The organism is Amycolatopsis sp. NPDC039088, from assembly GCF_055598845.1.
Genome location: NZ_JBVKAE010000050.1, coordinates 1 through 50393, shown reverse-complemented (window position 1 = coordinate 50393; position 50393 = coordinate 1). Strand labels below are relative to the sequence as shown.

Annotated in this window: 39 protein-coding genes; 23 read left to right on the top strand and 16 right to left on the bottom strand. The window is 64.9% G+C overall.

Annotated elements, in window-relative coordinates; genetic code table 11:
• A partial coding sequence (locus ACZ7KI_RS39105) for a YciI family protein (protein WP_470278054.1) occupies positions 1 to 365 on the bottom strand: 365 nt, incomplete at its 3' end.
• An 813-nt stretch (positions 366 to 1178) separates the two neighbouring features.
• Between ACZ7KI_RS39105 and ACZ7KI_RS39100 the strand changes: the two genes are divergently transcribed.
• Together ACZ7KI_RS39100 and ACZ7KI_RS39095 are read left to right on the top strand one after the other, a co-directional pair.
• Positions 1179 to 1517 (top strand): spore germination protein GerW family protein, encoded by a 339-nt coding sequence (locus tag ACZ7KI_RS39100; protein WP_470278053.1) that lies wholly within the window; start codon positions 1179 to 1181, stop codon positions 1515 to 1517.
• Positions 1518 to 1528: 11 nt separating this feature from the next.
• Positions 1529 to 2443 carry a hypothetical protein gene (locus tag ACZ7KI_RS39095; protein ID WP_470278052.1) on the top strand — a complete coding sequence of 305 codons (915 nt, stop codon included), beginning with the start codon at positions 1529 to 1531 and terminating at the stop codon, positions 2441 to 2443.
• A gap of 5 nt (positions 2444 to 2448) precedes the next feature.
• On the opposite strand, the gene ACZ7KI_RS39090 is transcribed toward ACZ7KI_RS39095, so the two are convergent.
• The 6 genes from ACZ7KI_RS39090 to ACZ7KI_RS39065 all read right to left on the bottom strand — a co-directional run bounded on the left by ACZ7KI_RS39090 (position 2449) and on the right by ACZ7KI_RS39065 (position 7675).
• Entirely contained in the window at positions 2449 to 2850 is a 402-nt protein-coding gene (locus ACZ7KI_RS39090; protein WP_470278051.1) for a rhodanese-like domain-containing protein, read from the bottom strand.
• An 8-nt stretch (positions 2851 to 2858) separates the two neighbouring features.
• On the bottom strand, positions 2859 to 3374 hold the full coding sequence (locus ACZ7KI_RS39085; RefSeq protein WP_470278050.1) for a cysteine dioxygenase: 516 nt from the start codon (positions 3372 to 3374) through the stop codon (positions 2859 to 2861).
• 94 nt (positions 3375 to 3468) lie between these two features.
• Positions 3469 to 4761 (bottom strand): UDP-glucose dehydrogenase family protein, encoded by a 1293-nt coding sequence (locus ACZ7KI_RS39080; protein WP_470278049.1) that lies wholly within the window; start codon positions 4759 to 4761, stop codon positions 3469 to 3471.
• A complete protein-coding gene (locus ACZ7KI_RS39075) occupies positions 4754 to 5752 on the bottom strand; it encodes an NAD-dependent epimerase/dehydratase family protein (protein WP_470278048.1) in 999 nt (332 codons plus the stop codon). The genes ACZ7KI_RS39080 and ACZ7KI_RS39075 overlap by 8 nt, the downstream gene beginning before the upstream one ends.
• 27 nt (positions 5753 to 5779) lie before the next feature.
• Positions 5780 to 7072 (bottom strand): cytochrome P450, encoded by a 1293-nt coding sequence (locus ACZ7KI_RS39070; protein ID WP_470278047.1) that lies wholly within the window; start codon positions 7070 to 7072, stop codon positions 5780 to 5782.
• A 141-nt stretch (positions 7073 to 7213) separates the two neighbouring features.
• Positions 7214 to 7675, bottom strand: coding sequence for a MarR family winged helix-turn-helix transcriptional regulator (locus tag ACZ7KI_RS39065; protein WP_470278046.1), 462 nt, complete (start codon positions 7673 to 7675; stop codon positions 7214 to 7216).
• 60 nt (positions 7676 to 7735) lie between these two features.
• Here ACZ7KI_RS39065 and ACZ7KI_RS39060 point away from each other — a divergent pair, with 60 nt between their 5' ends.
• The 6 genes from ACZ7KI_RS39060 to ACZ7KI_RS39035 all read left to right on the top strand — a co-directional run bounded on the left by ACZ7KI_RS39060 (position 7736) and on the right by ACZ7KI_RS39035 (position 13828).
• Positions 7736 to 8671: an ATP-binding cassette domain-containing protein gene (locus ACZ7KI_RS39060; protein ID WP_470278045.1), complete on the top strand. Its 936-nt coding sequence runs from the start codon at positions 7736 to 7738 to the stop codon at positions 8669 to 8671.
• A 1-nt stretch (position 8672) separates the two neighbouring features.
• Positions 8673 to 9428, top strand: coding sequence for a hypothetical protein (locus ACZ7KI_RS39055; RefSeq protein WP_470278044.1), 756 nt, complete (start codon positions 8673 to 8675; stop codon positions 9426 to 9428).
• 216 nt (positions 9429 to 9644) lie between these two features.
• On the top strand, positions 9645 to 10769 hold the full coding sequence (locus tag ACZ7KI_RS39050) for an acyl-CoA dehydrogenase family protein (protein WP_470278043.1): 1125 nt from the start codon (positions 9645 to 9647) through the stop codon (positions 10767 to 10769).
• Between the two features lie 10 nt (positions 10770 to 10779).
• Positions 10780 to 11631 (top strand): phosphate/phosphite/phosphonate ABC transporter substrate-binding protein, encoded by an 852-nt coding sequence (locus ACZ7KI_RS39045; RefSeq protein WP_470278042.1) that lies wholly within the window; start codon positions 10780 to 10782, stop codon positions 11629 to 11631.
• Complete coding sequence (locus ACZ7KI_RS39040) at positions 11628 to 12833, top strand: ferritin-like domain-containing protein (RefSeq protein ID WP_470278041.1); 1206 nt, start codon at positions 11628 to 11630, stop codon at positions 12831 to 12833. The genes ACZ7KI_RS39045 and ACZ7KI_RS39040 overlap by 4 nt, the downstream gene beginning before the upstream one ends.
• Before the next feature lie 77 nt (positions 12834 to 12910).
• The gene (locus tag ACZ7KI_RS39035; protein WP_470278040.1) at positions 12911 to 13828 is read left to right on the top strand and encodes an NAD(P)/FAD-dependent oxidoreductase; all 918 of its coding nucleotides are present in this window, start codon (positions 12911 to 12913) and stop codon (positions 13826 to 13828) included.
• Here the strand turns inward: ACZ7KI_RS39035 and ACZ7KI_RS39030 are convergent.
• The 3 genes from ACZ7KI_RS39030 to ACZ7KI_RS39020 all read right to left on the bottom strand — a co-directional run bounded on the left by ACZ7KI_RS39030 (position 13811) and on the right by ACZ7KI_RS39020 (position 25613).
• Positions 13811 to 18292 (bottom strand): amino acid adenylation domain-containing protein, encoded by a 4482-nt coding sequence (locus ACZ7KI_RS39030; RefSeq protein ID WP_470278039.1) that lies wholly within the window; start codon positions 18290 to 18292, stop codon positions 13811 to 13813. The genes ACZ7KI_RS39035 and ACZ7KI_RS39030 overlap by 18 nt on opposite strands.
• Positions 18285 to 24725, bottom strand: coding sequence for an amino acid adenylation domain-containing protein (locus ACZ7KI_RS39025; RefSeq protein WP_470278038.1), 6441 nt, complete (start codon positions 24723 to 24725; stop codon positions 18285 to 18287). The genes ACZ7KI_RS39030 and ACZ7KI_RS39025 overlap by 8 nt, the downstream gene beginning before the upstream one ends.
• Before the next feature lie 219 nt (positions 24726 to 24944).
• Entirely contained in the window at positions 24945 to 25613 is a 669-nt protein-coding gene (locus tag ACZ7KI_RS39020) for an ArsR/SmtB family transcription factor (protein ID WP_470278037.1), read from the bottom strand.
• Between the two features lie 242 nt (positions 25614 to 25855).
• On the opposite strand from ACZ7KI_RS39020, the gene selD reads away from it, so the two are divergent.
• The 3 genes from selD (at position 25856) to ACZ7KI_RS39005 (ending at position 28740) form a co-directional block, all read left to right on the top strand.
• A complete protein-coding gene (gene selD, locus ACZ7KI_RS39015) occupies positions 25856 to 26932 on the top strand; it encodes a selenide, water dikinase SelD (RefSeq protein WP_470278036.1) in 1077 nt (358 codons plus the stop codon).
• 31 nt (positions 26933 to 26963) lie between these two features.
• Positions 26964 to 28016, top strand: a complete 1053-nt coding sequence (locus ACZ7KI_RS39010; RefSeq protein ID WP_470278035.1) for a polyprenyl synthetase family protein — start codon at positions 26964 to 26966, stop codon at positions 28014 to 28016.
• A 232-nt stretch (positions 28017 to 28248) separates the two neighbouring features.
• Positions 28249 to 28740, top strand: a complete 492-nt coding sequence (locus ACZ7KI_RS39005) for an enediyne antibiotic chromoprotein (protein WP_470278034.1) — start codon at positions 28249 to 28251, stop codon at positions 28738 to 28740.
• A 57-nt stretch (positions 28741 to 28797) separates the two neighbouring features.
• Here ACZ7KI_RS39005 and ACZ7KI_RS39000 read toward each other — a convergent pair whose 3' ends face one another.
• Complete coding sequence (locus ACZ7KI_RS39000; protein WP_470278033.1) at positions 28798 to 29850, bottom strand: flavin-containing monooxygenase; 1053 nt, start codon at positions 29848 to 29850, stop codon at positions 28798 to 28800.
• A gap of 135 nt (positions 29851 to 29985) precedes the next feature.
• Between ACZ7KI_RS39000 and dxs the strand changes: the two genes are divergently transcribed.
• Positions 29986 to 31899, top strand: a complete 1914-nt coding sequence (gene dxs, locus ACZ7KI_RS38995) for a 1-deoxy-D-xylulose-5-phosphate synthase (protein ID WP_470278032.1) — start codon at positions 29986 to 29988, stop codon at positions 31897 to 31899.
• A 32-nt stretch (positions 31900 to 31931) separates the two neighbouring features.
• Positions 31932 to 33101: a cytochrome P450 gene (locus ACZ7KI_RS38990; protein WP_470278031.1), complete on the top strand. Its 1170-nt coding sequence runs from the start codon at positions 31932 to 31934 to the stop codon at positions 33099 to 33101.
• 164 nt (positions 33102 to 33265) lie between these two features.
• Here the strand turns inward: ACZ7KI_RS38990 and senB are convergent, their stop codons facing one another.
• Together senB and senA are read right to left on the bottom strand one after the other, a co-directional pair.
• A complete protein-coding gene (gene senB, locus ACZ7KI_RS38985; RefSeq protein ID WP_470278030.1) occupies positions 33266 to 34258 on the bottom strand; it encodes a selenoneine biosynthesis selenosugar synthase SenB in 993 nt (330 codons plus the stop codon).
• Between the two features lies 1 nt (position 34259).
• Positions 34260 to 35549, bottom strand: a complete 1290-nt coding sequence (gene senA, locus ACZ7KI_RS38980; protein ID WP_470278029.1) for a selenoneine synthase SenA — start codon at positions 35547 to 35549, stop codon at positions 34260 to 34262.
• A gap of 267 nt (positions 35550 to 35816) precedes the next feature.
• Here senA and ACZ7KI_RS38975 point away from each other — a divergent pair, with 267 nt between their 5' ends.
• The 9 genes from ACZ7KI_RS38975 (at position 35817) to ACZ7KI_RS38935 (ending at position 45650) form a co-directional block, all read left to right on the top strand.
• Positions 35817 to 36815 carry a UbiA family prenyltransferase gene (locus tag ACZ7KI_RS38975; protein ID WP_470278028.1) on the top strand — a complete coding sequence of 333 codons (999 nt, stop codon included), beginning with the start codon at positions 35817 to 35819 and terminating at the stop codon, positions 36813 to 36815.
• Positions 36816 to 36825: 10 nt separating this feature from the next.
• On the top strand, positions 36826 to 38544 hold the full coding sequence (locus ACZ7KI_RS38970) for a prenyltransferase/squalene oxidase repeat-containing protein (RefSeq protein WP_470278027.1): 1719 nt from the start codon (positions 36826 to 36828) through the stop codon (positions 38542 to 38544).
• A 6-nt stretch (positions 38545 to 38550) separates the two neighbouring features.
• The gene (locus ACZ7KI_RS38965) at positions 38551 to 39831 is read left to right on the top strand and encodes a glycosyltransferase (RefSeq protein ID WP_470278026.1); all 1281 of its coding nucleotides are present in this window, start codon (positions 38551 to 38553) and stop codon (positions 39829 to 39831) included.
• A gap of 23 nt (positions 39832 to 39854) precedes the next feature.
• Positions 39855 to 40970 (top strand): flavodoxin-dependent (E)-4-hydroxy-3-methylbut-2-enyl-diphosphate synthase, encoded by a 1116-nt coding sequence (gene ispG, locus ACZ7KI_RS38960; RefSeq protein WP_470278025.1) that lies wholly within the window; start codon positions 39855 to 39857, stop codon positions 40968 to 40970.
• Positions 40963 to 41196 (top strand): ferredoxin, encoded by a 234-nt coding sequence (locus ACZ7KI_RS38955; RefSeq protein WP_470278024.1) that lies wholly within the window; start codon positions 40963 to 40965, stop codon positions 41194 to 41196. Before ispG ends, ACZ7KI_RS38955 begins: the two co-directional genes overlap by 8 nt.
• The gene (locus ACZ7KI_RS38950) at positions 41193 to 41789 is read left to right on the top strand and encodes a TetR/AcrR family transcriptional regulator (protein WP_470278023.1); all 597 of its coding nucleotides are present in this window, start codon (positions 41193 to 41195) and stop codon (positions 41787 to 41789) included. Before ACZ7KI_RS38955 ends, ACZ7KI_RS38950 begins: the two co-directional genes overlap by 4 nt.
• Before the next feature lie 139 nt (positions 41790 to 41928).
• Complete coding sequence (locus tag ACZ7KI_RS38945; protein ID WP_470278022.1) at positions 41929 to 42672, top strand: hypothetical protein; 744 nt, start codon at positions 41929 to 41931, stop codon at positions 42670 to 42672.
• A 693-nt stretch (positions 42673 to 43365) separates the two neighbouring features.
• A complete protein-coding gene (locus tag ACZ7KI_RS38940) occupies positions 43366 to 44112 on the top strand; it encodes a hypothetical protein (protein ID WP_470278021.1) in 747 nt (248 codons plus the stop codon).
• Positions 44113 to 44159: 47 nt separating this feature from the next.
• Positions 44160 to 45650, top strand: a complete 1491-nt coding sequence (locus ACZ7KI_RS38935) for a hypothetical protein (protein ID WP_470278020.1) — start codon at positions 44160 to 44162, stop codon at positions 45648 to 45650.
• 449 nt (positions 45651 to 46099) lie between these two features.
• Here ACZ7KI_RS38935 and ACZ7KI_RS38930 read toward each other — a convergent pair whose 3' ends face one another.
• Genes ACZ7KI_RS38930 through ACZ7KI_RS38920 form a run of 3 tightly spaced genes read right to left on the bottom strand, consistent with a single transcriptional unit; the run spans position 46100 to position 47771 of the window.
• On the bottom strand, positions 46100 to 46417 hold the full coding sequence (locus tag ACZ7KI_RS38930; RefSeq protein WP_470278019.1) for a hypothetical protein: 318 nt from the start codon (positions 46415 to 46417) through the stop codon (positions 46100 to 46102).
• A complete protein-coding gene (locus ACZ7KI_RS38925) occupies positions 46408 to 47070 on the bottom strand; it encodes a hypothetical protein (protein WP_470278018.1) in 663 nt (220 codons plus the stop codon). The genes ACZ7KI_RS38930 and ACZ7KI_RS38925 overlap by 10 nt, the downstream gene beginning before the upstream one ends.
• Entirely contained in the window at positions 47067 to 47771 is a 705-nt protein-coding gene (locus ACZ7KI_RS38920; RefSeq protein ID WP_470278017.1) for an HNH endonuclease, read from the bottom strand. The genes ACZ7KI_RS38925 and ACZ7KI_RS38920 overlap by 4 nt, the downstream gene beginning before the upstream one ends.
• A gap of 532 nt (positions 47772 to 48303) precedes the next feature.
• Between ACZ7KI_RS38920 and ACZ7KI_RS38915 the strand changes: the two genes are divergently transcribed.
• A complete protein-coding gene (locus ACZ7KI_RS38915) occupies positions 48304 to 50070 on the top strand; it encodes a hypothetical protein (RefSeq protein WP_470278016.1) in 1767 nt (588 codons plus the stop codon).
• The last annotated feature ends 323 nt before the right edge of the window (positions 50071 to 50393 follow it).

Below are 50393 nucleotides of genomic sequence, written 5' to 3'. Positions count from 1 at the left end.
GTGGCCGCCCGGTGATCGAGGTCCGGTACTCCGGCGATCGGCCGGACCTCGATGGTGCCCTGCTCGGCCATCGGGCACAGTGCGGCCAGTTCGAGGGCTTCGTCGAGGTTGCGGCAGTCGAGGATGTACGTCCCGCCCAGGTGCTCGTGGGTCTCGGGGAACGGGCCGTCGGTGATCAGGGTCTTGCCTTCGCGGACGCTGACCGTGGTGGCGGTGTGCTCTGCCTGCAGGGGATGGCCGGCGACGAACGCGCCGCGGCGGCGGCATTCGTCCGCGAACGCGTTGACCCTGGCCAGCGCCTCGGGGAAGCGTGGATCCCCGGGTTCGGGGCGATCGCAGTTGTAGATCAGCAACATGTATTGCATCTGTCCTCCAGCACAGCAGGCTTCGACCGTCGAAGAGGATGACGAACAGTCCGACCGTATCTCGACAGGCGTCGGCAAGCTTCTTTCGCGAACGGAACGGCTGCTGGTCACCGCGGCCGAGCGCCTGTTCGCCGAACACTGTCCGGTGGGGGTCGGCCAACTGCTCGCGTCCGGCGACGAAGGACTCGCCACGATCTCCGCATCGTTCGTCCAGCGAAACGCGTCCTTCGTCGGACTGCTGGAGCGACTGAGGCCGGAAGTTCCCCGCAGAAGTATGCAGGGTGCGGACGTGGTGGCCTGGGCAGTCGATGCTGACCTCTCGATCCGGCACCCGTTGAGAAGGAGTTCGCGATGGGTGCTTCGGCCTGCTCGAACAGGGCTCCTCAAGCTCTCGACTCGCCTTTGACGGCCAACTCAAATACGTGGCCAAGATCTTCGAACTGACCAATGGCCGTATCGGTGGCACCTGGCGGGTCGGCGCTGGTCGAGCTGTATGTCGACTTCGCGAAATACCAAGCCTGGACCAACCGTGAAATTCCGATCGTAGTGCTCACCCCAGCTGATACCGCCCTGACGCGTCCACTCCTCGAAAAATCGCCGAGATTCCAGCGGCGCAAGGGATCTGCTCTGTTCTGAGCGGCGTATCGAGGACTATGGTTGGCTGCGCTTGAACGTGGTGCGCTGTCACGCAGAGCGGAAGGATGGATCCGTCGTTACGTCATTTTCCGAGGACAAGGTTCCGCGTGACACCGGCTCACCAGTGCCATCGTGGACCATCTTTCACTAGGGGCGGCTTTGTATCTTCAAGAGCTCATGACGACCGTGCGTACCACCATGACGGTGAAGACCGCTTTCGGAGAACCCCTGGAGCGGGACGGAGTCACGCTCATTCCCGTCGCGCTCGTGAGCGGTGGTGGGGGAGCAGGTGGTGGTGAGGACGAAAAAGGTGCGTCTGGCGACGGCGGCGGGTATGGGATGTGTGCCCAACCGGTCGGCATGTACGTCATCTCGAATGGGCGGGTGCGATTCCGGCCCGTGGTCAATGTGAATCAGCTGGTCTCCAGTTTGGGTAAGGCCGTCGCCGTCGCGATGTTCGCACGTGCGAGAGTGGTTCGAGCCCGCAATAAGCAGCGGGTTCGCGACACCCATTAGGAGCAGACGCGATGACGCGGGCCGACGACGGTGAGGCGCACGGCCGGCTTGAGGTGGTCGGCGACAGCGTCATGCTGGAACCGCAGGTGGTACTGGAAGCCACGATCGACGCGCGGACAAGCGCGATTCTCGATCGCTTCCCTCTGCACCTGGTGGGGTGGCGGCCGCGAACGATGATCGTTCCGGACAGCTTGAGCTGGGCCGACGGCCACCTGCGGGCTGAATTTCGCGTCGCCGACGCGGACGGGGCGGCAACTCTCGCCTGTCGCTGGCCGGGGCAGGGGTTGCCCGGCGGTATGCGGCTGGCATGTCACAGCCCTTACGACGTGGTCGAAGGGTTCGGCGCCGACGGCGACGAGATCTTTCGCCGCCGGGCCAGCTCTCTCCTGGCAGAGGCCCTGGCCGGCGCGAGCGCCGCTGAACGTGATGAAGTCGGCCGCCGGTTCCTGGACCTCGGCGTTCAGTATGTCGGAAGGACGTTCACCAGTACGACGCGCGAAGGTGCCTTCGGCCGGTTGTCCGCTCACCCCACGTTGACGGAAGCGTTGCGCGACGTGCCCGAAGGTCTGGAAGCCTGGTTGCTCCTCATCGAGCTCGATCCAGAGCCAAGGGCTCTTCACGGTGACGAATCCGCTGCCGCGGAGCTTCTGGAGTTGTCTGCGGCTGCTCTGGTGGAGTACTTCCGGCCGCCGTTGAACAGGATGTCCGATGTGGCTCCCGCACCGTCGAAGGGCACACGTTCTACTGGAGGCGAGAGACACGATTCCGTCGCTCTGCGCATAGCCACCGACAGGGTCGGAGCTCGTTTGTTCTCGAAGGTCATTTCCCCTGCTTTCGCCCACAGGGCCAGCTACCCGGCGACGTCGGGGGAGGGCAGGCGCCTGACCAGACTCGGCGACGACATCGAGCTCCATCCAGGTTTTTGACCAGGTCATTCCACGGTTGATCGCTCGACGACGGGGTGGCCGGCGGCCTTCCAGGCGGCGAAGCCGCCCACGACGTCGCCGACTGCGCGCAGGCCGACCGCCGACATGACCTGATGCGCGGCGAGGCTCGACGTGTAGCCCTCGTTGCAGAGCAGGATGACTTCTTGGTCGTAGTCTCCGTATTCCAGTTCCTTGAGACGCCAGGAACTGGTGACGTCCAGACGCCATTCGAGAACATGCCGCGATACTGCGATCGCGCCCGGTATATCGCCGTTACGCAGGCGAAACTCCAGCGGGCGGAGGTCGATGAGCAGAGCGCCGGCACGCAGTCGGTCGGCGGCCGCGTCCGGCTCGTAGCGGGTGATGTTCTCTCGCACTCGCTCCAGCAGCCCCGAGATCGTGTCCATGGTCTTCATCATGCACTGGTACCGCGGACGGCTGCCTCTTCCACGAGATCCGCTGTGTCGGGTTCCGGGCTTTCGGTCGGGATGCACCTGAGGTGGTAGAGGCCGTCGCGCACGAGGCAGTAGAAATTCATGCTGGACAGCGGCGGCGAGTACACGTGGATGGATACCGCCGGTGTGGCGTCCGCGGCGACGAGGTTGTGCAGGTACCTCGGGCCGAAGCTCGCTCCGCCGCCGGTGTGATGACGTCGCGTCGTCAGCTTGCTGCTGGTTACCGAGCCGAAGTCTTCCAGCAGCTCGCCCTCGACCACGACGAACGCGCCGCTGCTTCCGCCATGGTCGTGCAGCAGGGTGTCCTGTCCGTAGCCCCAGCAGATCAGCCACACTTCGAGGCTGAGGTCCCGGTGAAGCCTGACGTAGCGTCGCCATGCCGGATCGAACTCGACCTTCTCACCCCAGAGCATCCGATGTTCAGCGACTCTCCGGGCCGTCTCCAGCAGGCTGCTGGGTGAACCGGTCTCAGTCACGCCTTTGCTTCTCATGAGATCGCGGATCGTCGGCCGGGTCGATAGATCGGATAGGGACGTCATCAACCGCTCCTTTCACCCCCCAGACGCTTGTTCACAGCGCAGGCCTCAGTTGCCGCCCGAAGCAGTGCAGCCGTAGACCGGCCGCAGCGAGCTGGGCCGCGTCGAGGATGTTCCTTGTGTCGACGACGAGGTCGCCTTCCATCAACTGGCCTATGAGGTGCCAGTCGAGCTCCTGGAACTCGCTCCACTCGGTCAGTACGGCAAGGGCATGTGCTCCCTTGACGGCCTGATAGGGGTCATCGACCGTGAGTGTCGCTTGCTGCGTTCCGCGGACCGCGGGATCGAACGCCGTCACGTCGGCGCCGAGCTCGGTGAGCCGTTGTGCGATGGCGAGAGCGGGAGAGTCCCGGAGATCACCGGTTCCGGCCTTGAACGTCAGGCCGAGGACACCGACGCGGCGTCGGCCGGGGCCTGTGCCGAGCAAGGTGAGAATGCTTTGCGCTACACGATCCTGATGTGCCGAGTTGAATCGTACAGCCGCGTCCAGGACGTCGAAGTCGACGTTGGCGGACTGGGCAATGGACAGCAGCGCGCGTGAATCCTTCGGCAGGCACGAACCTCCCCAACCGGGGCCGGGCCGCAGGTGTGCCGGCCCGATGCGCGGATCGAGTCCCATCGCGTATGCGACATCGATCGCGTCCGCCCCGGTCGATTCGCAAAGTGCGGCAATCGAATTGATGTATGACAGCCGCACGGCCAGATAGCAGTTGGACGCGTACTTGGCCATCTCCGCGGTACGGCGGTCCGTTGTCACGGTCGGGACGTCCGGGTTCCGGTACAGCGCGGCGATGAGCTCGGCTGTATGGGCGTTCCGGCAGCCGACGACGATGCGGTCCGGATTGATGAAATCCTGGACGGCATGGCCTTCCCGGAGGAATTCGGGGTTGCTGACGACTTCGACGTCACATCGATCGAGTCGGGTCGCGAGGTCGTCACCTGTACCGACCGGGACAGTGGACTTCACCACCAGGACGGCCCCTGGGCGCAGGTGCGTTCGCACCTGTCCGGCTACCTGCCGCAATGCGCTGACGTCAGCCTGACCGGACGAAGTCGTCGGCGTCGGAAGACAGAGGAACACGATCTCAGCCCATCGAGCGGCCTCAGTCAGATCGTCGGTGAAGAAGAGCTTGTGCTGGAGCATGCCCTCGAGGACGAGTTCACCCAGCCCGGGCTCGAGGATCCCGACCTCGCCGCGGCGAAGCGCGGCCAACTTATCCCTGTCGTTGTCAACGCAGGTGACCTGGTGACCGAGGCTGGCGAGACAAGCCGCGGTCGTCAGTCCGACGTATCCGGCGCCGACGACCGTGATGTTCCGGTCATCCATCTTGACGTGCCGAAAGCGTCAGTCGGGGAGAGGCGGCGGCGTACCAGTCGACTGTTCGTTCTATTCCGACCCGCACGGAGGTGGTCGGTTGCCATCCGAGCAGTGATTGTGCCAGTGAGATGTCCGGGCGGCGGCGGATCGGGTCGTCGGGCCGCGGTGTGGTGTGAGCGAAGCGCGGTTCGGTGCCGGTCGATTCCGCGATCAGCCGGGCGATCTCTTCGACCGTGTACTCCTCAGGGTTTCCGAGGTTGATCGGCCCGCGGACGTCGCTTTCCATGAGGAGGACGATGGCGTCGACGAGGTCATCGACGTAGCAGAGGGAACGGGTCTGCTGCCCATCGCCGTGAATGGTCAACGGCAACCCGGCGAGTGCTTCTGAGATCAGCTGCGGCATCAGACGTCCGTCGTCGGCACGCATCCGAGGTCCGTAGGTGTTGAAGAAACGCGCGATGGCGATATCGGTCCCGTGTTGGCGGTGATAAGCCATTGCGAGCGCTTCGGCGTAGCGTTTCGCCTCGTCGTAGACGGAACGGACACCTACGGGATTGACGTTCCCCCAGTACGACTCGACCTGCGGGTGTACTTCTGGCGTTCCATAGACTTCCGAGGTCGAGGCAAGGACGAAGCGCGCGTTGTTCTTGCGCGCCACCTGCAACGCCCAATCTGTGGCGTACGCGCCGGTCTGAAGGATTCGAATGGGAATTCGTTCGAAGTCGACAGGAGACGCCGGCGAGGCGAGGTGAACGACGTACCGCGGTCGAGCGGTCGCGAGCATCTCTGCCGTGGCCGCGCTGGGTATCCCCGCATGCACGAACTCGAACGCGGGGTTCGCCATCAGTGGCTCGATGTTTTCGATGGCGCCGGTCGAGAGGTCGTCAACGCAGACGACCTCTCGACCTGACGAGAGCAGGCGCTCACACAGGTGCGAGCCCAAAAAGCCGGCACCGCCGGTAACGAGGACCGGCGAGCCATGGCCACTACGACCGCCCATAGGGCTCTCCCCCAGAGAGATCCGCGATTACGCCGGAAGAATGCGTTCGAACTTGATCGGCAGCGTTTCGATCGCGTGTACGGCGTTGGGCATGTACTTCGGCGGGTCGGCTTCCAGTTCGGGACCGACGAGCCGCTTCGCCATCGTCGCGAGCGCGATCTGGCCTTGCATCCTCGCCAGGGAAGCACCGAGGCAGAAATGGATGCCCGCACCGAACTCGAGATGGTGATTGTTGGCTCGAACGATGTCGAACTTGTCGGGGTCGGGGAAGCGTGCCCCGTCGCGGTTCGCGGAGGCGAGCCACAGCAAGATCATCTGGCCCTTGGTGACCTGGCTGCCGTTGATCTCCACGTCCTCAAGTGCATAGCGCCTGGTGAACTGGATCGGGGAGTCGTAGCGGAGAATCTCCTCGACCGCGGAAGGAGCCTGTGCCGGATTCTCCCGCAACTGCCGCAGTTGGTCCGGGTTCCGCAGCAAGGCGAGCATGCCGTTGGAAATCAGGCCGACGGTGGTCTCGTGGCCGGATACGACGAGAAGGCGGCATGTGTCGTTGACCTCGTCGAGAGTCAGTTCACCACGCTCCGCCGCGGCGATGAGCGTCGACAGAAGGTCGTCACCGGGATCCTTGCGCTTCTTCTCGATCTGAGCCTCGAAGTACAGCGTGAACTCGTCCTGCTGTTGCATGCTGTAGGTGGCGCAGGCGCCGGCCGTGGTCGGCGCCTCGAAGTCGCAGCACAGCTGCGATCGAGTCCAGGGCTTGACCTCGCTCAAGTGATCGCTGGCATCGACGCCGAGAATCTGGCTGATCAAGGTGATCGGCAGCGGGAACGCGAGATCGTTGATCAGTTCCAGGCTACCCTTGGCGGCCGCGGCGTCGAGGTATTCGTCCACCAGTCGCTGAACGGTGGGCCGAAGTGTTTCCATGCGCTTGGTGCTCAAGGAATCGCTGACCAGACCGCGAAGACGGGTGTGGTCAGGGGGATCACGGTGAAGGAACGACCGCTGATTCATGGTGGACACCAGTTCGGGTGGAACCTCCCCGCTGGCCACCATGCTCTGTTGCGACTTGCCGTTGCGGTCGTCGGCGCTCACCTTGGGCGAACGCAGGACCGTCGAAACGTCTTGGTACGACGTGAAAACGATTGCATCACCGGCAAGGTGGACAGGTCGCTCCGCAAGGATCCGCTGATAGAGCGGGTACGGATTCATCATCGTCGCATGGTCTGCGAACATGTCGATGATCGATGGACCGTCTGCGGGGGACCAGGGGAGGTCCTCCTGCTTAGTGCCGGGATACAGCTTCTCTTCGAGCATCGACATAGCAGCGCCCCATCCGACTATGTTTCAGAGATCTTTGGAAGACTGTCGAAGCCGAGGCTATCCGTGAGGTACTCCAGCGTCAACGGGAGATCGCAAGCGGGAGGTGGTGGCGCTACGGAGGCCGCCACGCGGGCGCCGCCATCAGTCTCCGTTCTGGTTGCCCCCTGTGACCGCCCGGAGCTGGGTCAACACGCCGGCCAAGGTCCCGTCGAAAAGGTCGAGGTCGCCTTGTGGCGTCGCCTCGAAGAGTCGCTGCGCAAACCGCCGATGGTCTTCGGTCATGGCCTTCGCCGCGCGACGGGCTTTGGCGGTGATCGACACCATGGTCGCCCTGCGGTCTGTCGGGTGGGGATTGCGCTCGACAAAGCCACCTTCTTGGAGCGCGTCGAGCAAACCCGTGATGTTCCGTGGCGTGACATTGAGCGCCTGACTCAGTTCGCGCTGGGTCATCGGGCCTCGATGAAAGAGTTCCCAGACGACGGTGGCGCGCGCTCGGGTGAGCCCACGCTCGGCCAGTGAGTGCTCCATGTAACCGGCCATGAGGACGCTGAGCTCGAACAAGCGGTCCAGCGTGCTGTCCGCGCTGGCGTGCTCGGCGGTCACGCCCGACACGGTCCCTGGTTCATTGTGTAGTGACTTCACGATGTAGTAGCCTCCACGGGTATGGTAGCCAACGGCGACGGCAGGATCGTGGTCTCCGGTCTCTCGAAGGCGTTCGGCCAGGTCAAAGCGGTCGACGACCTCCACTTCACCGTCGAGCCCGGCACTGTCGCAGGGTTTCTGGGCCCTAACGGGGCGGGAAAGACCACCACGTTGCGGATGATCGTCGGGCTGGTCAAACCCGATTCGGGTACGGCCACGATCAACGGCGTGTCTTATGTAGCCATGCCCGCACCGAACAGTCAGGTGGGGGCCGTCCTGGAGGCGTCGGGATTTCACCCGTCTCGCAGCGGTCGCCAGCATTTGAGAACCTACTGTCTGGTCAATGGCTACCCGGCTCGCCGCGCCGACGAGGTACTCGAGGTCGTGGGGCTGACGTTGGCCGCGAAACGCCCGATCAAGGGCTACTCGCTGGGGATGCGGCAGCGTCTCGCGCTCGCCGCGGCTCTACTGGGCGACCCACAGGTGATGATCCTCGACGAGCCGGCCAATGGGCTGGATCCTGAGGGCATCGTCTGGATGCGCGGGTTACTTCGCGAGTTCGCGGCCAAAGGCCGGACGATCCTGGTGTCCAGCCATGTCCTTACCGAGATGCAGCAACTGGTCGACCACGCGGTGATCATCAACAAGGGCAAGCTCGTCCGGCAGGGCACCCTCGGTGAACTGTCGGAGAAGGCCGGTGGCGTGGTGGCTCGTACTCCGCAACCGGACAAGCTGATCGAGGCGTTGCGACGTGCCGGTCATCAAGCCGGTCATAGTTCGGACGGACGGGTCGAGATCAGCGGCGCGGACACCACGCGCGTCGGTCATATCGCCTTCGTGGAAGGTGTCGAGATCCATGAGCTGTTCGAGCGCCAAGGCGACCTCGAACGCGTTTTCTTCGAGCTGACCGCAGGCACCGACGAAGATCGAGTCTTGACCACACCGAGGGTGGGATGACATGGGGCGCTTGATCGCGGCCGAGTTCCAGAAGCTGTTCGCGACGCGGCTCTGGCTGGTCCTGCTCGTCGGCTCCGTCGGAATTTCCGTGCTGTACGCAAGTCTCGCCATCGCCTTCGCCGACAGTCCGGGTAACCCGACGCCTCCCTTGTCCACAAAGGAAGGTCAAGGAACGGTTTTCGCCACCGCGCAAGGGGCGAGCACTCTGGTCGCGGTTCTGGGCGCCATCGGGTTGACCGGCGAGTTCCGGCACAAGACGGCCACCGCGACCTTCTTGGCCACCCCGAAACGCGGCCGGATCGTGATCGCGAAGCTGATCACCTACTGCGTCGTCGGGATCGGCTACGCGATCGTCTGTTTCGCGGCGGTCGCCGCGGTCGCGGTTCCCTGGCTGTCCGCGAAGGGTGTCACCGTCGTCATGGAAGGAAAGTTCGCGATCTTCGTGGGCGTCGTGGCGTCGATCGCCATCTTCGCCGCGGTCGGCGTCGGCTTGGGAGCCCTGCTCCGCGATCAGGTCGCGACGGTTGTGGGCTTGCTCATCTACCTGTTCATCGTCGAGCCGATCCTGACTCGGGTGGCCGCGTTGGAGAGCTGGACGAAGTACCTGCCGGGCGCCGCGGAAGACGCACTCACCCAGGTGACCCAAAGTAACCAACATCTTCTGGCCCCGGCGCTGGGTGGAGTAGTGCTCCTCGCGTATGGCGTACTCTTCGCGGTCGCCGGCACCTTCCTTGCCATGCGACGTGACATCACGTGATCGTGGAGCGCGCGACAACAACCCGTGCGGCCGCATTATTCCGCTGATCATCCGTGAGCCTGGACACACGATTGGGTGATGGCTAGTCTGACGTTCGTCCAGAGACTTTTGGAGTACTTACGTCGAGGGGTTCCGCGGGGCAAACGAAACGCGGGGGTCTGTCCTTTGCCCGGGGGTCATCGTGGGCTTGCTCGGCGAGATGGGGTGGTGTCTGGCGTGTCCGCAGACTATGCAGCAGCGCTGGAATCTGTCATCAGTAACGTTGTGGCGCCGGAGGCGGTGGAAACCGATCGGAGTGGCGAATTTCCGCAGAATTCCGTGGAAGCGCTGGGTAAAGCTGGAATTCTCGGCCTGTTGAGTTCTACTGATATGGGCGGTGGGGGAAGAAGCCTCGCCGACGGCGCTGTCGTCATCGAGAAGCTGGCGTCCAGTTGTGGCTCGACGGCAATGATCGTACTCATGCACTATGCCGGGACGGCGATCCTCGAGGCACATGGCAGCGAGGAAACCCGGCGCGCCATCGCGGCAGGTGAACATCTCACTACGCTGGCCTTCTCGGAATCCGGTTCCCGGAGCCATTTCTGGGCTCCTATGAGCAGTGCGGCGAGCGACGGCAACGGCAAGGTGGAACTCAACGCGAGTAAAAGTTGGGTCACCGCGGCAGGGCAGGCGGACAGCTACGTCTGGTCCAGTCGGCCGATCAGTGCCGAAGGGCCGATGACCTTGTGGTCAGTACCTTCCGGTTCCGATGGCTTGACCGTGCGTGGAAAATTCGACGGGCTCGGCCTTCGGGGAAATGCCTCCAATCCTGTGGCCGGGGAATCGGTGCAGGTTCCCAAGGAGGCGATGCTCGGTGAAGACGGCGCGGGCTTGGACATCGCGTTGCAGACGGCGCTTCCCTGCTTCCTCGTCCTGAACGCGGCCTTCTCGCTGGGTCTGATGCAGGCGCAGATCGCCGAGGCAGGCGAGCATCTGAAGAACACCCACTTGGCTCACCTCGGCCAATCCTTGGCCGAGCAGGAACATCACCGCACGCAGTATGCCCGTCTGCTCACGAAAGTCGATGAAGTCCGCGCTTTCCTGCAGGACACCTTGCAGGCACTCGGTTCCGGCCGGGCGGACGCGACTCTGCGGGTTCTGCAGGTGAAGGCGGTCGCCGCCGAGGCGGCGAGCGAAGTGTCCGACGGTGTCATGCGGCTTTGCGGAGGTTCCGCCTTCCGCAAGGAACTCGGCGTCGAACGCCGGTTCCGCGACTCGCTCGCCGCGCGAGTCATGGCACCGACCACCGAGGCGTTGCGCGATTTCGTCGGACGGGCCGCGCTCGGCCTGCCGCTGTTCTGAGGGGAAGTACATGACACTGTTGATGGGGGCCGTCGCATACGACCCCAAGGTGGTGACCATCTGGGGTGGCTTCCGATCTTGGCTCCAGGCTCGTGGTCTGCCCTTCGACTTCGTGCTGTATTCGCATTACGAACGACAGGTCGAGGACCTCGTGGATGGAAAGATCCACGCAGCGTGGAATTCACCGTTGGCGTGGCTCCGTGCCGAACGCCTCGCGAAGGCGAAGGGGCGATCCGTGAGCCCCCTCGTCATGCGTGACACCGACCGCGATCTCACCTCGGTCTTCCTTGTTCGCACTGACTCGCCGTACGAAAAGGTCTCTGATCTCAAAGGGCGGACGGTCGGGCTCGGTGCGATCGACTCGCCTCAGGCGACCTTGGTCCCACGGTCATTCCTGCGTGAGGCGGGCCTGACACCGGGCGATGACGTGACTATCCGGCGTTACGACGTCGGCGTCGGTCTTCACGGTGATCACATCGGTGGTGAACGAGATGCCGCTCGCGCTCTTCTGGCCGGTGATGTCGAAGCGGCCGCCGTGATCGACATGAACCACCTGCTGTTCGGCCGAGAGGGGACTCTGCCGCCTGGAAGTACGCGAGTTCTCGCCCAAACTTCCACCTACGACCATTGCAACCTGACGGTGGTCGACTCGGCTCCGGCCGACCTGGTCAAGAAGTTCGGCGACCTTCTGCTGTCGATGTCGTATGCCGATCCCGAGGTTCGGCCGTTGCTGGATCTCGAGGGCCTGAAGATGTGGTACGAGGGCCGCAGCAGCAACTACTCCCTGCTCGCGACCGCGGTGGAGGAGGAAGGTTTCTACGACGCCGACGGCAGCGTGACTGCCGAGGAGTACACCCCATGACAGCAGCATCCGGAGTCCTCGACCTCGAGGAACTTGGTTTCGAACGTGGCGCTCATCTTCTGGTGCAGCAGGCACTCAAGGGGATGCACCCAGGGCAAGAACTCGGTGTCACGGGGGCGGACCCGGCGCTCACCGTGCATCTCGAAGCATGGTGCAGGCAGAACGGCCACCGGGTCCGTCAGGCGGTCGACACCGACTTCGGCATTCGTGCCTGGGTGGTTCGCGGGCGAGCGGATCTTGACCGGTGGGCCGGCGCGCAACGCGCCGGTTCCCCCGGGGTCGACGGGATCGTGGAGAACCCGCCGGCGGATTGGGGGCTCGCCGCCCGTGGCGCGCTGATCGAGAGCGGTGGACCGCAGACGCCGTTCGACATCACCCATCGCGATCTCGTGTGGGCGGAGATCGCGCCGGCGTTGTACGCCAGCGCCGCGTCGGCGCAATGGGATCCCAACACCGCGATCGACTGGAATGCCGACTTCACCCTCAAACCGGAGATCGAGCAGGCGGTCGTCCAGGTGATGACCTATCTGATCGAAAACGAACAGGCCGCCCTGGTCATCCCGTCGAAGTTGCTGGCCCGGGTGCACCCTCATTTCCGCGAGGTGCTTCAACTGCTGGCAGTCCAGGCCGCGGATGAGGCCAGGCATATGGAGGTCTTCACCCGCCGAGCGCTGCTGCATGGCGGTGAAATGGGCACCTCGTCGGTGAGTGGTCGCGAGTCACTGTCGACGTTGCTGGAAGAGGCTGAGTTCTCGATGGCTTCGTTCCTGCTGTCGGTGCTCGGTGAGGGGAGTTTCCTCAATTTGCTGGAGTTCCTCGACAAGAACGCGCCAGATCCGGTCACCCGCCAGGTGACAAGGATGGCGCGTCGGGACGAGGCTCGGCATGTGGCTTTCGGAGTCGCGCATCTGCAGCATCAGGCCGACTTGGATCCGAGTGTTCGCCACCGTATGCGTGCGGCGGTGGAGCGGCGATACGAGTCCCTCGTCGATACCTCTGGGTTGAATCAGGACGTCTTCGACTCACTGGTCGTTCTCGCCGCGGGGGACTGGACTCCTGCGGCGATCGCGAAGGGCTACGACTCGGTCATGAAGCTGCAGTCCGAAATGGACGACGGCCGTCAGCGCCGGTTGATCCATCTGGGGTTCCCGTCCAGTGAGGCGGCGGATCTGTCCGCCTTGCACACGAAGAATTTCATGTAGTTCGACGCTCGTCGGAGGCCGCCGCCACTGCCGTGTGCAGGAGCGGCGGCCTCGGCTCGCTGGAAAAAGAGGAACGCATGTACGACGTCATCGTCGTGGGCGGTGGTATCGCAGGACTGAGCGCGGCACAGGTGCTCGGCCGGGCGCACCGGAACACGCTCGTGGTCTTGGGTGGCGAGCCGCGGAACGCGCCGGCCGACGGCATTCACGGGGTCCCGACTCGCGACGGCGCCCCACCGGCCGAGTTCATCCGGGAGGGCACCGCCGAGCTCGAGCGGTATCCGAGCGTGACGGTTCGACGCGACAGCGCCATCACTGTCGACGGGGGACGTGGCGACTTCGTCGTTCAGCTGGGCAATGGTGAGTTCGTCGGAGGGCGACGCTTGATCCTGGCCACCGGGGTCACGGATGACCTCCCCGAAATCGAAGGCCTCACGCAACGGTGGGGGCGTTCCGTGCTGCATTGCCCCTACTGCCACGGATGGGAGGTGTCAGGCGGGGCTTTGGCGGTCATCGCGTTGTCCGTCCTGGACGCCTACATGGCTGCCCACCTGACACAGTGGAGCAAAGACGTCTTGTTCTGTGTGAACGGAGTCGAGCTGTACGAGTCCCAGTACGTCACGTTGAACTCCGCCGGTGTCCGTGTGCATCCAGGGAAAGTCGTCGGGCTCCGGGGGAGCGGCCCCGGTTTCGGATCCATCGAGTTCGAGGATGGGCAGACAGTCACCCGCGACGCGCTGTTCATCCAGGCACCTACTCGGCAGCGCAGCAGCTTGCCGGCGGACCTCGGATGCGAGTTGCTCGACGACGGATCCGTCGCGGTGGACGAACTGGGAAAGACGTCGGTCCACGGCGTCTACGCCGCCGGGGACATGGCGAGGAGGCAGTCGCAGGAACCGGGCCTCACTTTCGTGGCCACTGCGATGAACGACGGCGTGTTGACGGCGATCGCCGTCAACCGCGAGCTGTTCTTCACCTCACTCGACTTCGGCTAGCACAGCAAGCGTCGTATCGGGCCGCTGCGTTCCGCGTGTGAGAATCGTCCGCAGGTGCTCGTACACCGACTCGATCTCGGGGATGTCGAAGCGGGCGGCGTTGTACATGAACTCGCCGACGAGGGACCCGTCGGTTGGTTGCCTGTGCAGGTAGATGAAGAGGTCGGCCGGAGGCATGTCGACCTCGCCGGAACGCTCGGGCCACCACGGCGCGACGTCCACCGGTCCGGCGCGGCCAGGTACCCGCACGGTCCCGGTCTGGTCGTCGACCCATTCGAGTGCGATGCCTTGCGTGCCCATGTTGTTGACGGTGGCGAACTCGGAGATCGCCGCCATTTCGCTCAACGGCAACGTTTGATGCTCCCAAGCCTCGCGCATGCCGTCACGAACCCGCCGCACGACCTCGGCGAACGAGGGGGCTCCGGCGAGGTTCGTCGGGAACATCATGCCGTGGACGAAGCAGCCGACCACATTCTCCAGCTCCGGACGTGTCCGTCCGCCCACCGGCGCTGAAACGGTGATCACGTCTTCGTTTACCCTGGCCCACACCATCGTTTGGACAGCGGCCATCAAGACGGCGAAGACCGTCGTCCGCTCCCGCCGAGCCAGGTGTGTAGCGGCGTCGAGGATCCCGGGTTCGAAGCTCACCCGCAGTATTCGCCCTCGCATCTCGTGGAGCGGTACCGGGGGCTTGGCGCTCGGCAGTTGCATCGGCGGTGCCCCGGCCATACGGCGTCGCCAGAAGTCGGCGGTCGCTTTGAGCCGGTTGCCTGTGAGATGAGCTCGTTGCCAGACCGCGTAGTCGAGATAGTCGACCGGGAGCGGCGGCAGCTCGGCCGGCAGGCCGGTCGCCGCGGCACGGTAGAGCTCCAGGAGATCGCGGTGCAGCAACATCATCGACCAGCCGTCGCACACCATGTGGTCCAAGCCGAGATGCAGGACGAAGTGATCGTCGGCGATCTTGACGAGCGCGGCACGGTGAAGTGGTCGATCTGCCAGTGGGTCGAACGTGGACACCACGTCTTCGGCAAGGATTAGCCCGGCTCGGTCAAGAGCTTCGCGCTCGGGCAGATCGGTCAGGTCGTACTCGGCGATCGGTGTCGGGGCTTTAGCGAGCGGACGCTGGACGGTCTGGCCGGCGTCGTCCCGTTCGAAGGTCATCCGGAGCGCGGGATGTCTGTCGGTGAGGGAGATCAGAGCCCGGTACAACGCACCCATGTCCAGGGCCCCGTGGAAAGACAAGGACATACGCGGCACGTACTGGGTGTTGCCGGGAGTCATCGCGTTGAGGATCTGGATCATTTCCTGTGCGAAGGTCAGCGGCACGTGTCCCGGCCGGTCGCCGTGGGATACCGGCGGAAGGTTGTCGATGGGAAGCCTGCGTTGAAGATAGGCGGCCAGTTCGCCAACGGTCGGTTTCTCGAAGATCGTCCCGATGGGGATGTCGATGTCGTCGCGGTGCAGTGCCGCGGCGAGCCGCATGCTGGTGAGCGAGTCGCCGCCCAGCTCGAAGAAGTTGTCATCGACACCGACCTCGTCGACACCCAGGATCACGGCCCAGCTCGCGGCCAGCCTGGACTCCAGCTCGGTTCGCGGAGGCGTCGACGGCATCGGTGACGACGAGCGTGAACTCGGCAAGGCAGGGAGTGCGGAGCGATCGAGTTTGCCGTTGGCGCTGAGCGGGAGTTTCTCGAGTGGGATGAAGACCGAAGGGACGAGGTAGTGGGGTAGAAGCTCGCTGAGGTGCTCCCGCAGCTCCCTGCCGGACACTGCGGTCGGCGTGACGACGTAGGCGACCAGGCGCTTGTCCACGTCGCCCCGGGCGACAACGGCCGCCGCGGCCACGCCGGGGTGCCGCAGCAGCGCCACTTCGACTTCGCCAGGTTCTACTCGGAAGCCGTGGATCTTGACCTGATCATCCAGTCGGCCCAAGAACCGGATGACGCCTCCGCGGTCGTAGCGGCCGAGATCACCTGTCCGGTAGAGCCGCTCGCCGTTCAAGGGGTTCGAAACGAACGCCGCGGCCGTGCGGTCGGCGTCCCGCCAGTATTCGCGTGCCAGGCCCCGGCCACCGATGCAGAGCTCGCCGGGTACACCGGCGGGAACCGGCTCCAGGCTCGCGCTCAAGATGCGGAATCGCTGGTTGTCGAGCGGAGTGCCATAGGGGATCGACTCCCAGGCCGTATCCACCTGCTCGACCGGATAGCTGATCGACCAGATCGACGCCTCGGTCGCTCCGCCCAGACTCACGACCGCGGCGTCGGGCGCCACCTTACGGAATCGGTCCGGTAATGACACAGAAATCCAGTCGCCGCTCAGCAGGGCAAGGCGGAGCGAGGAGAGGCTCGGCGCGGTGTGCTGGGCGTGCTCGACCAGCAAGTCCAAGACGGCCGGTACCGAGTTCCAGATGGTCACCTTCTGCTCGGTGATCCAGGCAGACCAGCGGGCAGGCTCCTGCGCCGCGGACGATTCGGGGAGCACGATCGCCGCACCCGCCGCCAGGGTGCCGAAGATGTCGTAGACCGAGAGATCGAAGGTCAACGATGAGAGGCCGAGCACTCGATCCTCGGGTCCCACGTCATGTCGGTCATTGATGTCGAGAACAGTGTTGGCGGCCGCGCGATGCTCGATGGCGACGCCTTTCGGTACACCGGTCGAGCCTGATGTGAAGATCACATAGGCCAGGTCCGAAGGACTTCCGGTGCCGATCGAAGCCGCCGCTCTCGCCGAGGGGAGGTTTTCTGGGACGGTCAAGGTTTCCATCGAGTCAAGACCACGGAGTCCGGGCTCCACGATGGCGACACGGCATTCGCCACGCTCCAGAAGCTCGGCTCGCCGGGTTGTCGGCCAGCGAGGATCGATCGGAAGGTAGGCCCCGCCGGCGCGGAGTACAGCGAGCACCGCCACCACTTGGCGCCAGCCGCGGTCGAGAATGACGCCGACCAGCTGATTCGGTGCTATCCCGTGGTCGGTCAGACGGCCTGCCAGCGCCGCTGAACGGTGATCGAGGTCGGCATAGGTCAAGGTCCGCTCGGTGTCGATCACCGCGACGGCGTGCGGCGTCACAGCCACCTGACGAAGAAACAGCTCGTCCAGCCGCTGGTCGGGTCGCTCGACCGAAGTCGCGTTCCAGCTGTCCTGCAGCAGGAGTTCTTCGTCGCTCAGCATCGGCAGGTTCGAGGCGGCTTGCCGCGGGTCCCTGACCATGCCGGTGAGGATGGTGCGGAGGTGTCCGGCGAGGCGTCGCATCCATGGGCTGTCGAATCGGGACCGGTCGTAGGTGATCCGGAACCGGAGCTGCCGGCCACCCGTGACGACGACCGTCACGGGGTAGTTGGTGACGCCACTGCTCAGCACGGTCTCGACGCCCACGGCGCCGACCTCTTCCTGAGCTGTCGCGTCCGTGAGGTGGTTCTCGAACGCGAGTACGGTCTCGAACAACGGCACACCGCGCGCGACCTGGGTATACGCGTGGATGTCGAGGAGCGAAACGTGTTCGTGCTCCAAGGCGTCGATCTGATCGCGTTGCAGGTCATGAAGCCAGCTGCCGACTTGTCCGGAGGTGACCGAGGTTCGCAACGGTGTCGTACACACGAACGGCCCGACCATCTCTTCGACCCGCGGCAGGTCGAGAGGGCGCCCGGCGCTCGTGACACCGAAGACGACGTCTTCGGCTCCGGTGTAGCGGTGGAGCAGGACCGCCCAGGCGCCTTGAACGAGGGTGCTGGCCGTGAGCCGCTCCGCGCGGCATAGTTCTCGCAGATCGCGCGTTTCGTCGGCTGTCAGTTCACTTTGGACCGACGAATGCCCGCCGGTGAGATCAGGTTCAAAGCCGTCCGGGAGCCGCAGTGGTGTGGTGAATCCGCGCATCCGAGCGCGCCAGAATTCCTTGCCAGTAGACATATCCTGGTTCTTCAACCACGCCACATGCTCGCGAAACGGTGGCCGCGGCGTCGGCGTCGGCTGGTGACCGGCGCACAAGGCGTTGTGTGCCCGCAGGAGTTCGCGCCGGAGTTCGCCGACGCTCCATCCGTCGAGGATCCCGTGATGGCAGGTCCAGACGAGCCAGTTCCGGGCCGGTTCCAGCTGGATGAGATCCAGACGGGCGAGCGGGGCGTACCTGAGATCGAGGGCAGGGATGGAGTCGATGAAATCCTGGAGGCGGTCCGCTCGCTGCTCGGACGGGACGTGGAGCCAGTCGTGCTGAGCAAGATCGGCCTCGACGGCGTGATGGACCGCCTGGAGTGGACTTTCTGTTTCTTCCCAGATGAAACTGGTGCGGAGAACGCCGTTGTTGTCGACGACGTGTTGCCAGGCTTCGCGCAGGAGCCGAGGTTCGACGGGCCCGGACAGCTGCCAGACGACCTGCTCCCGGTAGACCGCCGTGTCCGTGGTGCTGATCGTGTGGAAAAGCATGCCCTGCTGCGGAAGCGTGAGCGGGTAGAGATCCTCGACATCAGCCATGGGAATGTCCTTTGCGGCGGTCCAGTGCGGACAGTACGTCGGCGAGGGCATCGGAAGTCAGACCTGCCAAGGGAAAATCGTTCGTAGTTGGCGCATCGAGGACGGCGCCGCGCGGTGTCGGCTGGTCGATCACGGGTTGCGTGCGTGTACGAGTGGAGACGAATTCGGCGATAGTGGGATGCTCGAAGAGTTGCCGTTGCGTGCCGCCAAGGCCGTGCCGACGTGCCTGGATGACGATTTGCAACGCTGTGATCGAATCCCCTCCGAGATCGAAGAAGTCATCGTGTATGCCGATGCCCTGGACGCCGAGCACGTCACTCCAGATCTTCGCCAGTAATCGCTCGTCGTTGGTACGCGGACTGCTGGTGCCGTGGGCGTTTTCTGCCACGGCGACGGCATCTGGTAGCGCGCGGCGGTCGACCTTTCCGTTGGCGGTAAGCGGAAAGTGATCGAGGAACACGAACGTCGCGGGGACCATGGTCCGGGGCAGGGTCGAGCTGAGAAAGCGGCGGACGGCGGGAATCCCCGGTTTGTCGGCGGACCTGAGCAAGTAGCCGATGAGGCGGTCATCGCGCAGGATCACGACGCTGTCGGTGATCTGGGGATGCTTGCGAAGAGCGTCTTCGATCTCCGCGGGCTCGATTCGAGCTCCGCGGAACTTGATCTGATCGTCGCGGCGCCCCATGAATTCCAAGTGGCCGTCGGCTCGGCGGCGCACGTAGTCGCCGGTCCGGTAAAGGGGGGCTCCGGTACGCGGATGGCGGGGGAAGGTGGTCCGGGTGAGACCCGGCTGGTTCCAGTACCCCAGTGCGAGGCCGAGCCCTTCCACATGGAGCTCGCCGATCGCGCCGGGAGGTACTGGGTTCATCCCGGCGTCGAGGACGTGCACGCGCGTATTGGCGACGGGCAGGCCGAGCGGAACGGCTCCGTCGCCCGGTTCGACGCGGTATGTGAGCGACCAGATGGTCGTTTCGGTGGGTCCGTAGAGGTTCCAGAGTTCGGCGGTCCGGTCGAGCAATGCGTCGGCGAGGTCGCGCGGTAGCGCTTCGCCACCGCTCAAACAGCGCAACCGGCCGGCGCCCCTCCAGCCATTGGTGATCATCATGCGCCAGGTCGTCGGTGTCGCCTGCATCAGCGTGATCTCGTGTTCGTCGATGAGCTCGGCGAGTGCCGTGGCGTCTCGCGCCACGGGCGCGTCGGCGAGGACCACGCGCGCCCCGGCCAGCAGCGGCAGGAACAGCTCGAGCGCGGCGATGTCGAAGGCGATCGTCGTGATGGCGAGCAGGCGATCGTTCGCACGGATTCCCGGTTCGCAGTGGAAGGAGGACAGCGCGTTCGCGAGGGAGCGATGGCTGATTTGAACGGCTTTCGGGCGGCCGGCGGATCCTGACGTGTAGATGACGTACGCCGTGTCCTCCATGCTCCGTTGAGCTGCGGGCGTCGGCGGGCCGGGCTCGACCGGTGCGTCGACGTCGATAATGTCCTGTGTGGACGCGAGCACGGAACGAGTGGTCGCGTCGACCAGTAGCGCGTCCGCGTGAGCGTCCTCGAGCTGAAGCAGCGTTCGCGCTGGAGGATGGTCTGGATCGAGCGGCAGGTACGCGGCACCGCATCGAAGGACGGCCAGCAATGCGACGATGAGGTCAGCGCGCCTGCTGAGGCATACGCCGATGAGGGACCCTGGGCCATGCCCGCGTGCTTGAAGGATTCCGGTGAGGCGGTGGACGTTGCGCTCCAGGCGCCGGTAGGTCAGGTCATCGCCGGCTGCAGTGATCGCTATGGCGTCCGGTGACGAAATCGCCTGGGCGGCGATCTGGAGATCGACGGGCAGGGAAGGAACCTCTGCGCTGGGGCCCGCGAGTGGTTGCTGTTCGGCTGGGCCGAGCATCGCGAGTTCGCCGAGAGGCACGTCGGGTCGCTGGACGATTTCCTCCAGCAGGGTGGCGAGATGGCCGGCGATCTGCGCCGCACCGTCTTCGTCGATCCGGCCCGGGTCGAACTGAAGGGTCAGCCGTGGCCGGGGAAGAGTGTCGAGGAACAACGTGAGGGGCCACTGCGTACGGGTGGTGACCGAGGTGCGGGTCACGTCGAGCTCGTGGGTCTGCCAGCGATGCCTGTTCGCTGGATGGTTGTCGGTGATGACCGCGGTGTCGAAGAGCGGTTCGCCGTGGGACTGTCTTGTTTGGCTGAAGGCGCCAGGTAAGGCGTGCTCGTGGGACTGACACCGTAGGCGGTGTTCCTGGAGTTCGGTAAGCCAGGCGGCGGCGGGATACGACCGTGGTACGGCCGAGCGCAGCGGGAGGGTCACGACGTAGCTGCCGACGGCTTCGTCGATGTCCGGGATTTCGGAGGGGCGTCCGGCCGAGGTGATGCCGAAGGTGACCTCGTCGGTTCCTGTATAGCGCGAAAGGAGCAGGGCCCATGCACCATGGAGGATCGTCGTGATCGTCATACGGCGGGTTCTCGCCAGCTGCGCCAGTCTTGCGGCCGTCGAATCGCCGATATGCACGGCCAGTCGCTTCTGATGCCGGCTCGGCGTGTCGGCCACCAGTGGAAACCGGCATGGCTCGACGCCGTCGAGCGTCTTCGTCCAGAACTTGCTCTCGGCTTCGCGATCCTGCCGGTCGCGCCAGGTGAGATAGCGTCCCTGCGTCGGCAGCGGTTTCGCCGGCGTTCCGTGCCCCTGCCGTCTGGCTTCGTAGAAGCTCCAGAAGTCACGTTCCGAGACGGCGAGGGACCAGCCGTCCATCACCACGTGGTGCACCCGCCAGAGGATCTCGCTCCGCTTGTCGTCAAGGCGGATCAGAACTGCTTCGGCGAGTCCGTCGTCGTCGGTGTTCATCGGCTTGGTCAGCCAAGCGTTCCGTAGTCGCTCGGCGGCGGCCGTCTTCGACCGATGGTCGCTGAGGTCGCGTAGATCGGATACCTGCCAGCGGACGACCTGGGGGAGCGAGAGGTCGAAGTACGGCTTCCCGTCGTCGTCCCAAGTGATGGTGGCGCCCAGTAGTGGATGCCTGGTGTGCAGGTCGTGCCAAGCGCCATTCAGGTCGTCGACGCTCACCTTCCCGGTCAGCTGGTAGTGGCTGTGGACGACGTAGGTGGTGCTCTCGGGATCGGCGAGGCATGCGGCGAGAAGACCTGCTTGTGTGTCACTGAGCGGAAGCAGGGTCTGTTCGGAGACTGCGGGGCCGACGGGGGCAGCTTCGGTGAGAAGGGCAGCCTGAGCGGCGAGTGTGGGAGCCCGGAAGAAGTCCTCCGGTCTGAGATGGAAGCCGCGTGCCGCCAGGTGATGGAGGGCGACCGTAGCCGAAAGCGACGTGCCGCCAAGTTCGAGGAAGTTGTCGTCGATCCCGAAATCGGTCAAGCCGAGTGCCTCGCTCCAGGCATCGGCGAGCACGAGTTGAGCGGTGGTCTCCGGCTGTGCGCCCTGGGTACCGCGCTCGGAAGGCAGGCTCAGCCGTTGCCGATCGATCTTGCCATTGGCGGTCAACGGGAGTTCGTTCTCGATGACGAACAGGGACGGAACCAGGTAGCCGGGCAGTTGTCGTTCGAGCAGATCGCGCCAGTGCCGGACGAGGGGACGCTCGAGCACCCTCGGGCGGGGCCGGTTGGTGAAGGTCTCCCAGGGTTGTGCTGGTGGAGGTTCCTGCTTCGAAACCGGGTGCGGAGGGGCAAGTGGCAGGCCTTCGTCGGATTTTGCCCGGTCGGCTGCCGCGGCCAGTTCCGCCGCCGTTGTGCCGGTGTCGCTGGTGTTGAGCAACTCAACCAACGCCCGCTCTCGGGCGAGTCCCGCGAAATTTCTCTTCGGAGGGTCTTGCGTGGTGGAGTCGAGTCGCAGGACGACGTCGTAGCGATACTTGTTCAGCTCGGCGGGGCCGACGTCGTCGCGTGGCCGGACTTCCACCGAGCCGATACGGGCTGACAGTCGCCGCAGCTCGGGGAACAAGGCTGGATCTATGGCCAGTTCTTGTTCGGTGGCCGCCCGGGCGGCGATACGTTCGCGCAGGTCGTGCAGCGGTGTCTCGTCCGAAGCGCGGCTTACCTCGATATCCGCGTACAGGAGTGGCAGCAGGCCGCGATGGCGGATATCGCAGATGATGATCCGTCCGCCGGGCGCGGTGATCCGGACGGCATCGGCCAGGACGTTGATCAGATACCCGGCCGAGGGAAAGTACTGCGTTACCGAGCTGAGCAGTACGGTGTCAGCCGACGCGCTGGGGATGTCGGCGAGTTCGTGCGCGGCGTTCCGGCTCAGGGTGACCGCGCTCGGTTGGGTGTCGACCCAGGCCTGAACGTGGGCGAGGGCAACGTCGGAGGGGTCGACGGCGCGGTAGGTGTCCGCGTGGGATGCCAGGCGCCGTACGAGAATTCCCGTCCCGCAGCCGATCTCGAGTACGCGCCGCGGCGGGTCCTCCAGCACGATCCGCGTGATCGCGTCGGCCCAGGCGGTCATTTCTGTGACAGATAACGGTTCACCCGTGTGCGCGCTGGTCCAGCCTGCGAATTCGGGATGCTCACCGGTCAGGTCCGCGGAGCGGGTGTAGGCATGGTCGAAGACGTGACGCCACGCCGTGGTGACTTCGTTTTCGTTGGCGGGTGAAGCGGGCACGAGATGAGCGACGAGGGCGAGCTCACCGGCACCGGTTCGGTGGACCGCGGCAGCGGCAGCACTGACTCGCGGGAGCGCGTGCAGGGCCGCTTCGACTTCCCCGAGTTCGATGCGGAACCCACGGATCTTCACCTGCTGGTCCCGGCGGCCGAGGAAGTCGATCACGCCGTCTTCGGTTCGGACGCCGAGGTCTCCGGTGCGATAGAGCCTGCCGTACCGGGGATGGTCGAGAAAGCTTGCCGCGGTGAGTTCAGGCGCTCGCCAGTAGCCTCGGGCAAGACCTGCCCCGCCGATGTAGAGCTCGCCTGGCGCTCCTTCCGGAAGGGGCTGGCGGTGCTCGTCGAGGACGTGGAACCGCTGGTTGGCGAGCGGTCGTCCGTAAGGGATCGATGTCCAGGACGGAGACACTCGAGTGATCGTCTGGAAGATCGACCAGATCGACGCTTCGGTCGCGCCGCCCAGGCTGATGATCTCGGCGTGAGGTGCCGCCGAAAGCGCGCGACGCGGTAGTTCAAGCGGGATTCGATCACCGCTGAGGAGGATGAGGCGGAGCCGATGGAGAGCCGGATTCCGGTCGCCCGTGGCACTGAGTGCGGCTTGCAGCAGCGCCGGTACGGAGTTCCAGATGGTGACACCGGCTGAAGTCGCCCGCCTCAGCCAGTGCCATGGATCCTTTGACTCGGCGTCGGAGAGACAGACGATCGTCGCGCCTGCCGCGAGTGTGCCGAAGATGTCGTAGACCGACAGGTCGAACGACAGCGAGGACAGTGCCAGTACGCGATCCGCGGGGACGACGGCGAACCGATCGTTGATATCGAGAATCGTGTTGACCGCTCCGGCGTGGTCGATCATGACGCCCTTGGGATCGCCGGTGGAACCGGACGTGAAGATCACGTACGCCAGGTCGTCGGGCGAGCGAGGCGGAAGCCTGCTCGGCGAAGTCGCCGCTGCCGTCGCCGGGAACGGAACTGTCGCCGCTGCGAGGAGATCGTCTCCGGTCGACCGCTCTCCAGTCACGACCAGCCGGGATTCGCACCGCCGCAGCACAACCGCTTGACGGGCCTCTGGCCAGCCCGGATCGAGAGGAACGTACGCCGCGCCGGTGTACAGGACCGCGAGCGCCGCCGCTACCTGCTGCCAACCCCTCGGGAGGACGATTCCGACAATGTCGCCTGGGCCGGCTCCGCGGTCGAGGAGCGTATCGGCGAGACAACGACTCCAGTGATCGAGCTCCTGGTAGGTCAGGGAGCCGTCAGACCAGGTGACAGCGGTGGCATCCGGGTGTTTCCGGACCTGTTCCTCGAACAGCTCATCGAGACGGCATCCGGTACGCAGACCTCGCTCTGTGCGGTTCCACCGGTCAAGCTCATCCAGTTCCTCCACGGTCAGCGTGGAGATCTCACGAACGGTTGTCCGAGGTCCATTGATCCCGTGCGACGCGATGGTGGACATCCACGTGCCCAGGCGCTCGATCTTCATGCCGGTCGGCAGCGGGCCTGAGACCGTGAGCCAGGGCTTCCCGTGGCCATCGTCATGCCTGGCGAGGAACCAGTCGGGCGAATCCCGGTCCAGCTCCTCCGGGTTCCCGGCCAAAGCGGCTTGGACCTGTTCGACCAGCCGATGCCAGGCGATCGACGCGGCTACCTCGACAGACACGTCCCGGGTGTCGCCCGCACGGGATTCCCATCGCACCTTGAGCTGTCGGTCCGACGTCAAGCGTGACAAGAGCAGGGCTGCCGCAGACAGCACGACTACGTCCGAATAGGAGCGAGCCTCGGTCTGGGCCGGCTCGGTGAGCTGGACCGTGATTCCCTGTGCGGCCATCTGTCCCCCCGGCCGGCATGTTCGCGCGCGGACGAAGAAGCCGGCTTACAAGTCCCCCGGAGGACGGCGTCGACCCACCCCAGCCGTCCTATCCACTGTTCCGTGGATGATTGCACATCAGGGCGGCATTGTTAATGGGCTCGGCCCGTCGCCGAGAAGTGGCCGGGTTGCGTGTGAGCGCTGACCTGCTGGAAAGTTTGGTGAGCTCGGTTCAGGAAGTCAGGCCGCGGCCGCCGAGATCTGCCGTTGCTCGAGGCGCCACTCGATCATCCCGCCGTCAAGCCGACGGGCCGGGCGCCCCTTCGCTCGCAGAAGACGGACGGCGTCGTAGGAGAGAACGCAGTACTCCCCGCGGCAGTACGCCACGATCTCCACCTCGGAAGGAAGCTCGGCCAGCCGATCCGAAAGCTGGTCCAGGGGGATGGACTGGGCGCCATCGATGTGTCCTGCCGCGAACTCGGAAGCCGGACGTACGTCGATCAACAGGCAGCGCTTGGTGCGCACGCGTTCGAGGAGGTCGTTGCGGCTGACCGCTTCCACGCCGTCCTCGCCGAGGAAGTCGCGCGCCGCGCGTTCGGTCTCGGCCAGCTGCTTCGCAGCTACCTTTCGCACCGCGACGAAGGCTTCGAGAACCTCCTCGCCCGCGAGGCGGTAGAAGATTCGCGTGCCTTCCTTGCGGCTCGTGACCAGGCCACCCTGCCTGAGGGTCTGCAGGTGGGCCGACGCGGTGGTGAGTTTGAGCGAGGCGGCCTGGGCCAGCGACTCCACGGTGCGCTCGCCCTGGGCGAGCACGTCGATGAGCTCAAGCCGCTTCGGACTCGCCAGAGCTTTGCCGACTCGGGCGAACTGCTCGAAGACGGCGTCCTTGGGGCGCGCGTTGCCGGTCATTCGTCCAGTTTCTCATGGAGTTGTCGTTCTGCCGACAGCGGCATAGGTCCGAACGGGTGATGTAGGCAACATTGCCGACATGTGGACGACACTTCGGGTAAAAGCCGTACCGCTCGGTAGCTCGAGCCATGACAACGAATGCCGGAATCTGAGTCGAGAGTCGCGCTGGACTTACGCCTGCTGCACGATGCCTGCTAGCGTCAGGACTGTCGAGCACTCCTCCATGTAGTAATGGAGCACTAATGAGCCTTCCTCTGCACCCCCCGGCGGTCAAGCTGACCTCGTTGTCCCGCGGCGCGGGATGTGCGTGCAAGCTGCCGTTGTCCAAGCTTGAGGACATGTTCGCCTCTCTGGGTGCGGACCTCGAGCCGGCCTCGGGCGATCTGCTGATCGGAGCTGTCGAAGGCGACGATGCCGCGGTCTATCGCCTCGATGACGAGCGTGCCCTCATCCTCACCACGGACTTCTTCACGCCGATCGTCGATGACGCCCGCGAATGGGGCCGGATCGCCGCGGCCAATGCGCTCTCGGATGTCTACGCGATGGGCGGCATGCCGATCATCGCGGTCAACCTGACCGCGTGGCCGGGTGACGAGCTGCCGATGGACCTGCTCGCGGACGTCCTCCGCGGTGGCGCCGACGTGGCGAGGGAGGCCGGCTGCTTCGTGGTCGGCGGCCACACCATCGACGACCCGATCCCGAAGTACGGAATGGCCGTCGTCGGGTTGGCCCATCCGGATCAGCTCTTCCAGATCGACAAGCTCGCGGCAGGCGACACACTGGTTTTGACGAAGGCCATCGGCACCGGCGTCATCTCGACGGCGATCAAGAACGACGGGGCGGAACCCGCCTGGGTCGACGGCGCGATCGCGTCCATGACCACGTTGAACGCGGCCGCGAGCAAGATCGCCCGCCAGGCCGGAGCGGTCGCGGCCACCGATGTCACCGGGTTCAGCCTCGTGGGCCATCTGCATCGCATGGCCCGGGCCAGCGGACTGGCCGCCGAAATCGACGCCTCGGCGGTGCCGCTGCTGGAGGGGGCACGTGAGGCCATCGCCCGTGGCTTCGTGCCCGGCGGGACACGGGCGAACATGACGCATCTTTCCGGGAATGTGACGGTTGATCCGCAAGTGCCGGAGGATGTGGCCGTCTTGATGCACGACGCCCAGTCCTCGGGAGGTCTGCTGTTCGCCGTGCCCGCGGGCGGGGACGTCGCGTCAGCGGTTTCCGCGCTGCGGGCGGATGGTCATCCCGCCGCGGTGGTCGGCAGGGTAGTTGGGGGTAGCGCTGGCCAGGTCACGGTGCTCACTGGGCCGTAGTCGGGGGCAGTGCCGAGCGTAGGGAGGAACCATGAGCACAGTCTTGCCTGACGCGGCTGGGGCCGGCACGAGATACGAAACACCGTCGTCCTATGCCGACCTGCCACGGTACGGGCCGGACGTGACCGCGACGGTGGCCACGGAACTGGAACGGCGATGGGCGGGTGATCCGAGCTTCCTGGGCACGATGTGTCACTACGCCCTGGTGCCGACCGGGAAGCTCTTTCGGCCGACTTTGCTGGCGGAGTCGGCTCTGGCGGTCGGTGGCGAACTGGACTGGGTGCTACCGGCCGCTGTCGGGGCCGAATGCGGCCATGTGGCGAGCCTCGTCCACGACGACATCATCGACCACGATGATCTGCGCCGAGGCCGCGCGTCGGTGCAGCACAAGTTCGGCATCGGTGACGCGATCGTCGCCGGAGACGCGTTGATCTTCGATCTGTTCGCGGGCCTTGCCGAATGCCGGGAGACAGGAGTGCCGCCTGACCGGGTGGTCTCGGCCCTCGCGGCGGTGTCACGGGCCGGACTCGATCTATGTCGTGGGCAGTGCCTCGAATCCGAGCTGTCGCGGGATCTGCGTTTCGACGCCGACGCGTATTTGATGGTCGCCAAGCTCAAGACGGCCGCGTACTTCCGCGGTGCCTGCGAGAGTGGCGCGATCATGGGAGGCGGCCAGGCGTCCGACATCGAAGCACTCGCCGCCTACGGCGAGTATCTCGGTCTGGCCTTCCAGATCCATGACGACCTTCTGGCCTATGTTTCCGATCAGGAAGCGACGGGGAAATCCGCGACCAGTGACTTGGAAAACGCGCGGATGACGCTGCCGGTCATCAAGGCCTATCAAGCGGCGACCGAGGCCGAGCGGCAGATCATCCGGGATTGCATGGCGAAATCCCTCACGCCGCTCGATGCGTTGGATCTGCTGCATGACCTGTTGCGGCGGACCGGGGCGATCGAGGCCACTGCGGCCATCGCGCTCGATTACGCGCAGAAGGCGCGCTACGCGCTGGACTGCCTGCCCCCGTCGGCAAGCCGGGATCGGCTCTGCTGGATCGCGGAACTGGTCATCGCACGCGACCACTGATCGCCGTTCCGCTCCGGGCAACGCTGAAGCCGGGTGTGCCTCGCGCGCACCCGGCTTTTGTTGTGCGGTAAACACTTTTAGGTCGCTCGAAGCCCGCGATCGGCTCGATGATCGGCTCACCCGGATGCCACTTGACCTTGATCCACCACTGGGTACCCTCAATTTAGGGTACCCAGGTAATAATTACCTATATTCACGGTATGGTGTTGCTCGAGCGCACTGCAGGTGCCGGGTGACGTTTGCCGACATCCATGTGTACTGGGAGGAATTCATCATGATCATGTCCGGCAAGAGGCGGCTCGCAAGTGCGACGATGGCGCTCGCGGGTGCCGCCGCGCTGGTCGTTCTGGCGCAGCCCGCCTACGCGGACGCGCCGTCGATCAGTGTCAGCCCGGCGAGTGGTTTGTCCGACGGGCAAAGCGTCGGGGTCACCGGCGGCGGCTTCCCCGCTGGTTCGGGTATCGCGATCGTGCAGTGCAACGCGCCTAGCGACCCGGCCCAGCTCAGCTGTAACTACGCGGATTACGTGTCGACGACCGCCGATGGGGCAGGAGCGGTGTCGGCGTCCATCGTGGTGCGCTCGACGTTCAACGGAACCAACCCGGTCACCGGGCAGCCGGCCGGTCAGGTCGATTGTGCCGCTGGGCCGTGCTCGATCGCGGCGGGCAGCCAGGCTGACCCGTCCGTCTTCGCACCCCCGGCGTCGATCACCTTCGGCGGCTGAGTGAGGAGTCGCTGACGGGAGCCGGGACACCCCCACCGGCTCCCGTCGGCGATTCGATCAGGTCCGTTCGTTCAGTATCGCTCGCAGAAGCGCCGCGGACTCGGCGGTCACGCCGTTGAGGAGAGCGGAGTTGAGCTTTCCCTGCCAGGGCCGCCCGATCCAGAACAGGCCGGGGACGGGGGAGACACCGTGGTCCTGCACCGGCGCTCCCGAATCGTCGAGCGCGCCGTCTACTTTGACCCATTCATAGGAAGGGCGGTAGCCGGTGGACCACAGCACGCTCGGGAAGTCGTCGCGACTGCCATCGGCGAACATCACGGTCGAGCCGTCGCATTCGACCGCCGCGTGCGGGATGTGCCGGACGAGTCCGCGGTCGATCTTGCGCTTGAGGGAACGGCCGATCACGGTATCCGAATACGGCCGGACATAGCGGGAAATCGCCGCGTCCTTGTCGGAGCGGAGCATGCCGGTCAGATGCAGGATCCAGAAGATGCTGACGCCGAGCAGGGAGCGTGGCGAGAAGCCGATCGGTCCGTTGCTGGCGATCGTGACCTCATGCGTCGCGGAGAGTTCGTCGGCGATCTGGGCGGCGGAGTTTCCGCCGCCCACAACGAGAACCTTCCCGCTGGGAACTTCCGAGGGGCGACGGTAGGTGTGGGAGTGGCCCTGCCACACGGTGGGAGCCAGTCGAGTCGCGAAGTCCGGTATGCGCGGAGTGTGGAACGCTCCGGCGGCGATGATCACTTGTCGCGCCGTGAAGCTGTCGTCTGGCCCGGACACGAGGAAGCCCTCGTCGAGCTGTTCCACCTTCTGCACTGAAAAGCCGTGGCGTACCGGTAGGTCGAATTTGTCGCGATAGGACAGAAGGAAGTCGGCGATGTCGTCTTTGCGCGGGTAGTAAGGCGTCGACTTCGGCAGCTTCATACCGGGCAGGAAATCGAACGGGCGAGGTGTGAAGAGTTCGAGCGAATCCCACCGTTCGCGCCAGGAATCCCCGATGCGCTGGTGCGCGTCGACGATCATGAAGTTCAGGCCGGACTCCTGCAGTCGGTAGCCGATCCCCAGCCCCGCCTGTCCGCCGCCGATGACCAGGGCGTCGTACTGCGCCATGGAACCCTCCACTCGCTGTATCGGAAGCGCTGTCAGCGCCCATCTTGCCTACTTATCCGATATTCCACAATTAGCAGGAATATTGTATCGTGAGCCGGGTTCCTGGCCCATGCCGCATCGACGATGGGGGATCGAGTGGCGCTCCTCGACGACGTGCACCAACCCGGAGATCTCGCCGGACTGAGCTTCGACCAGCTTGGCGCCTTGGCAGGCGAGATCCGGGAGGAACTCGTCTCCGCGGTGTCCCGTACCGGCGGCCATCTCGGCCCCAACCTCGGCTGCGTCGAGCTGACCATCGCGTTGCATCGGGTGTTCGACTCGCCCGCGGACAGGCTGTTGTTCGACACCGGCCACCAGACCTATGTCCACAAGCTGCTGACGGGACGGCGGGAGGGATTCGGAAAGCTCCGGCAACGGGGTGGTCTCTCCGGCTACCCCAGTCGCTCGGAATCCGTCCACGACGTCATCGAGAACTCCCATGCCTCCACGTCGCTGTCCTGGGCCGATGGTGTCGCGAAGGCCCTTCAGCTCACCGGACGCCAGGACCGCTCGGTCGTCGTGGTCGTCGGTGACGGGGCTTTGACCGGGGGCATGGCCTGGGAAGCCTTGAACAACATCGGTGCGGCCCGCGACCGCCCGGTCATCATCGTGGTCAACGACAACGGTCGATCGTACGCACCCACGACCGGAGGCATCGCCAATCACTTCGCGGCGCTGAGGATGTCGCCCCGCTACGAAGGATTATTGGCGGCCATCAAGAGCACGCTGCCGCGTAATCGCCGCGTCGGTGCGCCTGCCTATGAAGTGTTGAGGCGGCTCAAGCGAAGTCTGAAGGACCTGTTGACGCCACAAGCGCTGTTTCAAGACCTCGGGCTGAAGTACCTCGGTCCCGTCGACGGCCATGACATCTCCGCGGTGGAGACCGCGCTGCGGCAAGCGCACGGATTACGCGCCCCGGTCATCGTGCACTGCCTCACGCAGAAGGGCAGGGGCTACCTGCCCGCCGAGACAAACGCCGACGACTGCCTCCACGGGCCCGGCCCCTTCGACCCGGTCACGGGCAGATCCGTCCAGCAGCCGAGGGAAACGTGGACGTCGGTCTTCGGCTCCGAGCTGGTCGAGATCGCGGACGAGCGTCCCGACGTCGTCGCCATCACCGCGGCCATGCTGCGGCCGACCGGCCTCGGAGCCTTCGCGAAACGGTTCCCACAACGAATCTTCGACGTGGGGATAGCCGAACAGCACGCCGCGACTTCGGCTGCCGGTCTGGCCCTGGAGGGATTTCACCCGGTCGTGGCGCTCTACGCGACGTTCCTCAACCGCGCGTTCGATCAAGTCCTCATGGATGTCGCGCTACACCGAGCTTCGGTGACCTTCGTCCTCGACCGCGCCGGCGTCACCGGTGACGATGGCGCCAGTCACAACGGGATGTGGGATCTGTCGTTACTCCAAATCGTTCCGGGGCTGCGGGTCGCGGTGCCGCGTGACGGACGGCGGCTGCGTGAGCTGCTCGCTGAAGCCATCGCTGTCGACGAGGGGCCGACCGCGCTGCGCTATCCCAAAGGGCCGGTCCCCGTGGAGATCCCCGTCCTCGGAAAGCTCGGCGACATGGATGTCGTCTTCCAGGGCGGCTCGGAAGAAGTGCTTCTCATGGGTGTCGGCCCCATGGTCGAACTCTGCCTCATCGCGGCGGAGAGATTGCAGGCTCGGGGAATCGGCTGCACAGTCGTCGATCCGCGCTGGGTGAGACCCCTCGACGCCGCTTTCGTCGAGGCGGCCCGCCGTCACCACGCGGTCGCGGTCGTCGAAGACAACTGTGTCGCCGGCGGGGTCGGGGACAGCGTGGCCCGTCTGCTGCGACATCGCGGCGTACACCGGCCGATGACCACGCTGGGCATCGCTCGGCGATTCCTCGACCACGGCAAACGTGCCCAGGTGCTGGAGGAACTCGGACTGACCGCGGAATGTATCGAATCCCGGCTCGTCGAGCTCATGGCCGAAGAGGGTCATCGACCGCTCGAGATGGGAACACGGCTCCGGCCGGCATGACATCGATCGGCAAGATCACTGGGAGGATGTCAATGAGTACGACTGAGACAGTGGAGTTCCCGCGAGCGGTGACTTCAGAAGGACTACCGGATCCGCTGCTTCTGGAACTCGTCCGCGACAATCCCCTCGTCCCGGTGACCGGCCCGGGAGGTATCAAAGCGTGGCTGGTCGCCGGCGATGAGCTGGCGCGTGAGGTGTTGTCCGAACCGGACCGCTTCAGCAACATGATCGATCCGTCGACGATCAACAGCCGGGCCAACATGGTCGTGATCGATCCGCCCGACCACACCCGCCTTCGCAAACTCGCCGCCCAGGCGTTCACCCCGCGCCGCGTCCGGACGCTGGTTCCTGACATCAAGGATCTCGTCGCGTCTCTACTCGACGAGATGGAGGAAGCGGGACCGCCGCTCGACCTGGTCGAGGCGTTGGCGATGCCGCTGCCCACAAGGGTGATCTGTCGATTGCTGGGGGTGCCGCAGGAAGATCAGAAGCATCTTCGGTACTGGTCGCACATCTTCACCGCGATGACGGCATACACCTCGGAAGAGATCGGTACCGCGGTCGACGCGATGTACGTTTACATGCACGAGCTGGTCGCCGACCGGCGGAAGAAGCCGGGCGAGGACATCCTGTCCCACCTCATCCGGGCCCGTGACGGGGAAGACGCCCTGACCGAGGACGAGTTGGTGGCAACGGTGGTGTTGCTGCTGGTCGCCGGCAACGAAACCACGCTCAAGTCGATCACACGCGGAACGATGACCTTGCTCCACACCGGTCAATGGTCGCGTCTGGTCGCGGGCGAGGTCACGCCGGGTCAGGTCGTCGACGAGGTCCTGCGGCACCAGACGCCGATCGATACCGGCCTCTTCCGCTGGGCGAAGATCGACACCGAGTTGGCGGGCGCCTCGATCAAGAAGGGCGAGCAGCTGTTCATCAGCCTTCACCTGGCGAACTTCGATCCCTCTGTCCGCGCGGATGCCCACGTCTTCGACCCCGGCCGCGAATTCGTTCCTCACCTTGCCTTCGGCCACGGCACCCACTTCTGTCTCGGGTCACCTCTCGCTCGCGCGGAGCTGGTCGAAGCGTTCGGCCAGCTCGCTCAGAGGTTCCCGACGCTGCGTTTGGACGCGCAGCTCTCGGAGCTCGAATGGACGGTCGGGTCCATGCTCAATGCCCCCACGAGGGTGCCGATCTCGTGGTGACGCGCTCGGTGGCCCGGTCACCGCAGTGATCGGCGCATAGCCGCGCTCAGGAAGTCGACGGCGATGGTGAGAACCACCATCGCCGTCAGCGTGCTGAGTGCGCCGTAGTCGAAGCCCGCCGCCGGCACGGCCAAAGCCCCTATCAGGGGCGGTTGCAGCCGACCCTAAAGTGGTTTTTCGCATGCACGGTCCTGCCTCGACGGGACCTGGATACTCAGTTCCTCGAGGAGACTGGCCCACGCGTTCGATTCGGTCAGCGGATCCACGATGTGACTGCGCTCGCCGCATGCCACGGTGAGCCGGGTGTAGATGCCGTTCAGATCCAGTTCGACTGCTCGCAACAGCGCAGCGAGGGCTCGTGCGTCTCCGACTGGGAAGTAACCCGGGTAGGCGGCGCCGAGCAGGCCGACGGAACCTGCGATCTCCGTCGAAAGCACTGGAACCTGGGCGGCGAGTGCTTCGGTGACCACGTTGGCCCCGCCTTCGTGTCGAGAGGTCAGCACCAGTAATCGACTTCGGGCGAGAACCGCCAATGCCTCGGTCCGCGGGAGCGCACCGAGCCAGTCGTACCGGGCGTTGCCGGACGCCTCTTCCTTGGCCGCCAACGCGAGTTCGTCGTCAAGGCCTGCGCCGACGTGGGTTATCCGGACCTTGGACTCCGGAGGCAGGAGACGAGCGGCTTTCGCGGCCAGCAAAGGATCTTTGACAGATCGCAGATGAGCCAGGAAGGCCACTTCGAAGACAGAATCGTCGGGAGGCTCGGGAGCGATCGGCGGCATCGATTGGACGATCACCCTCGTCCGCTCACGTAGCCCGGCTGGAAGCTGGTCGAGACCACGTTCCTGCAGTACGACGATCCTGTCCGCGGCGGCCAGGACCGCGGGGTCGACCCCGTTGGCGTTCAAGCTCGGATACAGGTCGGTGCCTGTCAGGGCGAGGACGACCGGAGCGGCTGGATGTGCGGAGCGAAACCGCAGGATGGACTCGCCGCTCTTGCCCGCGTGCAGCGCGATGAGACCGGAGTACTGGCCACTCGCGTAGCGATCAGAGGTTTCCATCTCCAGGCCGAGATCAGCGAGAATCCGGCACCACCGATCGGCGGTCACCCCGTTGCCGAGGACCGCGGTCGGCGGCGCCGGGCTCACCAGCAGCAGCACGTCAGCCGGCCGCGCAGGTACGGAAACCTGCGAACACGTCACGTCGGTCGGGAGTGAAGTAATTCCGCATCATCGCCCGGACATAACGACCCCGAGTCGCCCAGGCGCCGCCACGCAACACCTTGCGGCTGCCGAAGAACTGTTCCGAGTTCTCGAAGTACGCGTCGCGCTCGAAGTTGGGGTAGGCCACGAAGTCGCTGGCGGTCCATTCCCACACGTTGCCGATGAGTTGACGGCAGCCGTCCGGAGAGTCGCCCGGAGCGCACGCGCCGACATGCACGGGACCGCCGGATCGCCAGTCGGTCGCTGCCTGTGCTGCTTCGGGCGGCTCCGAACCCCACGGGTAGTCATTCTTCGGGAAAGAACCGCCGGTAGCCGCGAACTCCCATTCAGCTTCCGTGGGAAGGCGACGACCAGCCCAGCGTGCGTACGCGTCGGCCTCCCACCAAGAGACGTTGCTCGCCGGCAGATGGGGTTCCAGCTCGACCCAGGTGTCGAAGTGACGTCGCTGCCAGCCGTCCTCGGCTCGGCGCCAATAGGTCGGGTGCTCAGCCCTGGTCGCCGCGAGCCAAGCGCCGCCATCGGACCACAGCAGGGGATTGCGGTAACCACCATCGTCGACGAAGGCGGCGAACTCGGCCTGCGTCACCGTGGTCTTCGCCATCGAGAAGGGGGCGATCTCGACCGGATGCGCCCATTTCTCGTTGTCGTAAGCGAAAGGCGCGGACATCTGGGCGCCGAGGAAGAACCGGCCACCGCCGAAGCGGACATCCCCGCTCCAGTCACCGGTGGGCTCGTACGTCGCGCCGGAGTCGGTCAGTCCCGGCAACTTCGGCGCGGACAGACCGAGCGTTTGCCGCGTGTAGGTGAGGGCTTCGCTGTGCGTGTCGTGGTGATGGACGGTGTACCGGGCGAAGTGGCAAGCGACGTCGGTCGCGTCCTTGGCGGTGATCGCTTCGGCGACCCTCTCCGCGACCGTTCGGACGTAGGAGACCGTCTCTTCCCGGGTCGGCAGTTCGAGCCGCCAGCGGGTGTCGTGCGGGATCGCGCCGGAGTCGTAGATCGAGTCGGCGAAGGGCAGGATCGGATCGTGCCCGCAAGCGCGGCGGAGCACGAAGATCTCCTGGAACCAGGCGATATGCCCGATCTCCCAGATCAGCGGGTTCACGGTCGGCAACAGCGGTCCGACCAGCTGTTCATCAGTGAGATCTTCGACGATCTCCAGCACGCGCCGAGCGCCGTCGACGGCCCACTCGGCCACGGTCTCAGCGCTGATAGGTGCAGTCCCCACGGTGTCCTCCCAGGTTCCTGAAAGCGATGTAAGCACACCCGTGCGCCGTTGTCAGGCCCCATCCTCGAAAGTTTCATAGTTCTGTGGAATTTGATCGTATGGTGTGGTTTGCTCGGAACGACGGAGGCGGTCTCGGTGGACGCCCGTCGGTGCAGCCTGCTGGGAAGAGCCGGGGACGGCGCCCGACGCCGAGGGGCTGGGTGTCTGACGTATGGGGGTTGTATGACTGTGGCCGGTAGCCGGAACGAACTGCGACCTAAGCGGAGGGTGAAAGAGCACTTCCTGACCCATCTCGAAGTGGGACGTCCGGATCTTGTGTTCTATTCGGGTCTCGTCAGTGTGGCGGGAGCGGTTCTCGCCTCGCCGACGTGGTCGGTGTGGCAGTTGATCGGGGCGTGGGCGGCGCCGACCTGCGGCTGGTTCGCCGCGATGTACGGCGGGGACTACTTCGATCGCGAACTGGACAAGATCACCAAATCTCAACGGCCGCTACCGTCAGGCCGGATGAGCCCGCGCACCGCGCTCACCGGCATGATCGTCTGGGTTCTGCTGGGAATGGTCATCGCCGTGCTGCTCAATCCCGTCAACCTGGCGATGGTGGTCCTGGCTCTCTCGTTCGGTGTGGCCTACAGCAAGTTCCTCAAGGCGCGGGGTGCCTGGGGCAACCTCGCCAGAGGCGCGATCACCGCCTGCGCGTTCGCCGTCGGTGTCTTCTCGACCAATCCTTCGCCCGCACCTGCCTTGTTCGTCCTCGCGCTGATCTTCGCGCTACATGACGCGGCGTCCAATGTGGTCGGTGCGATCTGCGACGCCGAAGGAGACCGGCAAGGGGGATACCGAACGTTCCCGGTGCGCCACGGCGAGAAGATCTCGTTGCGCCTGATGGTGGTGCTGCACCTGCTGTGGATGGTGCTCGCGATCGTCTATCCGTTGATCGCCCTGCCGGAGCTTTCCTATGGCGCCTACGCACCCTTCATCATCGCCGCGATCCTGATGACGTTCGTATCGATCGTGATGCTTTATCGGGCAGGCACACCGATTCCTCGGGTGGCCGGGCTCAAATCGCACGAGGTCCTCGTCATCGAGCGCCTGGTTCTGGCGTCGGCAGTCGTCGCCGCGGCGGGAGGTGTCTGGCTCGGGCTCGGGCTGATGATCCCGTTCATCGGTGCCACCTTCCTGTCGTCGTTGTTCCTCATGCGAGGGAGCTATGAGCCGAGCCGCCGATGGCAGACCAAGCGGTCCAATCCGAAACCCAGTGCGGTTTGAGGGAGATGTGATGGGGGACAGCCGGCTCTTCGAACGTGCCGCCGCCTCGGCGGAACGGGCAACCGAGTGGCTCTTCACACGACAGCGACCTGATGGTGGCTGGACCGACCGGATGTCGTCGTCGACGATCTCCACCTCGATCGGCCTGTTGGCTCTCGGGCGCGCCGGCCGCGAGGCTCACCGCGAGCAAATCGACCGGGGCCTGCAATGGCTGAAAGAGAATCAGCGAGCCGATGGAGGCTGGAGCCTGGTCGACGCCGATCCTCCGAGCAGCGAGCACATCACCGCCTTCGCGGTCGCCGCGTTCAAGGTGCTGGACCCTGATGGCTCAGCCGACGTGATCGACCGGGGCATGGCCTACATCGATCAGCACGGCGGGGAATCGCTCATCACTCCCGACCTGGGCGATGGCGGGCCCAGGACCTGGCGGGAGATCGTCCCGATCGTCTGGGCGATGGAAGGCCTGCGCGACGTCACCATCCAGCCATCTCAACCGCTGGAGGTGATGCTCCTGCCGAGCAGCTTGCGCAATCGGGCCTCGATCGTGCTCCCGGGCGTCCTCGGTCTCGGCATCGGGCAGGCGCGAGTGCTCCCGTTGAGCCCGTTGAAGGCCTACGCCCACCGTCTGGCCGAGCCCAAGGCGCTCGATTGGCTCCGGGAAGTCATGGGCCCCAATGGCGGCATCGAAGAATGCGCGCTGATGTGCGCCCTGGTGTTCAGCGGCCTTCGGATCGCCGGCGAGGATGTCGGCGCCGATATCCAGCAGGGCTGTCTGGACTTCCTGTTGTCGACGATCCGGCCGGATGGCTCGTGGCCGATCGACCGTGATCTCGAGATCGCCGTGACGTCGTACGCTGTGCTGGCACTGGCAGAGGTGTCGGACGTCAGCAAGGACGAGCGCCTCCGGGGGACGCGGGACTGGTTGCTGTCGACCCAGTGGAAGACGCCGTTCAAACCACTGAAGATGGCGCCGGGCGGGTGGTCGTGGGCATCGCCGTCGGGATGGCCGGAATCGGAGGACACCGCGGTCGTCTTGACCGCGCTGGCAGAACTCGGGATGCGGCGCGGGGACGAAGGAATCCAGCTTGGCCTGGACTGGTTGCTCGGTATGCAGAACCGCGATGGTTCTTGGTCGGAATGGGTCCGTAATTCCACGATGATCCACGACGGCCCTTGTCCAGGAGTGACGTCGCATGTCGTCATGGCCTTCGACCGTTACGGCGGCAGCACTAAGGGGCGCTCACCGCTGGCTCGGGCGCTGAGGTACTTCGAGAAGACCCAGGCATCTGACGGATCCTTTTCGTCGTTGTGGTTCCGGGACTCGACCCACGGTACGGCGAAAGTGCTCGAGACCTATGCCGAGCTCGGCATGGCGCAGCACCCTGTCGCGACTCGTGCGGCGGACTGGTTGCTCAGCCACCAGCGGCCCGACGGTGCCTGGCCCGACAAGGTCGTCGAGGGACCACCCGAAGGTGGCACCGCGGAAGAGACCGGATGGGCATTGTTCTCACTGCTGAGTGCCGGCCGGGCGTTCGACGATCCGCAAGTCCTGCGCGCGGTGGAGTGGCTTGTCGAGCACCAGGACGAGGGTGGCACCTGGCGCCCGCAAGGCGTCGGGCTGTACTACGACACCTTGTACTACAGCGACGATCTCATCGCGCACACCTACTCCTTGCGCGCCCTCGGGCGATGGCTCAACTGCGCCCGGAGCGCCGGATCGAAGGTGTGAACCGTCATGCGTGCTGTGGTGGTCACGACCGGAACCCAAGGTGACGTCGCGCCGTACACTGGGGTCGGCGCACGGTTGCAAGCAGAGGGATGGAAGGTCACCTTCGCCACGCACAAGGTGTTCGGCGACCAGCTGGAAGCATGTGGGTTCGACTTCAGCCCGATCCCGGGCGACCCCGCGGCCTTGGTCTCGTCGCAGGCATTTCAGAGCTGGGAACGCGCGGGATACTCCCGCGAGTCCGCCCGCGACCAGCTGGGCAGGATCAAGACGATCCTCGGCGACGTCGGCGAGTTGATGTACGAGGTCGCCGGCGGCCTGGTCGACGCCATCCCCTCGGACGCAGATGTCCTTCTGCTGTCGGGCACGGCGGCACCGCTTGCCTACCACTACGCCGAGGCTCGAAGGATTCCGAGCATGGGGATCTACTGGGGTCCCACCGAACCGACCGGGCAGTTCCCTCCTCCGATGGGCGGCGCCAGATCGTACGGGTGGTGGGGGAACAAGGCGGCTGGGCATATCGGTCTGCGGATCACGAACAAGGCGTATGTGAACGCCGTCGACCGGCTTCGGCGACAGCTCGGCGTGCCTCCGGCCGACTATGGCGACACCCGCCGTCGGCAGGCTCGGCGAGTGTGGCCGGTTCTGCATGGCTTCAGCCCGACGGTGTTCCCGCGTCCGCGCGATTGGCGGCCCGGCATGGACGTGGTCGGATACTGGTGGGCTGAGCGCGGCAGACACTGGACTCCTCCGACCGCGCTGACCGACTTTCTCGCGGCAGGCCCGCCGCCGGTATTCCTCGGTTTCGGCAGCATGGCACCCGGTGAAGTGGAGCGACTGGCGGATCTCGCCACGAGCGCCCTGCAGAAGGCGCGTTTGCGTGGGGTGATCCAGGCGGGCTGGGCTCAACTCGAAGCCCGAGACGATGACGTCGTCACGATCGGTGCGGCACCGCACGACTGGCTCTTTCCCCAGATGGCCGCGATCGTGCATCACGCCGGCGCGGGCACGACCGGCGCGGCGCTCCGGGCTGGAGTACCTGCCGTACCGGTGCCCGTCACGATTGACCAGCCCTTCTGGGCCTCCAGAATCGTCGCTCTCGGCGTAGCGCCGAAGGCGATCCCTTTCTGCGAGCTCACCGCGGACAACCTCGCCGACGCCCTGCGCGCCGCGGTCAGCGATCCCGCCTACCTGGAGAACGCCCGCGCCGTCGCCACCGAGGTCGAGCGGGAAGACGGCGCCGGCCGCGTCGCACAAGCTGTTTCCCAGCTCGCTGACCGGGGGTTCTGAGGATGAATGCGGTCGCTCTTGGTATGCCAGCGCTTCCTCCTCCCGTCCTCTCCGAGCGTCGCAAGACCCGACAGCTGCAGGTCGGGTCGGTCGGCGTCGGTAGCGAGCACCCGATTTCGGTGCAGTCGATGACCACTACCCTCACCTCCGACGTCAACGCGACGCTGCAGCAGATCGCCGAGCTGACCGCTGCGGGCTGTGACATCGTGCGGGTCGCGTGCCCGTCGGCGGACGACGCCGAGGCGCTGCCCGCGATCGCGAGGAAGTCGCAGATCCCGGTGATCGCGGACATCCACTTCCAGCCGAAGTACGTGTTCGCGGCGATCGAGGCGGGTTGTGCGGCGGTCCGGGTGAACCCGGGCAACATCCGCAAGTTCGACGACCAGGTCAAGGAGATCGCGCGGGCGGCGAAGGATCACGGCACGCCGATCCGGATCGGGGTCAACGCGGGTTCGCTGGACAAGCGGATCATGGACAAGTACGGCAAGGCGACCCCGGAGGCGCTGGCGGAGTCGGCGTTGTGGGAGGCGTCGCTGTTCGCCGAGCACGATTTCCACGACGTCAAGATCTCCGTGAAGCACAACGACCCGGTGGTCATGGTGCGCGCGTACGAGATCCTGGCCGAGCAGTGCGACTACCCGCTGCACCTCGGCGTGACCGAGGCGGGCCCGGCGTTCCAGGGCACGATCAAGTCGGCCGTGGCGTTCGGTGCGCTGCTGCGCCAGGGCATCGGGGACACCATCCGGGTGTCGCTGTCGGCGCCGCCGGTGGAAGAGGTCAAGGTCGGGATTCAGATCCTGCAGTCGCTCAACCTCAAGGAGCGCAAGCTTGAGATCGTGTCCTGCCCGTCGTGCGGGCGCGCGCAGGTGGACGTCTATACCCTCGCCGAGCAGGTGACCGCCGGGCTGGAGGGCATGGAGGTCCCGCTGCGGGTCGCGGTCATGGGCTGTGTCGTCAACGGCCCGGGTGAGGCGCGCGAGGCCGACCTCGGTGTCGCGTCGGGCAACGGCAAGGGCCAGATCTTCGTCAAGGGCGAGGTCATCAAGACCGTTCCCGAGCACGCCATCGTCGAGACGCTGATCGAAGAGGCCATGCGCATCGCCGAAGAGTCCGGCCAAAATGGAGATGAGCGTGGCTGACTGGGCGCTTTCGATCGACGAGAAGGCTTGCATCCACTCTGGACTGTGCATTGCCGCCGCACCGGCAACGTTTCGGGCAGGCATCTCGGGGTCGCAGGTTGTCTCCGCGGAAGTTGTCGCAGACGAAGTCGTTGCCGAGGCCGCCGAAGGATGTCCAGTCGAGGCAATCCGCGTCCGCGACCTGAATACTGGCGCGGTCGTAGCGCCGGAAGGCATAGAAGAGTGAGCGACGACCCCTCCGCACCTGATCGCCGGCGAAAGCGAGACTCGGCGGCCACGAAGGAAGCGATCCTCCAAGCCGCCATAAAACTGTTCGCGGACCGCGGGTTCGACGCCGCCACGGTTCGTGACATCGCCGACCTGGCCGGTGTCAATCAGTCTTTGTTGTTCCGCTACTTCGGTTCCAAGGAGGAGTTGTTCGACGCCGCCGTTTCACGTCGTGCGTTGGCGCAGCTCGAAGAGACACCACCGGATCAGTTGATCGAAGCCACACTGCGCGAACTGCTGGAGGTGGGGGCGAGCGGTGGTTCTGATCAGATCGTCAAGGCGATCTTGCTTTCCGTCGGGCATCAGGGAGCAGTGTCGGAAGGCCGTAGGGAGGTCAGGGATCAGTACGCTCGCGCACTTGTCACGCTCTCGGACGCACCTGATGCGGGGCTGAAGGCCAGTCTCGTCCTGGCTTGGCTGCTCGGTATCGGTATCGCCCGGCATATCACCGAGGATGACAACATCGTGTCCGCCAACCCCGACGACATCTGTGCGCTCGTGGCCGGTGTTACCAAGCAGCTACTGGGCAGCGCAGTTACTCCTGCCCCCTAAGACGAACGAGCCGCAGTCGCAGGTTTAAGCCCTCGGCAGGACTACCAAAGGATGGGAACGGGGCTGACCAGGGACTTTTCAGCGGCACGTTGACGGTCGAGGCGTGCTTCGAGCTTACGGGCTCAGGCGGGGGCCCGGCATGAACGCCAGTTCGCAGACGGTTGCCCGGTTTGTCACGGTCACGATGGGGTTGGTCATCGGGCTCACGTTCCTGTTCGGGTTTGGGAACGTCCTCAACCTGGCGTTGAAGCTTCAAGTGCCGGCGTTCGTGGCTCCGCTGGTGGCGCCTGCTGTTGATCTGACGGTGTTGGGGTTGCTCGTCGGTACGCGGCACCTGGCGCTGTCCGGGGCCAGCGAGGAGGTGCTGCGGCCGGCGCGACGTCTGCTGTTGGCGGCGAGCGTGGTGACCTTGCTGTTGAACGTCGCCGATCCGGTCTTCGCTGGTCAATGGGGTAAGGCCGCGTTCGACTCGGTCGGCCCACTCCTGCTTATCGGGGTGTGTGAGGCGGGTCCCGGTCTCCTCCGTGCCTTGAGTGCTGCTCGAGCCGATCCCGGTTCAGGAACCCTGTCTAGCCCTTCGGCGGAAGAGGAGGCGAAGTACGATGACGCTGAGGAGGAGGTGTCCGGATACACGCCCTTCCGACGTGACCGGCAGGTGGGAGCGGCGCACCGTCAGGTAACTGTTCTGGACGAGGAGCTTGTGGAACGAGCCCGGGTCGCGGACGCCGAGCACTGGCGACGTTACCGGCGACCGATCTCCGCAGAGACGCTCCGGAAGCAGCTTCGTGTAGGAGCGAAGATGTCGCGGACCCTCATGTCGGTCGTTCGACTTGGGAACTCTCAGGCAGACGCCCGATCTGCTGCTCTTCCGACGGGCAGATGAGTACCGGGTATATGAACCCGTTGTACGTGGATCCGGACCCTTTAGGGAATCCTGAAGTTACCGAAAAGAGCTGGTCTGGGTCACTGCTGGGCGGGTCCCGGGAACAGGCCGCCAGGCCGCACGTCCCGGCAGCGCGGCCCCGCAGGGGCCGCGCCTTGAACAAGTAAAGAAACTTTCGACACAGGCGGCCCATCAGCCTCAACAGACATGTGCGTGGTACGTGTCCACAGACTCGTTCGCTCACGGATCGAGAGGCAGATGACGGGTCGCCGAGCGGAAATCTGGCAGACAATTGCGGAACCGCAGCTTATTCTGCCGGGATGACTCCGCAGGGATGGGACATGGCGTGGCCGCCTGAGTATCAGGGCCACGCCGTGTACACGCTCGCGCATGCCGATGCGTTGATCGAGCGTGTTGGTGAGGTGCTGCACCACTATCTCGAACCGGGACCGTTCACCCTCGCCAACAACACCGAGGGCGAGGCTTCGAAGGTTGTGGTGACGGCAGTGGCCCCGCTGCCGGCTGCTGCGGCGCGGTACGCGGCCGACGCGATGACTCAGTTGCGTGCGGTTATCGAGCACACCATTTTCGCCGAGGTCGAGTACGCGCTGGGACGGACACTGACTGACGAGGAGGCGCAGACGATCGCCATGCCAGCCGCGGTCAGCGAGGCAAAGTTCACTCAATGGCTGAGTGACAAACGACGCCGCGCCCTGCCGCCTCTGCGCGAAGGTGAGCCGTTGGTGGATCGTCTTCGTCTACTGCAGCCGTATCACGCAGGGACGTCGACGACCACCCGATGCGGTGCTGGCCGAGCATACCAATCTGGCCAAGCACCGCACTCCCGCTGTCCTGGCGGTTCGCCTGGGCCGGGTCGTGCTGGACCAGCCAGATCCGTCGATCACGACGATGGCTGGCGGTCCGATCGAACTCGGGGATGTTCTCGCCACTGGACCGGCTGACAGACGGGTGCCGGTATCGGTCTGGCCTGAAGTGTCGATGCAGCGTCCTCATACCGGCGCCTGGCGCACCGTGATGAAGGAACTGGGCTGGATTGAGGACTGGGTGCGCACTACAGCAATCCCGTATCTGATTGCCGGGACACGCGACGTGCCGCAGCTCCCGCCTGGCCTGGACATCACGGTCGGACACGGCGACCTGCGTGGCGCCTTATCGACCGCGTCTGCCAGGCCGGCGTTCAAGCGGTCGGAGAAGCGAATTCAGGCTGCGACCGCGCGACAGGGACTTGCAGAAATGCTCGCATTGCACCCGCTGCGGGTAGACCCAGGGGTAATTCAGACCTCGCTGGATGGGCTCGATGATGACGTGGTGATGATCGCTATGGAGAGCCTCGATACTGGCGGCGATCTGTTGGAGTTTGATCTGCTGGTGCGGGACATGCTGGTCAAAGCGGTGGCCGTGAAGAGCGGCAGGAGCTGAGCAGTGGTGCGCGAACCAGAGTTTCTGAATGTTTCGGTGGAGGTGTTGTGCAACCAAAATGGATCCAGCTGCCGCAATCATTGGCTGCGCTAGCGGAGAACATTGGCACTGCCGCGAATGCGCAGGTCAGCTGGCGTGATGGCAGGCCCCGGATCGCGCTGGCCGAAATCTACCGCGGGCAAGCGGTGCGGTCACTGGAGCATCCCGTCCAGCTGAGGGTGGGCGAGGGCCATGATCAAGATTGGGCGCGGCTCGCAGAGTTGCCGGATCACTCCGCATTGCTGGGAGACCAGCTGCCGGCTCTGCGTGCCAAAGCTGCGCGGATGCTGCACGAGTACGCAGCATCGCCCACTCCGCTGGGTTTGCTGCACACTTTGCGGGTGCTGGTAACGCTGCTGAAGCCGGAGGAGCTTCCGGTCACGCTGCGCGAGAATCTGCAGGCATGGACATCGGAACAGTTTCCTGAAGCCACTCTGTACATGGTCAAAGTGGACAGTCATTTCGGGTTCAGGATCCGGCTAGCTCAGATGGCGACTGGTATGGTCGCGTTCCCGGAGCTAGCGGTTCCTGGACCGCTGACGGGGCCGCGATTCCAGTCTCTCGAGGGACTGGTGAGCCGCGAAGCGCTGATGAGTGGTGCACCGTTTCTTCAGTTGCTGTCGCTGGCGACCGCTCCGATCGTGCACGGCGTGATGGCTTCACGGCCCGAATGCTCGTTCATTCTGGATCTTGGCGTTGGCGTCGACGGTAACAAGCCGGAGCCGACGAGCTTGCTGGGAGAACTTCTCCCGACGTTCTCGGACCGGAACGCGACATCGCTGCCGCCGCAGGATGCTGCAACGTCGATCTCAGACCGGGACGCGGCAAGGGATTGGTGGATCAGTCGGCTGAACAAGCTGTTCGAGATTGTCCTCAACCCGGCTCGGTTCGCGGACAACGGTGAGTATGTGCCTGCCGTTCATCTGGCTACGGTCGTCGGTGTCTTCAATATCTTCGAGTACGTCAACCATTTGCGGGTGCGTGTCGGGCATGACGCGCTCGGTCGACGTCTGACCTGCTTCACAGCTCTCGACACGCTCGAAGGGCTCAACTACACCGCCGCCGCGGCACTGCTTAATCCGGACCATGCACGCAAAGTGCTCGCCGAGATTGAAACGGCGCTGCCGGAAGATGTGGCAAGAGTACTCTTGCCAGTGCCGCGGCGAGCGGTGGACCATCTGGTACACCATCACACCGGATTCTTCATTCCCTCGTGGCAAGGAAGCCACGAGATTACGTTGCCCGGCAAGAGCCAGGCATCGAAGATGTCGAGACTTGTCGCAGACCAGTTGCGCGCGACGCGAAACGGACACCACAGCTTCAGGAAGCTGCTCCAGCCTGACAGCGACGATCACGCTCTGCTGACCGCCCACACAGGCCACTTCGCCGACCCTATCGCCGACTTGCCTATGCTTTACCTGCTGCACATTTTGCTTGACCCGCAACGGATCCTCCCACCCCGGCTGCGCGACAGAAAGACCCGTGTGACGGGTTCGTGACTGCGGCGGAATCGGCGCGCGACGGCAACCTCCGAAGGGGCGGGAGGCGCGTGGCCTCTGTAAGTGGGCAGGCCACCGATGACCGAGGTGAGGGATACCGAGCCGTTGAAGTGCACGCTGGTCCAGGCTTCATTCAATTTGCGCTGTCGCTCGTGCTAGACGTTAGTGCGACTCGCCGCCGTAGGCCAGGTCGAGGGAAGTCTGCGACTACTGTAAGTCGAGCGGGCGATTGTGATTCGCTGTCAGGGTGAGTACGCGAACCGAGGTTGATGCTTCATCAAAGCGGATCACCGATGCCGTGGCGACGCTATCGACCATCGAGAATGAGCCGCACTGTGTGGCGCATTTCGGAGCGACGGACAAGCTGTTGTAGATAGCCGGTGTTCGCCAGATCGTTGGCGCCGACGCCCGGCTCCCAGTGATGGCTCGGTGGCGGCAACCAAGCTTGGTCAACGGTTGCGAGCTCGGGCTGGGCTAGACGGCTGCGGGTGCAGCAAGGTTGCTCTGGTGACGTGGATGAAGCGGTAGTCGTGTTCTTCGTCCGGAGTCATCGCGATGAAGTCGAGTAAGGGAAGAGTCACCTCCCACAGGCGCGCGGCGTAGAGGTCCGTGACGTGCTGGGGGTCGGTGTAGATGATCAGGACGTCGAGATCGTGGGGGTGGTCGGTGCGCAGCATGGACCCGAAAGCCCAGATTTGCAGGTCAGGGAGTCGCGCGGCGCAGGTGCACAACTCGTCGAGGATGGGCCAGCGCTGTCTTAGGTCCATGGCCGGCGGATCGTGGTGAGGAATTCGGTCAGGGTGAAGAGTTTGACGCCGGCGTTTTCCGTGGTGGCCAGGACGCGGCCACTGAAGCCGCTGGTGCTGGGGTTGGTGTTGACGAACGCGTCAGGGGTGAGTGCGGGGTACTGGTCCAGCGCGGCGGTGACCTCGCGGTCGGTCGTTTCGTACTTGTCGTCGGTGATGATGGTGAGCGGGCGTAAGCCGTTGATACGTTCAAGCCACCACGCGCGGTGTCCTTTACGGAGCATGGTGGGTACCGCCCGTGTGGCGGCCATGCGTCGGCGCAGGTATTGCTCTTCTCGATGTTGGTAGCGGGAGATGTCGTCGTAGTCGTCGACTGCGCTGGTGAATCCGCCGAAGGTGTCGATGCAGACGCCGCGTTCTCGGGCGAGGTCGTAGGCGTCGGGGGTGACGAGCTGGCGACTGAGGAACACCATGATCATTTTTGTGGTGGGCAGCTCGAGCAGGGCACGGGCGACCACTTGGGCGGTGATCGTGGTGGTCGCAGCATATTCGCAGCAGTACGCCACCGCGTTGGGTCGTCCCGAGCGGGAAACGAGGATCCCGTGGTCGCCTAGGGGCGTGATGACGCGGCCGTCTTTGCGGTACTCGCTGATCACCCAGTCGCGCGCGGTCACTGCTCGTTCTCAAGGATCGTGGCCATTGCCGGCGGGAATCGGGTCGAGCCGGCGGTCCAGTCGCCCTGGAGGTGACGCTCTTCAAATTCCTGCGCGTGGATCGCCCATGTGTGGAATGTGGTCTTCTCCTTGCCTGTGAGCAGGTGGCGGTTGGCCTGCAAGACCCGCTGGAGTTGCTGATTGTTGGGGATGATCGTGCCGGCGACGTGTCGCTGCCACTGATCGGCGCGGTCGTCGTCGAAGTCCCCGGAGCGGGGGCTGTAGCGGTCGAACACGGCCTTGTTGGCCTCGAGCTGCGGTTCGATATGGGCGCGGGCATCGGCGCGTGTGCCGAATACGGGGGTACCGAAGGCTTGAGCTCGGGCTTTCTGACTGCGCTGCTTCCATTCACGCAGCAGGGTGGCTGGGTAGGCGTGTGAAGCCTTGTCGATCAAGGTGTGGCAGGTTGGGCACAGCAGGAGAATGTTCTCTGGCTGTGCCCGGTCGGACTCGGTGAGCTCGGGAGCCTCGTCGGCTCGGGGACCACCTGCTTGCGCGGGGATGATGTGGGCGAGCTCGCCGAGGTGCAGGCGTTGCTGTTCGATGAGAATGTGCAGGTCGGAGCGGCATTGCGGGTTCTGGCAGTGTCCGCCGGATTCGGACCACAGCAGGTTCTTGGCCGGTGTGGACAGGTCGAGCCGCTTGGTCGTGCCGCCGGTCATGTCACCAGCCCTTCCGAAACAGCGAACAGGTGTTTGCGCAGGTCGATGGAGGTGCGTGTCGGGTGTGACGCGCGTGTTCAGTTGCCCGCGTGGTGAACATGGATCGACGCTAGCACCCCTAGAAGGGACCGGGTGGTAATCGAGGCGGGACCCAATGGGCAGGCCTGCCCGAATGCGGCGGGTTCGACGCCTGACGCGTTCGGTCCGCGGTGTAGGGCTTCGCGCTGCCGATGGTGATTGGGTGCTGCCGACGCACTCTCCCTGCCTCGGCTGAAGCAACTTCGGGTCGGCGCGACGATCCCGCACACTTTTCGTTGCAGTAGGTCGCCCGGCGAACACGCCAGTGAGTTGATCACAGTGGCGGCGAGGCTCAACTAGAGGGCACAGCTGGCTGAACCTTCACGCGATCAGGTGGTTCGTTCTGTAACTGTTTGCAATTGCGCCATCGTGGCGGCATGCCCTCGGTGCAGTGCCTCGTCGGGCTGGTCTACTGGGTTCCGTCTTCGTTCGCTTTCTTCTGTGCGTGGTGATCATGACTGACGATGTGGCCAGAACGTTCCCCTTTCCCGTAATGAAGCCCCGGGACGGGATCAACGACGCCATGGTGGAGATCGGGGAGAGGTATTGGCGCCTGGACGGCTTCGACAGCGAGTCGGGTCGGCCACGTTGGTCGGAGACCGCCAGCAAGATCGATTGCAGCCCATGGGGCTCGGGGAAGGCCTACGTGGTTGCCGCCGCAGCTGTGCGTGCGGTTCTGACTGGCTACGCCTGCTCGCAGTGCGGCGGTGAACTAGCGCTGACGTCGCGTAGTGCACTGGATAAGATCGCTCAAGGCGAGCAACCAGGCGTCTGCGCGGACTGCGACGAGTCCTTGCAGGAACAGGCCGTTCGCATACTCGATCCGGCTCGTCTGCGCAAGGCACGTGAACGGCGTGACCTGGAGGTCGGCTATCAACGTGAACATCAACACCGACAGGAGTGGAACGCTCAGCGGCATGCCATTGTGCGCGACAGCTACGAGGTGACTTGGCTGCCTGACCAGCCGGTTCCACCAGCTCCGGTCCGTGTCGAATTGATCACGTTGGCGTTGCTGCGTTATGCTCCCGCACCGGCCCCGCTGGGCCCGGTGCGGGAGTGGGTTGACCCGCTGCATCCGGGCAGGGACAAGCAACGCGATTGCGTGGCCGAGGCGCTGCACGCGGGCCTGATCCGGATTCATCCGGACAGTCACGTCGACAGCTTCGTGTGGAAGCCTGCCACCTTCGACGACGCCATCGCTCAGGTCAATGGAGGCGGCGAAGTGCCTGCACCGGCGCTAAGCGACCGCTACTACACCCTGCATGCGACCCACTTTGTGCCTTACGGGCACAGTCTGGAGACCGCTGCCACCGCCGTCCGCGATCACCTGGCGGAGCGGCTGGCCCCAGCGGCGATGACCGTGTCTCGCCAGCAGCAGCTCGTCGAGGTGGCGGTCGAGGTGCTGGCCGAGGAGACCATCCGCTACTTCGAGTACCTGCTCGATGAGCACAATCTCCCAGGGGTGCCGGATAATCACCGGGACAAACTCGCCGAGGCTGCGTACGCAGTCGCTCGGGTCCGGCCGTTGTCCGAGCTGTACAACCTGGCGTGGCGATCGGCGCGGGACGCCGCGACGGCTGCACAGCGCAACCCGCAGGCGTCCAGGGCCAACATGACGGTCCACGGAGTCAACCGGTTCGAGTCCAACGCCCAGCGAGCGCTGGACTTAGGATTCGAAGTCAAACCATACAGACCGGTTGCGGGTTTGGAGCTCGCCGCGATGACCCGCACGCTATTTCTCCGGGTTATCCAGGAGGATCCGTTCGCAACCAGCATCCCCGACATCGAGGCCCTGCTGCCCCACCCCCTGGTCACCGAGCCCGACGAACTAGGAGATGCCGATGTCGGGTTCGATTTCGGTCACTTGTCCTGCACCGAGTGTGGATTCCCTGTGCAGCAACGGGACGCATGGCTGTGGGTTGAAGTGCGCGAGGCTCTCGACTACATCGAGGACACTCGCGTCGCCTTGGAGGGAGGTGACTTGCGGGCGGCGCTGGTCGACTTCTTCCCCGCTCGGTGGAAGCTCGGCCACACCGAATGCGGCTCCGACAGTGGCGCGGTGTGCGAAACTCGCCTGCCTAGGACGGACCGTGCGCTCCTGGCTTGGGTTGCCACCATCCTCCGTGAACGCACGAAGTGGATCCACGGCAGTGACTTCGCTGCGCTGCTGTCAGAAGCCGCTGAGCGGACCGGCCGCTTCAGCGGTACCAGGACACCGTGACCAACGAGATCCTAGTGCGGTTCCCGCCTAAGGGACTGCGGTAGGTCGGTTCACCTAGGATTACTAACTTTCCGTGGTTCGATGTCGCGCGACGACACGCGAGTATGAGGCTAGAACGCGGTGTACTGGCCGTTCTGTGTGTTCGGCGGTGGCGCCAGCTGCGGCGCGTGGTCGCTGAGTCTGCTGGTGAGCAATGTATTGCGACGTCTCGCTGGATTGCGAAGGGCCTGGGGTTGACCCGTTTTGACGGACAGGGTCGATGAGGTGGTGTCAGGCTACCTGACGGCCGGTTGTGTAGTCGGTCGCGTGGTGGCTGGTTTCGT

Bases quoted from the DNA above. Each gene is read 5' to 3' on its own strand.
- ACZ7KI_RS39100 (WP_470278053.1), top strand. From the start codon at position 1,179: ATGACGACCGTGCGTACCACCATGACGGTGAAGACCGCTTTCGGAGAA.
- ACZ7KI_RS39095 (WP_470278052.1), top strand. From the start codon at position 1,529: ATGACGCGGGCCGACGACGGTGAGGCGCACGGCCGGCTTGAGGTGGTC.
- ACZ7KI_RS39090 (WP_470278051.1), bottom strand. From the start codon at position 2,850: ATGGACACGATCTCGGGGCTGCTGGAGCGAGTGCGAGAGAACATCACC.
- ACZ7KI_RS39080 (WP_470278049.1), bottom strand. From the start codon at position 4,761: ATGGATGACCGGAACATCACGGTCGTCGGCGCCGGATACGTCGGACTG.
- ACZ7KI_RS39075 (WP_470278048.1), bottom strand. From the start codon at position 5,752: ATGGGCGGTCGTAGTGGCCATGGCTCGCCGGTCCTCGTTACCGGCGGT.
- ACZ7KI_RS39070 (WP_470278047.1), bottom strand. From the start codon at position 7,072: ATGTCGATGCTCGAAGAGAAGCTGTATCCCGGCACTAAGCAGGAGGAC.
- ACZ7KI_RS39060 (WP_470278045.1), top strand. From the start codon at position 7,736: ATGGTAGCCAACGGCGACGGCAGGATCGTGGTCTCCGGTCTCTCGAAG.
- ACZ7KI_RS39055 (WP_470278044.1), top strand. From the start codon at position 8,673: ATGGGGCGCTTGATCGCGGCCGAGTTCCAGAAGCTGTTCGCGACGCGG.
- ACZ7KI_RS39045 (WP_470278042.1), top strand. From the start codon at position 10,780: ATGACACTGTTGATGGGGGCCGTCGCATACGACCCCAAGGTGGTGACC.
- ACZ7KI_RS39040 (WP_470278041.1), top strand. From the start codon at position 11,628: ATGACAGCAGCATCCGGAGTCCTCGACCTCGAGGAACTTGGTTTCGAA.
- ACZ7KI_RS39035 (WP_470278040.1), top strand. From the start codon at position 12,911: ATGTACGACGTCATCGTCGTGGGCGGTGGTATCGCAGGACTGAGCGCG.
- ACZ7KI_RS39030 (WP_470278039.1), bottom strand. From the start codon at position 18,292: ATGGCTGATGTCGAGGATCTCTACCCGCTCACGCTTCCGCAGCAGGGC.
- ACZ7KI_RS39025 (WP_470278038.1), bottom strand. From the start codon at position 24,725: ATGGCCGCACAGGGAATCACGGTCCAGCTCACCGAGCCGGCCCAGACC.
- ACZ7KI_RS39020 (WP_470278037.1), bottom strand. From the start codon at position 25,613: ATGACCGGCAACGCGCGCCCCAAGGACGCCGTCTTCGAGCAGTTCGCC.
- selD (WP_470278036.1), top strand. From the start codon at position 25,856: ATGAGCCTTCCTCTGCACCCCCCGGCGGTCAAGCTGACCTCGTTGTCC.
- ACZ7KI_RS39010 (WP_470278035.1), top strand. From the start codon at position 26,964: ATGAGCACAGTCTTGCCTGACGCGGCTGGGGCCGGCACGAGATACGAA.
- ACZ7KI_RS39000 (WP_470278033.1), bottom strand. From the start codon at position 29,850: ATGGCGCAGTACGACGCCCTGGTCATCGGCGGCGGACAGGCGGGGCTG.
- ACZ7KI_RS38990 (WP_470278031.1), top strand. From the start codon at position 31,932: ATGAGTACGACTGAGACAGTGGAGTTCCCGCGAGCGGTGACTTCAGAA.
- ACZ7KI_RS38970 (WP_470278027.1), top strand. From the start codon at position 36,826: ATGGGGGACAGCCGGCTCTTCGAACGTGCCGCCGCCTCGGCGGAACGG.
- ACZ7KI_RS38965 (WP_470278026.1), top strand. From the start codon at position 38,551: ATGCGTGCTGTGGTGGTCACGACCGGAACCCAAGGTGACGTCGCGCCG.
- ispG (WP_470278025.1), top strand. From the start codon at position 39,855: ATGCCAGCGCTTCCTCCTCCCGTCCTCTCCGAGCGTCGCAAGACCCGA.
- ACZ7KI_RS38945 (WP_470278022.1), top strand. From the start codon at position 41,929: ATGAACGCCAGTTCGCAGACGGTTGCCCGGTTTGTCACGGTCACGATG.
- ACZ7KI_RS38930 (WP_470278019.1), bottom strand. From the start codon at position 46,417: ATGGACCTAAGACAGCGCTGGCCCATCCTCGACGAGTTGTGCACCTGC.
- ACZ7KI_RS38920 (WP_470278017.1), bottom strand. From the start codon at position 47,771: ATGACCGGCGGCACGACCAAGCGGCTCGACCTGTCCACACCGGCCAAG.
- ACZ7KI_RS38915 (WP_470278016.1), top strand. From the start codon at position 48,304: ATGACTGACGATGTGGCCAGAACGTTCCCCTTTCCCGTAATGAAGCCC.